We start from the raw sequence: 56,649 nt of genomic DNA, 5'->3' as shown, positions 1-56,649 counted from the left end.
GGCGATTCCGATTTCCTCAGCCGGTCGGCGCAGAGAGGCTTCGTGCTGGGGTGGTGCGCCGAAGCGGAAGTGCGGGAGATCGTCCCGGCGCGGCGTGTCGAAGCCGACTGGATCCGTGCGCGCAGCCTGCGCAACGGCGTCATCTCGACGCTGGTCGAGAAGAAGAAACGTGCCGGCACGCCGATGGCCGGCGCCAAGGTGTTCGCGAAGAGCCTGGCGCTGCTTGCCGCCTCACCGTTTCGCGGCCTGATCCGGCTGGCGCGGACAGGATCGCCGGCGATCGCCATCTATCCCATTCATGTGGCGCTCGGCCGCGTGCTGGCCGAATTTGGATATGCCAATGAGCAGTATCGCCAGCCCGAGAAAAACTGAGCGCGCGCCGCTCAGCGCCGCGTTCACGCGTGACGGCGTGGCGACCGCGATCGCCGCATTGCTGTTCACCGTCATCATGGTGTCGTTCCGTCCGTTCCAGCCGGCCGGCGCCGAGCTCACCGGTGACGGCGGCGACATCGTCAACCAGCTCGGCTTCGGAGCGCTCGGCGGAATTTCGATCTTCTCGCTGATGGCTTTCGCCGATCCGCGCATCGTGCGCTCGCTGATCAGCCCGTCCTGGATGCTGATGCTGGGCTTCTTTTTCCTCTCGGTGGTGCTGGCGACGGACCCGCCTTCGGCCATGCGCGCCGCGTCCTTCACCATGATCGGCATCCTGACCATGGCAACGATCCTGGTGCTGCCGCGCGATGCCGAGGCCATTTCCAAGGTCATCATCTTCACCGCCGTCGTCGTCATGGGCCTTTCCTATCTCGGCCTGATCGTCTTTCCGCACGAGGCGATGCACACCGCCGATTCGCAGGAGCCCGAGCATGCGGGCCTGTGGCGCGGCGTGTTCACCCACAAGAACATCGCCGGCCCGATCATGGCCTGCTTCAGCTTCGCGGGACTTTATCTCTACCGGCGCGGGCAACGCTGGTGGGGTGCGGCAATCTTTTGCGCGGCGATGATCTTCATGCTGCACACCGGGTCCAAGACCACCGCCGGCCTGGTGCCGTTCTCGATTCTAATCGTGATGTTCCCGAGCCTGATAGGCATGCGGCTCGGGACACCGATCCTGTTTGCGCTGGCGATCGTCGCCACGGCGGTCGGAACGCTGGGCATCGTCTTCCTGCCGCCGGTCAAACATTTGGCGGCGATCTATTTTCCCGATCTCACCTACACAGGGCGCACAACGCTGTGGGAATTCGCCGGCTCGATGCTGGCGAAGAAGCCATGGACCGGCTACGGTTATGAAAGCTTCTGGGGCACACCGCTGCTGCTCAACCAGGACCAGCCCTTCGACCGTCCCTGGGACATCCGAACCATCGTACACGGCCATGACGGCTATCTCGACATCGCCGTGCTGATGGGCGTTCCCGCCCTTTGCGTGGCGGTCTACACCTTCCTCATCGCGCCATTGCGCGATTACATGCGCATTCCGCTGCGCAAGGAAAACATCTATCTCGGCGACTTCTTCATGATGGTGGTGCTGTTCACGGGGCTCAACGCTTTCCTCGAAAGCTTCTTCTTCCATCGCGGCGACCCGGTCTGGCTGTTCTTCGTGTTCGGCGTGCTTGGCCTGAGGCAGGTGTCGTTGCGGCCGATCGCGGTGCGCAACGCCTCCCGCCCGGCCTGACAGGGGCTTCCCCAGAGAACCGCGAGCGTCTATGTCAGGGCCTTGCTTCGGAGGGCTTTCGATGACTATCAGGCTTGTTCTCGCCGGCTGCGGCAATATGGGTTACGCCATGCTCTCGGGCTGGCTGAAATCCGGCAAGCTTGCACCTTCGGCGGTTTTCGTGGTCGAGCCCAATGCCGACCTGCGCAACCGCGCCGCCGCACTGGGCTGCGGCACCGCGGCGGATGCCGGAGCTGTTCCCGCCTATGCCGTGCCTGATCTCGTCGTCATCGCGGTGAAGCCCCAGGTGATCCGCGACGTCACCGCCGCCTACAAACGTTTCGGCGATGGCCGCACCACCTTCGTCAGCATCGCCGCCGGGACGCCCTCCGCCACTTTCGAGGAAATCCTGGGCAACCGCGCACCGATCGTGCGCTGCATGCCCAACACGCCCGCGGCGATCGGCAAGGGCATGATGGTGGTGTTTTCCAATCCGCTCGTCTCTGACGATACAATGCGCTTCGTCGCCGATCTGCTTTCAGCAAGCGGCGAAGTGGCCACCATCGACGACGAGGGACTGATGGATGCGGTGACCGCTGTTTCGGGATCGGGGCCGGCCTACATCTTCCACTTCATCGAAGCGCTGACCGTCGCCGCCGAGAAGGCCGGCTTGCCGGTGGCGACCGCCAAGCTGCTCGCCATGCAGACCGTCTATGGCGCCGCCTCGCTCGCCGCAGAGAGCCAGGAGGATCCAGGCGTGCTGCGCCAGCAGGTTACCAGCCCCAACGGCACCACGGCGGCAGCACTTGGCGTGCTGATGGGCGAGCACCGGCTGACCAATCTGCTGACGCAAGCGGTGGAAGCGGCGCGGCTGCGGTCGATCGAGTTGGGGAAGTAAGCCGCCCGTCGAACGTCGCCGATGCTCGACATCAGGGATTGCCCCACATATCGTCGATCTCATCCTTGTTCACAGCCCGGCCACCCTCGCTACCTTTGGTCCTGAGATTGCCAGCGATTGCAGCCAATCGTTCTGAGAGGTTGCGGCCTGTTTCTTGATTCAGTTCAGCGCCACCGTACAGCATCTCGTCCTGCAGCCGGCGCAACGCATACAGTCTCGTCGTCTGGTCCGGCGCGGCGTTGTCGGCGGTCAGCAACTCGCCTTTCCTGACCGGCTTCAGCACCTTGCCGCCCTCGAGCAGGCCGACCGGCACGGCGCGCTGGATACGGGCGTCGCCGACGGTCATGGTCCAGGAGCGGTAGCAGGTCTCGCCGATCGCATCGAGGGTTTCGCCGGCGGCGAGATCGCGCTTGGCGACGGCGCAGACTTCGGCAACGGGCCGTGGCAGCGGCACCATGTCGGGCTTGCCGAAGAGCACGATGCGGGCGGCGGTCAGCGGCACCTCCAGCGAGGTCAGATGATATGGCCGGAACAGGCTGTAATAGGGGCCGTGGCCGATATGCAGATCGTCCATGCGCTCGATGATGCGCGGATGCGTCGCTTCGACGATGACGAAGACACCGGGCGCGACGCCCTTGCCGATTGTGTAGTCGACGACGCCTTTCTTCAACAGCAGCCCGCCATCCTCGCGTGGTATGAGCACCTTGACGAGGTCGTCGCGGTCGGCTTTCGGGCCGTGCATGCCGGGCACGTCCGGGACCAGACCGGTGGCGTTGGCGATGGCGCACATCTCGACCATGGTCTTGGAGCCATCGACGAACTCGACCAGCATGCGCGGGTTCATGTTGCGGCGGATCGCTTCATCGCGATAGTCGTCAGGCACCGCATCGTGGTTGAGCGGGTTGTTCTTGCCCTTGCCGGCCGAGATGATGGTCAGGCCCAGCGCGGAGGCGAACTCGATCAGCTCCATGCAGCTCGACGGCTCGTCGCCGGCGCCGACCGAATAGACGACACCAAGCCGGTCGGCCTCCTGTTTGAGGTAGCAGCCGATGGTGACGTCGGCCTCGACATTCATCATCACCAGATGCTTGCCGTGCTCCATCGCTGACAGGCAGAAATCGGCAGCGACACCGGGCTTGCCGGTGGCGTCGATGACGATTTCGATCAGCGGATTGGTCACCAGCATCTCGTTGGAGGTGATGGCGATTTTTCCCGCTTCGATCGCGGCGGTCACCTTGGACGCGGTGTTTGCTTCAACCGCCATGGCTTCATCGCCATAGGCTATGCGGATGGCCTCGCGCGCCGTGTGCGGGCGCCGGGTCGAGACCGCGCAGACCGAAATGCCAGGCATCAGCATTCCTTGGGTGACTAGGTCGGTGCCCATTTCGCCCGAGCCGATGACACCGATGCGCACCGGCCGACCCTCGGCGGCACGCCTGGCGAGATCGCGGGCAAGCCCGGTCAGGGCGACATTGGTCATGCTGGCGCGTCCATGGTTCATGATCTAGAGGCGGCAATAGCAGGGAACCGCCCTCCCTTGCCAACGAAACCGCTGATGCGGCTTCACACCACCCTAACATAGCTCGTCATGCCCGATTTCTGATGCTCGATGACATGGCAATGCAGCAGCCAGTCGCCGGGATTGTCGGCGACGAAGCCAAGCTGAACCTTCTCGTTCGGCTGGATGAGATAGGTGTCCGAAATCAGCGGCTGAACCTGGCGCGTCGAGGACGACAGCACCTTGAAGCTCATGCCGTGCAGATGCATGGGATGCGATTGCGGCGTCAGGTTCTCCATGTCGATGACATAGCTCTTGCCCAGCTTCAATTCAGCGAGCGGTGCCGTCGGATCCGGCGTATCACCCGGCCACGGCACCTTGTTGATGGCCCAGAAACTGTAGCCGAGCGAACCGCAGATGCTGTCGCTCGGGACGTTTTCGGCCGTGGCGCTGAGGGCCAGGGAAATATGCTGGGCAGCGGTGAGATCCACTTCCTTCACCGGATTGACCTCGAGCGGAGCAATGTCACGAACGTCCCGTTTGAGCGAGCCGCCGGTCGCGCGCAGGTTGGCGAGGATCTTGGGCTTGGTGCCCCTGACATCCCGCAGGCTGACGATTGCGCCCTCCTCGTCGGGCATGCGGATGGCGAGTTCCATGCGCTGTCCCGGTCCAAGCAGCAAGGCATCGGGCGAAAAACGCTCAGGCACCGGATTGCCGTCGAGCGCCATGACGGTCGCCTCGGCCCCGTCGACGCGGAAGGCATAGATGCGGGTGACGTCGGTGATGGCGACGCGCAGCCGCACCAGCCCACCCGCCGGTGCATCATATTGCGGCTGGTCGAGCCAGTTCGCGGTCCGCACCGTGCCGTAGGTGCCGGTTCTCGCGGCATCACGCGGCCGAAACTGGTCGATGAACTGGGCGTCGTCGCCAAGGCGCCAGTCGCGCAGATTGAGGACGAACTCTGCGTCGAATTTCGGATCGCCGGGGTTTTCGACCACGATCACACCGGTCAGGCCGTGGCCCATTTGCTCCAGCGTGTTGCAATGCGGGTGATACCAGAAAGTGCCGGCGTCGGGCGGCGTGAAGGCGTAGTCGAAATGGTCGCCGGTGTAGACGTAGGGTTGGACCAGGAAGGGCACGCCATCCATCTTGTTCGGCACGCGAATGCCGTGCCAGTGGATGGTCGTCGGGTCGTCGATGGCGTTGACAAGGCGTGCGGCGAAAGGCTCGCCCTTTTTCATCCTGAGCACCGGCGGCATCCCGGCATTGCCATAGGTCAGTACCTCCCTGGTCAGGCCGCCGTCCATCAGCTTCGTCTGGATTTTGGCCGTCTGCAGCACCACCGGTTCGGGCGCGGCGGCCCAACCGCCGAGCCTGCCCATGGCCGGGATCCCAACTCCGCCAATGCCGGCGATCGCGGCCGTTTTCAAAAGCCCGCGGCGTGTGAATAGGGTCATTCAGCGCTCCAACTGCCAGGATGACTATCTGGCATTTATCGCGGCGTTGGATCACAGACGAGCCATCGGCGCAAATGCCGAGAACGGCACACTGCGTCTACAGGGCGCCTGGATGGGCATTATCAGGCATGCGCCATGCGCTTGCCCAGCGCCAAGCATGTGCAGCGCTCTCACATTATCACGCCTTGGTCGGCGAGGCTTGCAGGCTCGCGGTTGCCTACTTTTCGTCGACGCTTGCCAGGAAGCGGGCGAAGATCGGGTCAAAACGATCCGGCGAATCCCAGAACGGCGCATGGCCTGACCTGTCGAGCAGATGAGCCTTGCCTTCCCACAGGTTGGAAAACTTCACCGCGGCGACAAAATCGGTGTTGACGAAAGGCTCGTCGATGCCATTGAGGACGGCGATCGGCGGCGTCTTGCCGGCGACGATCTCGCGCTGGTTGCGGCCGGTGCCAGCCGCGAATTTCTCGAACATCAGCCGCCGCGCCCGCCCGTCGGTGCGCGCGACCGTGTCGATGAGGAACGGCTCAAACGGCTCGCCGCAGGTGCTGCGCGCATAGGCCTCGACATCGGCGGCAGTGAAGGCTTCCTGCCCGGCAAGGTGCATATGCGGGCTCGACTTGAAGCCGTTGCCGACCTCCTCGGGCGAAACCGGCGGGGTGCCTGATATCATCAGGCCGAGCAGGCCTGGAAAGCGGTCGATCATCTCCAATCCAATATGGCCGCCGAGAGACCAGCCGAAGACGATCGCCTTGTCCACGCCGAGCAGCCCGAGCACTTCGGTCATGGCATCGGCATAGCCCTCCATGCTGTAGGAGCGCTCCGGATCGATCGCGTCGCCTGATGCCCCGTGCCCCGGCAGATCGGGTGCGATTAAATGGTAGCGCTCGCCCAGCGGGCTCTCGAGCTGGTTGCGGAAGACCGCGCTGGAGGACGAGTTGCCGTGGATCAGCATCACGGCGGTGCCTTTGCCGCCGGTCTCGCGAAGGGCGATCTTGCCGTGGCTCGTTTCAAGGGTCTTCTGCGAGATCGTCATGGTCTGCTCCGTCGGGAATGCCTTGTTTTAATGCAGATGCGCAGCAAAGCGCCACCTTGGGCGGGAACCGACTTCCCAGTCAGGTTGCGTTGAAAATTCCTTTTCAAATAAGAACAATTATGCGTAGATTGTCAATTATCCAACTCCCGATGAACGGGAGGAAAACAGGGAACGGCACGATGAAATCCAAATCCGCAGCCAACAGAATCCGCCATATGCTGATCAGCACCGCGCTGATCGGCGCCTTTGCCACGGCGAGCGCGCCCGCCTTCGCCGATGTCGTCAAGATCGGCCTGCTCGCGCCGATCACCGGACCCGCCGCGGCGGACGGCCAGGAATTCCAGCGCGGCGTGCAGATGGCGATCGACGAGGCGAACGCGGCCGGCGGCGTTGCCGGCAACACGTTCGAACTGGTGGTCGGCGACGTCAAGGATCAGTCCGCCGGCAACGTCACCAGCGCGGTCGAGCGCCTGCTCGGCGATCCCGGCGTGCAATTCATGCTGACCGGCTATGCCAGCCTGACCAATTTCGAGATCGACAACATGGCCGAGGCCGAGATGCCCTACATGCTGGCCGCCACCTCGCAGCAGACCAGGGACATCATCGCGCCGAACCCCGACAAATACATGTGCTGCTGGTCGCTGACGCCGTCCTTCGACGCCTACAACACCGACGTCACCCTGTTCGTCGAAAAGCTCGCGGCCGACGGCAAAATCACCTTGCCGACCAAGAAGGTCGCCATCATCTCCTCCGACAACGCCTATTCGAAGACCATTTCGGAGGGCATGAAGAAGACCTTCAAGGAGAAGGGCTGGACCATCACCGTCGACGAGATCGTGCCGTTCGGCGAAGTGACCGACTGGCGTTCGATCCTGGCCAAGGTGCGCCAGAATGTTCCCGACGTGGTCATCAACACCGACTACCTGCCGGGCAATTCGGCATCCTTCCTGAACCAGTTCCTCGAACAGCCGACCAAGAGCCTGGTCTTCCTGCAATACGCGCCGAGCGTTCCCGAATTCGTCGAGCTGACCGGCAAGAAGTCGGACGGCGTCATCTACAATCTTCTGGGCGGGGCGCTGACGACGCCGAAGAACCCGCGCGCCGACGAGGTGGCGGCCAAATTCAAGGCGAAATACGGCGTCGAAAGCGGTACCTACGGCGTCGGCCTCTACGAGATGACCAATGTCTATTTCGACGCGGTCAAGAAGGTCGGCGGCGCATCCGACCACGCGGCGATCATGAAGGCGCTGTCGGAGACCGACAAGCAGGTCGCTGAAGGCCGACTGAAATTCGATCCCGCCACCCACCTCGCCACGCAGGGCGACGACTATATCCCGATCACCTTCTTCCAGATCTGGGATGGCAAGCGCGCGCTGATCTCCCCGGAGAAATACGCAACCGGCGCCTTCAAGCCGCAGCCCTGGATGCAGTAAGGGATGGCCCTGCTTGAACTGGACGACGTGTCGAAGGCCTTCGGTTCGCTGAAGGCCGTCGATGGCGTGTCATTCAAGGTCGAGGCCGGCGAGATCTTTGGCATCGCCGGCCCGAACGGCAGCGGCAAGAGCACGCTGTTCAACATCATCACCGGTATTCCGTTCGGCCCCGACCGGGGTCACATTCGTTTCGATGGGACGCCAATCAACGGCAGACCGGGACATGCCATCGCGCGCCTCGGCCTTGCCCGCACTTTCCAGCGCGAGACCAGTTTCGACGGGCTGACCGTGTTCGAGAACGCGCTGATCGGCGCCAGCTATGGCAAGCAGGAAAAAACGGCCGCGGCAGCCCGCGATGCGGCCGCCGAGGCACTGGAATTCGTCGGCCTGGGCGCCGCGTCCTTCGGGCGGCTGGCCGGAGAGTTGTCCGTCTTCGAGCGCAAATGCCTGATGCTGGCCACCGCGATCGCCATGAAGCCACGCATGCTGTTGCTGGACGAACCGGCGTCGAGCCTGACCAAGCCCGAAATCGAGACGTCGATCGGGCTGATCCGCCGCACCGCCGAACGCGGTATCACCATCCTTCTGATCGAGCACGTGCTGACCTTCCTGATGAGCCTGTCGCGGCATCTCCTGGTGCTCAACAATGGCCGGGTGCTGGCCGCCGGCGAACCGGCCGATGTGATCGCCGACCAGCGCGTCATCGAGGCCTATCTCGGAACCAGGAGGGCCGTGGCGTGAACCCCATCCTGACCGTCGAAGGCGTCACCGCCGGCTATGGCCGCGTCACCGTGCTGCACGACATTTCGCTGGAGGCGGGGCGCTTCGGCAATGTCGGCCTGTTCGGACCCAACGGCCACGGCAAGACGACGCTGCTGCGGACGATCTCCGGACTGCTGCGGCCGAAGAGCGGCCGCATCCTGTTCGACGGACAAGACGTTGTCGGTCGCAGCGCGCGTGCCATCGTCGGCGCCGGCCTGATCCATGTGCCGCAAGGCAACCGGCTGTTTCCCGACCTCTCCATCGCCGACTGCATGGCACTGGGCGCCTATTCGCCGCGTGCCCGCCCACATGAGGCGGAGAACCGCGAGAAGGTGACCAAGCTGTTCCCGAAACTGGCGGAACGCTGGCGCCAGCGCGTGCGCACGCTTTCGGGCGGCGAACGACAGATGGTGTCGATCGGCACGGCGCTGATGAGCCATCCGCGCCTGCTGATCCTCGACGAGCCGACGCTGGGGCTGGCGCCCAAGATCAAGGACGAACTCTGCGCCTCCGTCATGGACATTTCGCGCGGCGGCGTGCCGCTCATCGTCGTCGAGCAGGACATCGAGTTCCTGCTGGAGCTGACGCAGCAACTCTACCTCGTCAATCACGGCGCGGTGGCGACCGAGATCAAGCCGGGTGAAAGCCTCGACCACGGCGAGATCATGTCGATGTATTTTGGCCATTAGGACAGCAGCATGAGCGCACTGGCGGAAATCCTGTTCGGCGGCCTGTTCCAGGGCTCGCTCTACGCCATGATGGCGGTCGGTCTGGCTCTCGTCTGGACGACGATCGGCGTGTTCAACTTCAGCCATGGCGTGTTCATGATGCTGGGCGCCTACATTGCCTGGCAGCTGGTCGAGCTTGGCCTGCCGGCAGCCGTGGCCTTTCCAATTGCCGTCGTCGTCATGGCCGGCGTCGGCTGGATCCTGCAGGCCAGCGTCGTGCGGCCGCTGATCGGCCGGCCCAACATCGTGCTGGTCGTCGTCATCACCACGCTGGCCGCCGGATCCTTGATCGAGAACGGCGCCTTGACCATCTGGGGGCCGCGCTCGAAGCAGATCCCGGCGCTGATCGACGGCAATGCCACCATCGGCGGCGTCGGCGTCTCCCTGCACCAGATCGCCATCATCGTCATCACGCCGCTGATCCTGGCGGCGCTGTGGATGTTCCTCAACCGCACGCGGCCGGGGCTGGCCCTGCGCGCCGTGGCGCAGAACGAGGATGCCAGCCATCTGGTCGGGCTGAACGTCACCGCGCTCTACGGGCTCGCCTTCGCCATCGCCGCTTCGCTGGCGGGGCTGGCCGGCATCTTCATGGGCGGCTATCGCTTCATGTCGCCTGTCATGGGCAGCGATCCGCTGCTCAAGGCGCTGATCGTCGTCGTCTTCGGCGGCATATCGAGCATATCGGGACCGATCTTCGCCGCCTATCTGATCGGCTTCTTCGAGGCTGCCTGCAGCTATTATTTCGGCCTCTACTGGACGCCGGCACTGCTGTTCGGCGTGCTGATCCTGACCCTGATGGTGCGCCCCGAGGGCATCTTCGCCAGCCGCTCGCGAGGCCTCGCATGACCGACACGACATCGCCGATCGCCTCGATCCGTACGGAAGCGGCAAGCCCGGTCGCTCCCGGCCGCACGCCGTGGAAGCACGAGGCCGTCGGCTTCGTGCTTGGCTTCGTGCTGCTGGCACTGCTGCCGCTGGTCTTCGGCGACACCTATGCCCGCCACATCCTGATCATGGCCTTCATCTATGCGATCGTCGCGTCGAACTGGGATCTCAGCCTAGGCTATGGCGGCGTTTTCAATTTCGGCCATCTCGCGCTGTTCGGCATCGGCGTCTATGCCTACAGCCTGCTGACCAAGCTCAGTGCATTCGACCCGTGGATCGCGTTGTTTGCCAGCGGCATCATCGCCACGCTGGCGGCGATCTTGGTGACCATCCCGATCCTGCGGCTGAAAGGCATCTACATCATCCTGGTGACCTTCGGCTTCGCGCAGCTGGTGATGCAGGTGATCCTCAGCCAGTCCGACATCACCGGTGGCACGCAAGGGATCGTGCGCATTCCGGGGCTCTATGTGTTCGACCACAACATGATCCGCGACGGCAAGTTCGCCTATTTCTACATCGCGCTGGCGCTGCTGGTCGCAAGCACGCTGTTCCTGCGCGTGTTCGTGCGCTCGCGCGCCGGGGCCAGCATCGTGGCATTACGCGACAATGAGGAATACGCCATCAGCCGCGGCGTCTCGATCGTGCGCCAGCGCATGCTGACCTTGGCAGCCAGCGCCTTCTTCACCGGCATCGCCGGCGCCTTCTACGCCGCCTACCAGCGCAACGCCTCGATCGACGTCTTCGGCATGAGCCTGGCTACCATCATCCTGTCGATGGTGCTGCTCGGCGGTACCAGCACAATCTACGGGGCGATCGTCGCTTCCTTCGTGCTGACGATCTTCGCCGAGTGGATGGCCGACTTCGGGGCATGGCGCCCGATGATCACGGCGGTGCTGATCATCGGCGTGATGCTCGCCTATCCCAGCGGGCTGGCCGGCATGATCAAATCGGCATGGGGTGCCGTCGCCGGGCGGATCAACCGCCCGGCCTGACCACGTTGAAACAGCGGCGCCGCCTCAACGGACGCCGCACCAGTCGATAACGGATGCGGCGATAACCTTGGCGGTCTCGACCACCGATTCCACCTCGACATATTCGTTGGCGCCGTGGAAACCGTCGCCCGACGGGCCGAAGATGACGCCGTCGACCCCGGCACCGGCGTAATGCGCGGCATCGCACACGGCGACGAAGCCGCGCACCTGCGGCGCCTTGCCGACCACCGCCTTGCGCTTCATCAGCGATGTCACCAGCGGATGATCGACCGGCGTGTTCATCGGCGGAAAATGCAGGCCGCCGAGCTCCCACTGGATCGCAGGCGGGTTGTCGCGCAGCCAGGCGTCGGTCTGGGCGAAATGATGGACGAACGTCTCGAAATCGCGGCGGTAGTCGGCCGAATTCTCGTCGGGCAGGAATTTCATGTCGAGATCGAGCACCGCGACATCGGGAATGATGGCCGGGTTGGTCATGACCGTCGGCAAGCCGTGCTCGCCAAGGCCGGTGCCGGCATGCATGACACCGATGTTGATCGTGTTCATGCCGAGCGGCAGCAATGGATGCGATTTCGCCCGCGTCCGGTCCAGCTCATACTGGCGGACGGCGGCAATGAAGCGGGCGGCGATCTCGATTGCGTTGACGCCCGGCTCGAGCCGGTCCTTGTCGTGGCGCTGCGGGTAGATTTCATTGTAGCGCAGCGCCGAATGCGCGTTGCGGCCACGGATCGTCACCCGCGCCCATTCGAGCCCGCCCTCGACCGGCAGGACATCGCCCCAGGTCGGTTCGGCCACCAGCACCGCCTTGGCGAGCTTGCCCTTCTTGACCGCATCCATGGCGCCGAAGCCGCCGGCCTCCTCGTCGACGACGGAGTGGATGGCCAGTCGGCCTTGCAGCGTGATGCCCGCCTTGCGGATCGCGTGCGCGGCGGCGATGCAAGCGGCGACGCCGCCCTTCATGTCGACGGCACCGCGGCCATAGAGCCGGCCATTGGTGATCTCGCCACCGAACGGATCGACGGACCAGTCCTTGATGGCGCCGACCGGCACGACGTCGATGTGTCCGCACAGGATCAGGCTGCGGTCCTCGTCTCCGGCCCATTCACCGACCAGGTTGGGACGGCCGGGCAAGGCGTCCCATTGTTCGGTGCGGAAGCCGTCCCGTTTGAGGATCGGCTCGAGCAGCGCCTGGACATCCGCCTCGCGGTTGATCGTCGCATTGGCTTCGAACTTGGGATTGACCGAGGGAATGCGAACCATGTCGCGGGTCAGTCCGATCAGCCAGTCACGGTCGGTCTCGATCTCAGCCTGCACAGCATCGATGATTGTTTGGTTGTCAGGCATCTTCTCGGTCCCTTGGTTATGCTACGATAGCGGGAAGCGCCAAGCGCATCGGCGTCACTTTTTCTCGGCCTTGGATTTGTGGGCTGGCTTCGACGGCCCCGCGTCATCGGACGAGGCCGGTTCGGCGGCATCGAGCGTGACCGCGTTGGCACTGCGGATCTTCTCGATGTCCTCGATCCGCTTGCGGACCCCCGCGCCATGACCTTCCAGCGCATGGGCGAAGACGGTTTCCATCTGCGCGACGGCGGTCGCCAGCGTGTCGAACGGCGAATTGGCGTCGATCGCCGCGACCATGGTCAGGTCGGCGATATCGGCGATCGGCGACAGCCAGACATCGGTGAACAGCAGGACGGAGACGCCGCGCTCGTGGGCCTGTTGCGCAAAGCTCACCACGTCCGACTGGTAGCGGCGGTAGTCGAAGACGACGAGAAGGTCGCGCTTGCCAAGGTCGATCAAGAGGTCGAAATCGGCCGGACTGAGCGAACCGATGTCGCGCACCCCGGAGCGGAATTGGAGGAGGTAGCCGGCAAGCATGGAGGCGATATGCCGACTGAAACGGCCGCCCAGCAGCACCACCTGCCCCTTGGTTTCGAGCAGCAGGTTGACGGCGCGCGTATAGGCTTGCAGGGGCACCGCCGTGCGCGTGCGCTCCAGACTGTCGGAAACCGAATGGAAATAGGCGAGTGCCGTGCCTTCGCTGGAGCCGCCCGGGCGCTTGGCCTCCATCATCAGAAGCGGCGAATGCAGCCTAGATTCGACCTCGGTGAGCAGGCGCGCCTGGAAATCGGCAAAACCGACATAGCCAAGCTTGGTCATCAGGCGCGTCACGCTCGGGTCGCTGACCCCGGCGCGCCGTGCCAGCCGGGTCGCCGTGCCTAGCCCGGACATGGGATAGTCGGCAAGCAGGACCTGAACGATCTTTTCTTCCGCCGACGTGAACGCCAAGGTGGTATTGGCCAGTTCTTCGCGGATCGACATGGTCATCGCCTCTCGCTGACGGAAAGACGATTAACTTACAATTTCATGCAAGATTGTCAAATTTGGAAAATATCTTACAGAGCCGAACGGGCGTCTCTATGGAGGCGGCTGATATCCCGCGACGGGTCTGGGCCGTCGCGGCCGTCGCCTACCTATTTGAAGCTGGCGATGGGCAGGAACTTCACCGCGGAGCCGGTGAAGCGGCGGTGATCGGACATCTGTCTTCGCGGCTGGAACCCGTCGAGATAGATCTGCTCCGGTGCCGTGCGGATGAAATTAGCGGCGATGACCGGCGCCGCCGTCGGTTCGGCTCCCCTGGCGATGACGCGACCTGCCGCAAGCGGCCGGCCGGGCGATGCGGCCGGCACGATAACAGCGGTGGCTTCGGGATCGAGACGTGGCTGGACACGGTCGGCCTTCAGGCTGGTCCTGACGCGCTCTTCGGGTTTCGACGGAGCGACCGCGATCCGCTGCCCGGCCAGCTTGTCGAGGCCGTCATCAGGATGATGCATGGCCAGCAGGGCACCGACAGCATCGCCGGATTTGGCCGCTTCCGGCTGATGCGCCGGGCTCGTCTGGCTTTCCGGTCGCCATGTCGGCAACGGGATGTTGAGCGCCACCATGTCCGGCGCGACGCTTGCCGGAGCGGGATCCGTCTTGCCCAGGGCATTGGCTGATGCCGGCTTGTCGTCCGGCGGTTCGGCGCGCGGCGCGAAGGCCGGCAGCGGCACTGAGCCCGGCGCCATGGCCATGACAGTCGCTTCAGGCCCGGCGAGCGGTTCTTCCGCGGGATCGGCGGTGGCCGTCCGGATGTCCGCGCGCTTGGCATCCTGCGGCGGCACGATAGCTATGCCCTGCCCGGCCGACCCGGGTTCAACGGACTTTGCCGGTTTGCGTGGCGCCGGCGCCGCTTCCGCGACATCATCGGACTCATCCGCGCCGCGCCCCAAAAGCGTCGCCAGCAGGCCGCGCGACTTGCGTTGGCCGCCATCGACGCTTGCCAGTTCGATGTTGGGTGTGCCGGCGGCCTTGCGCGATTTGTAGGCGGCAAACGCCTGCTCGTAGCCTGGCAACGGTTTGCCGTCGCTCGGCACATGCAATGTATTGCCGTTGGGGAAAACCCTGGCGAGTTCCTGGCGGCTGATGCCCGGCCAGTGCCGCACATTGCCGACATCCATGTGAATGAAGGGCGACCCGGAGGTCGGGTAATAGCCGACACCGCCGCCCTGCATCTTGAGACCGATGTCGCGCAGCTTCTTCAGCGGCACGTCCGGCAGGAAGAAGTCCATCGCGCGGCCAACCATGTGCTGGCTCTCGCGAGCCACGCCCTTCGAGCGGCCGCGCAGCATGGCATTGGTCGCAGGCGAACGATAGGCGCTGACGATGTGGATGTAGGCTGTCGAGCCGCTGGCCCGGTAGGCCTGCCAGACAAGGTCGAGCAGGCGCGGATCCATCCTGGTCGGCTCGTTGCGGCGCCAGTCGCGCAGCATCACATTGATCTTCTTCAATCCCGCCTGATCGTAGCGCCCGTTGCGCTTGAAGACGATCTCGGCCTTTTCGCCGGTATGCAGATGCTGGATCTTCAGGCTGCGCGTCTCGGCGAACGCGCTGGTGACGCACATGCAGAGGAACGCTGCCACGACGGCCGGCAACCGTGTCCAGCAACGGGAAGCGCCGGGCGTGTCTTGTTCGCTTTCAATCACGGTCATGCCTTGCACATCGTTTTTGTTTCGGGCGATTTGACGTCCCCGCCGGGATGAGGAACTTTCTCTTCGAGCCCTCGACCTGGCGAGCAGGCTTGATCACGCAGACGGGCACCCGTCATGTCGATGAACAGCATCTTGGTTAACGAATCGTGTCGGCGCTGGGAACGGGACGCTCCACCTCGACGGCCGCCCCGGACTGAATTTCAGCCAACCACTTCAGCGGAACAGATATTTCGACACTTCCGGGTTGCCGCGCCGCCACATCACATTGTCCAGGAAGTAATGGTGCACGTTGATGAATATCCACGCGATAAAGAGGAAAAGCGACGAGCCGAACACCGCCTTGTCGTAGGGAACCAGGTCCGCCAGTGCCATCGGCACCAGCCAGAAACCGAGCGCCCCGAGAATTGCGCCGACGACGATGAACGCCAGCACGCGCAGCCTGTACACCGGTCCAAGAATGGACAGGATTTGCCATCGCGGCCTCTCGACGGCATCCGCGCGGTCGCGCTCGACATTGGTCTGGTAGCGCCAGACCACCGCCAGATATTGCAAGGAATGGAGCGCCGGCACCACCAGCAGCCAGAGCGGGTTCAACGTCACGAAGAGGATCCAGGCATAAAGGGACACGAGGTAAGCGACGACGCCATTATACGGCAGCGCCCCACCATGCCTGCGCCAACGATTGATGAACATCACCGCGGTAGCCGCCGAGGAGGCGGCGGCGATCGACATGGCGATGGTGATGAGCCATGGCGGGACGGCGAAGGTGTAGTATTCCAGACCCCAGAACTGCCTCTCGGTGATCACCACGTTCGTCTGAAGCCAGGCGAACAGCCACACGGCGTAGCCGTTGAACAGCAACACCTTCTTGTCCTGATCGCTGAAGAATTTGCGCTTCAGCACGGCGTCCACCATCAGCATGCCGTAGCCTTGCTTGACGTAGTGCCAGCCGACGAAAAAGCCCATCGCGTTGGTCGCATTGCCGAGCAGCCGGGCGTTCCCCGTCAGCGAGCCATAGGCAAAGAAGGCGGCCATGGCCAACGGGACGACGATGCCCGCGAGGATATAGCGGATCTGGAGACTGCGGCCGTAGCCCTCGCCGCGCACCTTGCGCGCAAAATTGCGATAGAAGATCTGGTATGAATGACCGAAGTGCGGCTGGTTTATAAGATGGGAGAGCAAGAACATCGTCAGCGTCAGGGCCGCTTCGTATCTGAGCGGCACGAAATACAGCACCGGCAGGATGACAAGCGCGCTCCCGCCAAGCATGAAAAAGTCGATGAACGGGCCAAAGAGATATTTTTGCGGGGCAGCCGCGACCGAGGCCGGGGCATCCGCCGAAAGGTGAAGTGCCATGGTGCCTTCTCCCTGTGATCGTTTATTTAGCCATCGACCCGGGCGCCCGGCAAGCCGCTGGTGCGCGAAAACGACCTGATCGGGCGCACGCCGAGGTTCCAAAGCAGACCAAATTGAGGAAAGCGGAGAGAATCTGGTGCTGCGAGAGAGGATTGAACTCTCGACCTCTCCCTTACCAAGGGAGTGCTCTACCACTGAGCTACCGCAGCCGCTGATGGCGGGGCTTCTGCCATATCGAACCGGCAAGCGCAAGGCCAAGTGCAATGCTTCTGTGAAAGCCTTTGCCGGATAGCTTTTAATGACATGGCGGCGCCACAATGTTGGCTATCCCTGAATGGGTGTCGGCCGACGGGCAGGCGGGACGGGACGATGAACGACAAGACAAATGAAGCAAAAAAGGGCGGCACGGACCGCAAGGACCGGCTCGCCGAGCAATTGCGGGCCAATCTGCAGAAGCGCAAGGCGCAGTCGCGCTCGCGCCGCACCGGCGGCGCCGACCAGCGGCCGGAGGGGCTCGGCGGAGCCGAGGAAATACAAAAAGATTAACTCAAATCGGCCACTCTTGGACCGGGGTGGGCGAAATCCTATTTCTTGAACCACGCCGGCCAATGGTCTAGACGGACCGATACTCAAACGATTGAACCGGCCTTTTCTGGCCGAGAGGGACGTTTTCCATGGATCGCATCAGAATTGTCGGCGGCAACAAGCTTGCCGGAAGTATTCCGATCTCGGGCGCGAAAAACGCGGCCCTGCCGCTGATGATCGCCTCGCTGTTGACCGACGACACGCTGACGCTGGAAAACGTGCCGCATCTGGCCGATGTCGAGCAGCTGATCCGGATCCTCGGCAATCACGGCGTCGACTATTCGGTCAATGGCCGCCGCGAGAAGCAGAATGAAGGCTATTCGCGCACCATCAACTTCTCCGCCCGCAACATCGTCGATACGACCGCGCCTTACGAGCTGGTGTCGAAGATGCGGGCGTCGTTCTGGGTGATCGGCCCGCTGCTGGCCCGCATGGGCGAGGCGAAAGTGTCGCTGCCGGGCGGTTGCGCCATCGGCACGCGCCCGGTCGACCTGTTCCTCGAAGGCCTGCAGGCGCTGGGCGCCGACATCGATGTCGACACCGGCTATGTGCTTGCCAAGACCAGGAACGGCCGCCTTGTCGGCAACCGCTACGTGTTCCCGAAAGTCTCCGTCGGCGCCACCCATGTGCTGATGATGGCGGCCTCGCTCGCCAAGGGCGAGACGGTGCTTGAAAACGCCGCCTGCGAGCCCGAGATCGTCAACCTTGCCGAATGCCTCAATGCCATGGGCGCCAGGATCTCCGGCGCAGGCACGCCCGTCATCACCATAGACGGCGTCGAAGCGCTTTCGGGCGCCCGCGTGCGCGTCATCCCCGACCGCATCGAGACCGGTACCTATGCCATGGCCGTCGCCATGACCGGTGGCGACGTGGTGCTCGAAGGCGCGCGTCCCGAATTGCTGCAGACCGCGCTGGACGTGATCGCCCAGACCGGCGCCGAGATCACGCAGACCAATTCCGGCATCCGCGTGAAGCGCAACGGCACCGGCATTTCGCCCGTCGATGTGACGACGGCGCCCTTCCCGGCGTTCCCGACCGATCTGCAGGCGCAGTTCATGGGCCTGATGACGATGGCCAAGGGCAAGTCGCGCATCACCGAGACGATCTTCGAGAACCGCTTTATGCACGTCCAGGAACTGGCCCGGCTCGGCGCCCACATCACGCTTTCAGGCCAGACGGCGATCGTCGACGGCGTGGCGAAGCTGAAGGGCGCACCGGTGATGGCCACCGATCTTCGCGCTTCCGTCTCGCTGGTCATCGCCGGCCTGGCCGCCGAAGGCGAGACCACGGTCAACCGCGTCTACCATCTCGACCGCGGCTTCGAGCGGCTGGAAGAGAAGCTCTCCAACTGCGGCGCGGTGATCGAGCGGATTTCGGCGTAACGACTGCTACCTCTGCCTCTGCGCAGGCGATTGGCGAAAGCCGAGGCAGCATCCAATCTCCCCTCTTCCGGGGGGAGATCGGCAGCTTTGCCGAGGCGCTAGCCCGTGCTGCGGTTGCACCGACCGGAAAGACCGCCTAACAGAGGGCTTAAACCAACTTTCAGGTGCACTTTCAGCATGGCAGCCCTCAAACTCATCGCGCTCGACGATCAGGATCTGAGCATTGTCTCGGCCCATGTCCAGGACGCCGTGATGAAGGTTTCGGACCTCGAATTCCTGCCTTCGGCCAAGCGCTTCGTGCTGACCATGAACCGCTTCGTCTGGGAGGCAAAGTCGGGCCTGTTTCGCCAGCATAATGAGCGGCGGCAGGCCGTGCTGCATTTCGACCGGGTGCTCGGCGCCAAGACCAACGGCATCGCCCGCGACAAGCCGGCCGAGATCCTGTCCCTGCTGGCGATCAGTTTTATCGAGATCAGCAAGCCGTCCGGTATCGTCGAGCTGATCTTTTCCGGTGGCGGCACCATCATGCTCGATGTCGAGTGCATCGAGGCCCGCCTTGCCGATGTCGGCGGCGCGTGGGAAGCCACGTCGCGGCCCGTCCACAAGGCTTGAATATCCGATGGCCATCACGCTTCGTCAGTCCGACGCCGATTTCGAGCAGCGTTTCGCCGCTTTCCTGTTGACCAAAAGGGAAGTCTCCGAGGATGTCGACGCCGCCGTGCGGCAGATCATCGCGCGCGTGCGTGCCGAGGGCGACGCGGCGCTGATCGACTACACACAAAGATTCGACCGCGCCGATTTGAACAGCCTCGGCATTGCCGTGTCGAAGGAAGACATTGCGGCCGCCTACGAAACGGCCGACCCGAAGGCGGTCGAAGCGCTTGAATTCGCGCGCGACCGTATCCGCTCCCACCATGAGCGGCAGCGGCCCAAGGACGATCGCTACACGGATGCCGCCGGCGTCGAGCTCGGCTGGCGGTGGACGGCGATCGAGGCGGTCGGGCTCTACGTGCCGGGCGGCACCGCAAGCTACCCAAGCTCGGTGCTGATGAACGCCGTGCCCGCCCGGGTGGCCGGCGTCGAGCGCATCGTCATGGTCGTGCCGGCGCCGGGCGGCATCATCAATCCGCTGGTGCTGGTGGCGGCCGACATGGCAGGCGTGTCCGAAATCTACCGCGTCGGCGGCGCCCAGGCGATCGCAGCCCTTGCCTATGGCACCGAGACCATAAAGCCGGTCGCAAAGATCGTCGGGCCCGGCAATGCCTATGTCGCGGCGGCCAAGCGCCAGGTGTTCGGCACGGTCGGTATCGACATGATCGCCGGCCCCTCGGAAGTGCTCGTGGTGGCCGACGGCAGCAACGATCCTGACTGGATCGCCGCCGACCTGCTCGCCCAGGCCGAACACGACGCGTCGGCGCAATCGATCCTGATCACCGATGAGCCGGCTTTCGGCAAGGCGGTCGAACAGGCGGTCGAGCGCCAGTTGCAGAGCCTGCCGCGAACCGAGACGGCGTCGGCGAGCTGGCGCGATTTCGGCGCGGTGATCCTGGTGCCAACGATCGACGCGGCATTGCCGCTGGTCGACCGCATCGCGGCCGAGCATGTCGAACTGGCAATAGATGACGCAGAAGGCTTCCTGTCGCGGATGCGCAACGCCGGTGCGGTTTTTCTCGGCCGTCATACGCCGGAAGCCATTGGCGACTATGTCGGCGGCTCCAACCATGTGCTGCCGACGGCCCGCTCGGCGCGCTTCTCGTCGGGTCTGTCCGTCCTTGATTTCGTCAAGCGCACCTCGATCCTCAAGCTCGGACCGGAACAGTTGCGCCTGCTGGCGCCCGCGGCGGTCGCGCTGGCAAAGGCGGAAGGGCTCGACGCGCATGGCCGCTCCGTCACTGTCCGGCTGAATATGTAGGCGGATATGACGGGCTCCGATCAAAGCCGCGCAAAACTGATCGATGTCGAACTCGATGAATCGATCGGCCGTTCGACGCCCGATGTCGAGCACGAGCGGGCGGTGGCGATCTTCGACCTGATCGAGGAGAACAGTTTTCAGCCCGTCAACGACAGCGGAGCCGGTCCCTACCGGCTGAAGCTGTCGCTGGCCGAGCAGCGCCTGGTGTTCGCCGTGGCGCGCGAGGACGGCAGCGCGGTCGTCACCCACATCCTGTCGCTGACGCCTCTGCGGCGCATCGTCAAGGATTACTACATGATCTGCGAAAGCTATTACGACGCCATCCGCTCCTCGACGCCGAGCCATATCGAGGCGATCGACATGGGCCGCCGGGGTTTGCACAATGAAGGCTCGCAGACGCTGATGGACCGGCTTTCGGGCAAGATCGACATCGATTTCGATACGGCGCGCCGGCTGTTCACGCTGGTCTGCGTGCTGCACTGGCGGGGCTAGTCCTGGCTACCCTGCCCCGCTCGATCCTGTTCCTGTGCGGCATGAATGCCGTGCGCTCGCCGATGGCAGAGCAGCTGGCACGCCGGATGCTGCCCGCCACCATCTTCGTCGCTTCGGCCGGTGTGCGCGCCGGCGAGCGGGACCCGTTCGTCGATGCCGTGCTGGCCGAGGACGGTCTCACGCTGGGCGAACGTCATCCAAGGACGCTGGACGAGCTCGAGGATGACTACTTCGACCTCATTGTGACGCTGGCGCCGGAGGCGCACCATGCCGCGCTGGAGCTCACCCGCTCGCTTGCCGTCGAGGTCGAATATTGGCCGACACCGGACCCGACCGGTGCCGGCGGCACGCGCGAGCAGATCATGGCCAGCTATCGCGACGTGCGCGAGCGGCTGAAAGCCCGGATCGGCCGCAGGTTCGTCGCTCCAGACCATCCGGATTAAGCGTGTTCACAAGCGAACGATTATCATATAGGTTCCGCCGAAATTCCAGCCGGGGCGCTGGAATTGCCATCCAAGCAAAGGTATCGAATGCCGAAGGAAGAAGTCCTCGAGTTTCCGGGTGTCGTGACGGAATTGTTGCCCAACGCGATGTTCCGGGTGAAACTCGAAAACGAACACGAGATCATCGCCCATACGGCCGGCCGCATGCGCAAGAACCGCATCCGCGTGCTGACCGGCGACAAGGTTCTGGTCGAGATGACGCCATACGACCTGACCAAGGGCCGCATCACCTACCGCTTCAAGTAAGATCAGGGCTCGGCCGGAACGCGATGAGCATTTTGCAGAAGCTGGTGCTTGCCTCGGGTTCGCCGCGCCGTATCGAACTCCTGCAGCAGGCCGGCATCGAGCCGGACCGTATCCTGCCAGCCGATATCGACGAGACGCCGCTGCGTGCCGAGCATCCGCGCTCGCTGGCCAAGCGGCTGTCGAAGGAAAAGGCCGAGAAAGCGTTCGCGTCGCTGAAGACCGAGACGGACCATGCGCCAAGCTTCGTGCTGGCCGCCGACACGGTGGTCGCGGTCGGGCGGCGCATCCTGCCCAAGGCCGAGACGCTCGATGATGCCGCCAACTGCCTCGGCCTGCTGTCGGGCCGCTCGCACCGGGTTTATTCGGGCATCTGCCTGATCACGCCGGGCGGCAAGTTGCGCCAGCGGCTGGTCGAGACGCGGGTGCGCTTCAAGCGGCTGCCACGCGAGGAAATCGACGCCTATGTCGCGTCCGGCGAGTGGCGGGGCAAGGCCGGCGGCTACGCCGTCCAGGGTCTCGCCGGAGCTTTCGTCGTGAAGTTGGTCGGCTCGTACACCAACATCGTCGGCCTGCCGCTCTACGAGACGGTGGCGCTGCTGTCGGGCGAAGGCTTCAAAATCCATCAAAACTGGCTGTCCCCACGGCTATGAGCCCCGACGACAAAGTGACGCCGCTGCGCCCCAAGCGCCCCTGCCCCGAATGCGGCAAGCCCTCGGCGCGCGAGACCTATCCATTCTGCTCGACGCGCTGCAAGGACATCGACCTCAACCGCTGGCTGAAGGGTGCCTATGTCATCAAGGCCCGCGACGACGAGGAAGAGACCGACCCCGACGAGCCGAAATGAAAGCGGCCTTTGTCTTCATGCATGTCGTTTTTCCAAAGCCGGGATCACTTTTGGGTGACATGCTCTGATCAGGCGGCTTCGTTCTTGCGCTTCACGCGCGCCCAGGCCGGCAGCCAGTCACCGTGAGCGGCCAGGAGATCATCGACCAGCGACCAGATCTGGTCGAGATCGAGTTCGGCCGATGTGTGCGGGTCCATCATCGCCGCATGGTAGATGTGCTCGCGGTTCTCGCTCATCAGCGCCCGCACCGTCAGTTCCTGGACGTTGATGTTGGTGCGGATCAGTGCCGTCAGTTGCGGCGGCAGGTCGCCGATGTAGGTCGGCTGGATGCCGGAGGCATCGACAAGGCACGGTACTTCGGCGGCGCAATCGCGGGGCAGCGAGGTGATGCAGCCATTGTTGCGGACATTGCCGTAGATTACCGAGGGTTCGCCGGTCCAGACCGAATTCATGATCGAGGAGGCATATTCCCGGGACGGCTCGACCTCGATACGGTCGGCCGAGCGATAGGCCTGCGCCTGGTCCTTCCAGTGCTCGATCTGTTCGATGCAGCGCTTGGGGTATTCATCGAGCGGAATGCCGTATTTCTCGATCAAATCGGGGCGACCCTCCTTGATGAAATAGGGCGTGTATTCGGCGAAATGCTCCGAGCTCTCGGTGACGAAGAAGCCCAGCCTGGTCAGCATCTCGTAGCGCACCTTATTGGGGCAGCGCGGGTTCCAGCCGGGCTTTGGCGCGCGGCCTTCGCGATAGGCGCGCACGAGATCGGGATAGAGGTCGCGGTAGGAGCCGTCCGCCTGGCGATGCTCGAATTTCAGGTAGAAGGCCATGTGGTTGATGCCGGCCGAGCGATAGCGGATTTCCTCGTAGGGAAGGTCGAGATCGTGTGCCAATTCCATCGCCGTGCCCTGCACCGAATGGCAGAGGCCGACCTGTTTGATATCAGGGTATTTTTCCGATATCGCCCAGGTGTTGATCGCCATCGGGTTGACGTATTGCAGCATGATCGCTTCGGGGCAGACGGCGAGCATGTCCTCGCAGATCTTCCACAGATGCGGAACGGTCCGCAGGCCGCGCATGATGCCGCCGACGCCGAGCGTGTCGGCAATCGTCTGGCGCAGGCCGTATTTCTTCGGCACTTCGAAGTCGGTGACCGTGCAGGGTTCGTAGCCGCCGATCTGAAAGGCGACGACGACGAAGTCGGCCCCGGAAAGTGCCTTGCGCTGGTCGGAGTAAGTCTCGGCCTTCGCCTTGACGCCGAGCGTCGCGATCAGCTTGTTGACGACGACGGCGCTCTCCTCCAGCCGCTGCGGATTGATGTCCATGAGAGCGATCGTCGCGCCCGACAGCGACGGACGCTGCAGCACATCGCCGACGATGTTCTTCATGAACACCGTCGAGCCGGCGCCGATGAAAGTGATCCTGGGATTTTTTGCCACGCTAACCTCCGGCTATGTTCAGGCCACGTCGAAAGCGGCCCTGACGAGCCGTTCGGTGTAGGCGGTCTTGGGATTGGAGAGGACCTCGTCGACAGGCCCCTGCTCGACGATCTTGCCATGCTGCATGACGATGACGCGATGGCAGAGCGCCCGCACCACCTTGAGGTCGTGCGAAATGAAGAGGTAGCTCAGGCCGCGCTCGTCCTGCAGCTTGCGCAAGAGGTCGATGATCTGGGCCTGGACGGAGAGGTCGAGCGCCGAGGTCGGCTCGTCGAGCAAGATGAATTCGGGTTCGAGCGCGATGGCACGGGCAATGGCGATACGCTGGCGCTGGCCGCCGGAAAATTCGTGGGGAAAGCGCGACAGGATATCGCCGGGCATGCCGGCGCTGACCAGTGCCTCGCGCACCCGCTCGACCCGCTCGCGCCGCGTCGCGCCGATGCTGTTGACGATCAGCCCTTCCTCGATGATCTGGCCGATCGTCATGCGCGGATTGAGCGAGGAGAAGGGATCCTGGAAGACGATCTGCATGCGCGAACGCAGCGGCCGCATCTCGTTGCGGGACAGGCCCTGGATCGGCTGGCCGTCGAAACGGATTTCGCCGCGCTTGGCGTCGATCAATCTCAGCAAGGCCTGGCCGAAGGTGGTCTTGCCGGAACCGGATTCGCCAACCAGCCCCAGCGTCTCATGACGGCAAAGTTTAAGGCCGAGATCGTCGACGGCGACCAGTTCGCGCCAGTCCGGTTTCAGGAAGGTGCCGTGGCGCAGCATGAAGCAGACGCGCACGCCATTCGCCTCGAGGATGGTGCCACTGCCCTCCGGCAGCGGTTGTGGCCGTCCGCGCGGCTCGGAAGCCAGCAGCCGCCTGGTGTAGGGGTGCTGCGGATCGGCGAACAGCCGTTCCGTGACGTTGTGCTCGCACATTTCGCCATGCTGCATGACATAGACGTAGTCGGAAAATTTGCGCACCACGGTGAGATCATGGGTGATCAGGATCACCGCCATCCGCAGCTCTTTCTGCAGATTGCGGATCAGGTTGAGTATCTGCGCCTGGACCGTGACGTCGAGCGCGGTCGTCGGCTCGTCGGCGACCAGCACGTCGGGATTGTTGGCGAGCGCCATGGCGATCATTACGCGCTGGCGCTGGCCGCCTGAAAGCTGGTGCGGGTATTGCTTGAGCCGCGCTTCCGGCTCGGGAATCTGCACATGCCGCAGCAGTTCGAGCGCCCGCGCCCAGGCTTGCCTGCGGCCCACCTTGCGGTGCACCCTGATCGCCTCGACGATCTGGCTGCCGACCGTGTAGATCGGATTGAGCGAACTCATCGGCTCCTGGAAGATCATCGAGATGCGGTTGCCGCGCAGCTTGCGGCGGTCGCGCTCGGCGAATTTCAGGATGTTCTGGCCGTCGTAACAGACGCTCGATCTTGGCGACACGGTGGCCCGCCGCGACAGCAGCCCCATGACGGTGCGCGCCGTCACCGACTTGCCGGAGCCGGATTCGCCGACGATGGCGATCGTCTCCCCGCGATAGAGCTGGAACGAGACGTCCTTGACCGCCTCGACGACGCCGTGCTCCACCTTGAAGGCGACCTCGATGTTGCGGGCGTCGATGATGGGCTCGCCCTGGCGCCCGTCATGATCGTGGCGGACGGCAGGTGCGAAGGATTCGGCGAGCGCGACGGTCATTCCTGTCACCTCAATAGGGGTCGACGGCGTCGCGCAGGCCGTCGCCCAGCGCGTTGAAGGCAAAGACGGTGACGAGCACGAAACCGACCGGCGACAGGATCCAGGGATAGGTGCCTATGACGGAATAGGTCGCGGTGTCCTGCAGCATCAGCCCCCACGAGATCAGCGGCGGCTTGACCGCGAAGCCGAGGAACCCGAGGAAAGATTCCAAAAGCACCACCGTCGGGATCGCCAGCGTCACGGCGACGATCACGTGGCTCATCACGTTGGGGAAGATGTGCTGCATGATGATGCGCCGGTCGGTGGCGCCGATCGCCATGGCGGCGCGCACATATTCGATCCGCGCCAGCGCCAGCGTCTTGCCGCGCACCTCGCGCGACATCTGCGCCCAGCCCAATGCCGACATGACGATGATGACGAAGGCGAGGAAGACATTGGTGGGTGCGGTGACCGGGATCAGCGTCGTCAGCGCCAGATAGAGCGGCAGTTGCGGAAAGGCGAGCACCAGTTCCACGAAGCGCTGCATCCAGACATCGAACCGGCCGCCGAAATAGCCGGAGACCATGCCGACCGTGGTGCCGATGACGGTGATGATGAAGACCACCGTCAGCGCGATCATCAGCGAGACGCGCGAGCCGTGGATGGCGCGCGACAGCACATCGCGACCGAACTTGTCGGTGCCGAGAAAATGCACCGGCAGGCCGTCCATCGAGGCGAAGAAATGCCGGTTGGCCGGAATGAGCCCGAAGAGCCTGTAGGGCGCGCCCTCGACGAAGAAGCCGAGCAGCCTCGGGTGGTCGTAGTCGGGGCCGACGATGGGCTGGAAGGTGACCGGATCGAGATCCGCCGAATCGGCCAGCGCATAGACCCTCGGCCGCATGACGACATTGCCGTCCTTGTCGTGGAAGGAAGGCACTTGCGGCGGCGCGAAGCCGACATCGGTCGCCTTCGGATCCATCGGCGCCAGGAACTCGGCGAACACCGCCATCACCAGCAGCAGCACGACGAGCCAAAGCCCGGCCATGCCGGTCCAGGAGCGCTTCAGCCGGCGCCAGACAAGCGCCATGTAGCTCTCGTTGCCGCGCGCCGGTATGGCTACGATGGGCGCTTCGGCCGGCAGCGGTGGGGGTGACGGATCGCGCGCCAGCATCTAGCCCTCCCCGAACTGGCGCACGCGCGGATCGAGCAGGACGAGCAGCATGTCGGCGATGATGTTGCCGAGGATCAGCGTCGCCGACAGCACCATCATGAAGGTGGCGGTGACGTAGACGTCGCCGACCGCCATCGAGCCGACGATCGCCGGGCCGACGGTCGGCAGCGCGAAGATGATCGCCGTCTCGATCTCGCCGGTGAGCATGTAGGGCAGCACCACGCCTTGATACATGACGAGCGGATGCAGCGCATTGGGTACGGCATGGCGCATGACGACGGCGCTGCCGGTCAGGCCCTTGGCTCTCGCCGTCTCGACATATTGGGCGTTGAGCGTATCCAGCAGATTGCCGCGCATGACGCGCATGTTGTAGGCGAGGCCACCGAAGGTGGCGATCGCCACCACGGGCCAGACATGCTTGACGAGGTCGGCGAACTTGCCCCACGACCACGGCGCACCGCCATATTGCGGCGAGAAGAACGAGCCGATCTCCGACACGTTGAACTGGAAGACCAGCAGATAGACGATGATCAGCGCCATCAGGAAGCGCGGCACCGTCATGCCGAGGAAGGAGATAGCCGACAGCGTCGAGTCGATCCAGGTGTATTGCCGGGTCGCCGCCCATATGCCGAAGGTGATGCCCAGCACCGAGGCGAGGAGATGACAGACCAGCGCCAGCAGCAGTGTGCGCGGCAGGCGCTCGCCGACGACGTCAGCAACCGGCTTGTTGTAATAGAGGCTGTAGCCGAAATCACCGCGGGTGACGATGCCGCCGATCCAGTTGAGATACTGGACGGGCAACGGCTTATCGAGGCCATGTTCGATACGATAGGCGTTGGCCTGCGCGTCGGCTTGGGCGAAGGAGGCTCCGCCCTGGTTGATCAGCTGCGAGCGGATGTAATCGGCATAATCGCCCGGCGGCGCCTGGATGATGGCAAAGGTGACGAGACTCAAAATGGCAAGGACCGGTATTGCCGACGCTATGCGCATAGCCAGGAATCGCAGCATGGACGGTCCGCTTCCTCATCTTGCCGGACGCGCCGCTTGTGCGTTCGGAGGTTAGTTTTCCCGGCCGCGCCATCAGCGCGGCCGGGTCTCTCTCGGTCAGGGGAGGTAAACTTACATCGGGCCCTTGTCTCCGGGTTTGCCGGGGAGCTCCTCAGGGAACAGTTCGTATTTCGCCTGCTTGTCTGCCGCGACGAAGACACGTTCGCGGACGATCGAATCCTCGGCCCAGTTGAACATGAAGATCGGCGTACCCTGCGGAATGTTGGAGAAGCGCTTGTTGACGATCAGCGCCCCGGGATACTCCGTCAGGCCGATATTATAGATGTGTTCCGTCGATATCTTCTGGAACTCCTTCATCAGGCTGGCGCGCTCATCATTGTCCGACGAGGAGACGAACTTGTTGACGATGTCGACGAGGTCCTTTTCGAAAGGCATCAGATCGACCTGGCCGCTTTCCGGCGCGCGGTGATCCCAGCTGGTCTTCGGGCCGACCGGAGCGAGCTGCACTGTATTCTGTACGACGGAGGTCAGCTCCTGCTCGTTGCGCCGGATCAGCCAGTCGAAGCGCCCGGAATATTGCGAGGCGTCGCGCTGGGTGCCGTTGAGACCGTTGAGCACAACCCGAAGCCCGAGCTTCTCCATCTGGGCGACGACGCCTTCGGCGAGGCTCTTGTCGGTGCCGTAGTCGTTGTTGACCAGCATCACGATCTCGACGTTCTTGCCGCCGGCGGTGCCGGCCGGGAAGTTCACGAAACCGTCGCCGTCCGTGTCCTTGAGACCGGCCTTGGCAAGTTCGGCCTTGGCGCCCTCAAGGTCAAAGGGATAATAAACGGTCGATTTGCGGTCATAGAAGCTGGTGCCAGACGAGAAGCCGCCAGGATAGATGGCTGTGAACGGTCCCTTGACCAGCGAGTCGCCAAGCGCCTTGCGGTCGAGCGCCATGGTGACGCCTTTGCGGAAATCTTCGTTGCGGTTCAGCTCGCGGATGGCCTGGCCGCGCTCGTCCGGGTTGCCCCAGCCATTGGCGGAAAAGTTCAGGCGCAGATTGTAGCCGATGAGCCGCGGGCCGAAGGCCAGACGTGCCGGCGCGTTCGCCTCCGCCGCGCGCTTCAGCGAGGCGACGAAGTTTTCCGGCTGCTCGAGGTTTGAAAAGTCGCCAGAGCCAGCCACCGCCTGGACGTCGCGGTCGGCCCAGGTCGACAGCTTGTACTGCAGTTCGTCGAGGTAGGGCAGCTGGTTACCCTTTTCGTCGACCTTCCAATAGTAGGGGTTGCGGCGCATGACGATGATGTCGTCCGGCCGGTAATCGACCGGCACCCAGGCGCCCATCACCGGCATGTTCATATATTCCGGTGGGAAGGCGTTCTTGAACTGGTCGTAGGTGTTCTTCGAATATTTGGGATGCTGCGGCTTCAATATGTGCGCGGGACCGGGGCAGAAAGTGCCGTAGGCCATGGCGTAGAGGTACTGTTTCGGGAAGGCGTCCTTGAAGGTCCACTCGACGGTGTAGTCGTCGATCTTTTTCAGCGTCGTGCCGACGCCGAAGGTTTCCTGTGTCGCACCATTCAACGGAGAGACGTTCGGGTCGATGACCTCGTCGTCCCAGTAGAACATGACGTCGTCGGCGTTGAAGGCAACGCCATCGGACCATTTGGCGCCCTCGACCAGATGCATGGTCAACTTGTGGCCGTCCTTCGACCAGTCCCAGCTTTTGGCCAGGTTCGGCAGCGGCTCGGTGTCCTTGGCTTCGACCTGGAACAACGGCGCGGTGCGCGTCAGGCACTCGGAGAGGCCGATGTCGATGCCGCCCCAGCCTTGCGTCTGGCCGGCGCCATAGTTCCAGCCTTCCGGCCGCCCGCCGATAACATGGCGCATCGTATCGCCATAGACGCCGACGCCATCGGGCATGTTGGCGGTCTTGAAGACCAGCGGCTCCTTCGGCAGCCTGTCCTTCACCGGCGGCAGCTTGCCGGCCTTGACGTATTTTTCCGTCACCCAGTCCGGCTCGTGATATTCCGGCAGCGCCTTGAACTCCAGGATGGAGTCGCGCGCCACATATTTGATCTTGCCTTCGGCCGGAAACGTCGCCGGCGTCGGCGGGACCGTCGGTTCGGAAGCGAAAGCGTTGAGCGCCGGAACGGAGACGCTCAGCGCCAGTCCAGCGACAATGCCAATGCTGCGTAGGTTCCTCATTATCTCCTCCCTCGTGTTCAGACTTTTTCTGCTGCTGGTCTTCTGCATTGGCGGCTGACTGCGGCGGACCTGCCTCCCGTGGATCCGCGGCCGCTCCCGGGTTCAGCCGGTCTGCTTCAGAGCGGCCTTTTCGGCGCGCAACTCCTCGATCGAGCGGACGTTGCGCCGCGCGGCACCGGCCCATTCGCGGGTCTTGACCACGGATTTCGACAACCGCTCCTTGGCGGCCGGAACGGCATGCGCGTATTGCGGCAACCAGGCGGCCTGGGCGACGACCATTTCGTCGACCATCTGCCAGACCTCCTCCGGGGTCGACACCGCGCCAACCAGCGGATCATGCAGCACGGCGAGCTTCAGGAGATCGATATCGCCCGATATCGCGGCATGGACCGACATGCGCTGGACGTTGATCGAAGACATGCAGGTCGCAGCACAGGCCTCCGGCAGCGTGATGCCGGCGGCCATGTTGATGCCGAAACGATCGACGAAGCCGGGCGACTCGATGATGGCGTCCTGCGGCAAATTGGTGATCACACCATTGTTCTTGACGTTGAAGTGGCCGCGATAGACGCGGTTGGTCTCCAGCGCCTCCAATATGTGGCTGGCATGCTCGTTGGAGCGCTTGGCCACGTCGATCGGCTTCGACGCCGCTTCAAGGAACTGCGGATACTCCGTCTCGAACCAGTTGCGGGTCTCGGTCGAGTAGCGGAGGTAGCCGCCGGTCTCGCCATGGATCCAGTCCGACATGTCGATCCAGCGCATGATCTCGTCCGGACGCTTCCGATACCAGGGCAGGTATTCGGACAGATGGCCGTTGCTTTCGGTCGAATAGACGCCAAAGCGCTTCAGCACGTCGATGCGCAGCTTCTCCTGCTGTGAGTAGACCGGATGCGCTTCGAAGGCGGCAACCAGTTCGTCCTTGCCGATCTTGCGGCCATTCAGGCGCAGATCGGTGAACCAGGTCTGATGGTTGATGCCGGAGCAGATATAGTCGAGCTCCCCAGGCGACTTCGCACCCAGCACCTTGGCAATCTGCTCGGCACCGTGCTGGACGCCGTGGCAGAGCCCGACCGTGTCGACCTTGCCGTACTCGATCGCCGCCCAGGTGTTCATGGCCATCGGGTTGGCGTAGTTGAGGAACTTGGCGTTGGTGTCGGCGACCTCGCGGATGTCCTTGCAGAAGTCGAGGATCACCGGAATGTTGCGTTGGCCGTAGAGAATGCCGCCGGCGCAGATCGTGTCGCCGACGCACTGGTCGATGCCGTATTTCAGGGGAATGCGGATGTCGTCGGCATAGGCTTCCAGGCCGCCGACCCGAACGCAGCTGATGATATAGCGTGCACCTTCGAGCGCCTTGCGGCGGTCGGTGGTCGCCGTCACCCTGGTCGGCAATCCGTTCGCTTCGACGATCCTGTCGAGGATCGCCTTGATCATCCGCAGATTGTGCTCGCTGAGATCGGTCAGCGCGAATTCGATGTCCTTGAATTCGGGCACGCAGAGGATGTCGGTGAACAGTTTCTTGGTGAATCCGACGCTGCCGGCGCCGATAATAGCGATTTTGAAACTCATCACCTTCACCTCGATCCAATCGAATGCTAGGCAAGGAGCAACAAGGGAGGATATGGCCACGCGCGAAGGCGTGCCTGCCATTCAGGCCGGAATCCGGCTTTTCTCCTCCCGCCCGCTCCTCGACGCGGGTCTTTCGCGTTCTTCGAGGCGGGATTATGCGCTTATTCGCGAGCGCGACCAGAGAAGGATTATGCTTTCAGGGGTAATTTTGTGCTGCAGGATTTGATTGCCAACGGACAGTCGATGCGTACGATCTCGCTGCCGCGCGGCCGCCAGCGCCTGCATGCCATGCCGACAAGCACGGGCTATGAAGTGCGCGAGGACGAAATCTACGACTGGGATGGGCGCAAACGCGGCCAGACGCCATTCACCGTGCTGCAGCACACGATCAGCGGAACCGGCCGGCTGCGCTACGAGAACCGCAACTATCGCCTGCAGCGGAACGACACATTGCTGGTGCTGGTGCCGCACAACCACCGCTACTGGCTGGCCAGGGACGAGCGCTGGGAATATTTCTGGATCTCGATGAACGGCGAGGAGGCGCTGCGCATCCACAAGTCGATCCTCAACGTCTCCGGTCCGGTGTTCCGGCTGCAGCCGGCGACGATAGATCATCTTGCCGATTGCAGCTTGCGGCTCGTCAAGGGCGCCGCTTCGCCGGGCGCTGCTTCGGCGATCGCCTACGAGGCTGCGATGGCGCTCTATGACGATGTCTTCGGCTCACACGCCTTTGCCGAGAAACAGAGCGCCATGCAGCCGGTCATCGATCACATCAACGCTAACCTCGACAAATCGCTGCCAGTGGCGGAGCTGGTCCAGATCAGCGGCCTCAGCCGGGCCCATTTCTCGCGCTGCTTTGCCGAGAGCGAAGGCCTGCCGCCAGCCGAATTCGTGCTGCAACAACGCCTGCAGCGCGCGGCGAAGCTTTTGACCAAGGCCGACTTCCTGCCGGTGAAGGAAGTCGCCATCCTGTGCGGCTTCGAGGATGCGAACTATTTTTCGAAGGTGTTTCGCCGCCTTTATGGCACCACGCCCAGCCAATTCCGCACCACCGGCATGTATGCCAGCTTGCGGACACCGCCCCGGGTTGGCGTCAGGGTGTCTGACGACGAGACCTGACGCCGCTTTTTGTCCTTGTTTCATGCGTGTCAGGCGGCGTGCAGCCTGCCACTATCCAGCCATTCGAGATCGGCCGGCGAAAGCTTGATGTCGAGGGCGCGCAGGCTGTCGTCCAGCTCGCCCAGCGTGCGCGGCCCGATCAACGGAATGGACGGGAAGGGCTGATTGAGCACATAGGCCAGCGCGATGTGGATCGGGCTCTTGCCCAGTCGTGCGGCAAGTTCGATCGCCCGGTCGCGGCGGCCAAAATTCCGCTCCGAATACCAGACCCGCACCAGTTCCTCATTGTCGCGCAGGTCGCGGCCGGCGCGGTCGGTGAAGAAGCCGCGGCCTTGGCTCGACCAGGCGAAGTTCGGCATCTGCCTGGATGTCAGCCAGGCCTTCCAGTCATCGGTGGAGGAGGTGATGCATCCTGCCCAGATCGGCTCCAGCATCTCGGCCAACGAGAAATTGTTGGAGAGTGCGCCCGGCTTCTGCTTGCCGGTCCGCTGCGCATAGGCAATCGCCTCGTCCATGCGCTGCATCGTCCAGTTCGAGCCGCCGAACGGACCGCGGATGCGGCCGGCCTTGACCTCGCGGTCCATCGCATCGACGAACTCGCCGACCGGCACGTCAGGGTTGTCGCGGTGCATGAAATAGATGTCGACATGATCGGTCTGCAGCCGATCGAGCGACTGGGCGAGCTGCTTGCCGATCACGTCGGGATAGCAGAGCGGCGAATGCGCGCCCTTGGCGATGATCACCGACTGCTCGCGCACGCCACGGTTCTTCAACCATTGGCCGAGCAGCGTCTCGGTGTAGCCGCCGCCATAGACGTAGCCGGTGTCGAACAGATTGCCGCCGGCTTCGAAGAAAGCGTCGAGCAGGATCGAACCCGAGGAGAAGGTGCGGAAATCCTCGAAGCCGAGCGCCACTATGGATGCCTGTTTCGCCAAGCCTGGGATGGCGCGCTTGGCGATCGCGGTGCCGCCGGGGCGCAAGGGCCGGCCGGCAATGGTGCTGGTGCGCAGCGGGGCTTTTTCGATCTCATACTCTAGCCCGACGGCGGCGCGCCATCTGTCGAGCACACGCAAGGTGCCTAGGCTGTCGGCCCAGCCCATCCCCGGCCAGGCGAATTCCTGCTGCCCGGCGCGGATCGCCTCGCCGGCGCCGTCGACCTCGAAGGAATAGACATGGCGTTTTTCGTTGACGCTGATCGTCTCTCGCGACCCGTCGGCGCCGATCACGTCGATGTGGCCGAGGCCGACATCGCGGTTGCCGCCGGCGAACCAGAAGTCCGGCACTTCGATGCGCCCCTTGGTGCCGAGGATGCGAAGGACATTGTCCTGGTTGAGTGAGATGCTGCAGGAGACCTCCGCGACGATGCCATCAGGGAAATGCAGCAGCGCCGAAGCCCACTCATCGACGCCGGACTGGCCGAGATGGGCGGTGCCCACCACCCTGTCGGGTTCGGCAAAGGGTTTTCCCGATGCCGCGCCGGCAATCAGCCGGACCATCGAGACGGGATAGCCGCCGACGTCCAGGATGCCGCCGCCGGCGAGCTCATTGGCATAAAGCCGGTGCTGCGGCATGAAGCCCGGCATGGCGAAGCCGAAGCTCGACTTGATCATCCTGATCTCGCCGATGACGCCGGACTTGATGAGTTCCACCAGCTTCAGCGTCTGCGGATGCAGCCGGTACATGAAGGCTTCGCCGAGAAAGGTGCCGGCCTTGCGCGCGGCGTGGATCATGGCGTCGGCCTCGAAGGCGGTCAGCGCCAACGGCTTTTCGCACAGCACGTGCTTGCCCGCTTCCGCCGCCCGGATCGCCCATTGCGCATGGCCGGGATGCGGAACCGCGATGTAGACGGCATCGATGTCCGGGTCGGCAAGCAATGCTTCATAGCCGTCGAGGATGCGGGCACCGGGGAAATTCTCCGCAAGGCCCGGCTTGGCGGGATTGCGCGCGCCGATGGCGACCAGTTTTCCGGTGTGCGAAGCGGCCACGCCGCCGGCAAAAGCCTGGGCGATGCCGCCCGGACCGAGAATGCCCCAGCGAATAGGCGTGGTTGCAGTCATTGTCATTCTCCTTGAAGGCTGAAGGGGCGGCCAGTCAGCGCAGCCGCAGCCCCTTTTCGTCGAACAGGTAGGATTTGCGGATGGAAACGGTGACTTCGGACGTGTCGGGAACCTTGGCCGCGTCGCGCTGGATCACCACATCTTCGCCGTGCGCCGTGCGGGCATAAAGAAAGCTCGTGCCGCCAAGGTGTTCGATCACGTCGATGGCGACAACGAGATCGGTGCCGCCTTCTCCGGCGACGCCGAAATGTTCGGGCCGCACGCCGACAATGACCTTCGTCCCGGCCTCCGGCGCGGTGCCGGTCAGCGGCTGGGTGATGCGGGTTTTATCCTGGCCCGCCAGCTCGATCACGACACCGCGCGCATCGCGCCCGACGATTTGGCCCTTGATGAAGTTCATCTTCGGCGAGCCGACAAACCCCGCCACGAACAAATTGTCGGGATCGTCGTAGAGTTCGAGCGGCCGGCCGATCTGCTCGATATGGCCTGCGCGCAGCACGACGATCCTGTCGGCGAGCGTCATCGCCTCGGTCTGGTCGTGGGTGACATAGACCATGGTGGCGCCGAGTTCCTTGTGCAGGCGCGATATCTCGACCCGCATCTGCACGCGCAGTTCGGCGTCGAGATTGGAGAGCGGCTCGTCGAACAGGAACACTTGCGGCTCGCGCACGATGGCGCGGCCGATGGCGACGCGCTGGCGCTGGCCGCCGGAGAGCTTTTTCGGGCGCCGGTCCATCAGTTCGCTGATGCGCAGGATCTCGGCCGCGCGCTTCACCCGCCGCTCCGTGTCGGCCTTCGGATTGCCGGTCATGCGCAATCCGAAGGAGAGGTTCTGCTCGACGCTCATATGCGGATAGAGCGCATAGGACTGGAAGACCATGGCGATGCCGCGGTCGGCCGGTTCGACGTCGTTGACAACCTTGCCGCCGATGGCGATCTCGCCATCACTGATGTCCTCGAGCCCGGCGATCATCCTGAGCAGCGTGGACTTGCCGCAGCCGGAAGGGCCGACGAAGACGACGAACTCGCCGTGCTTGATGTCGATGTTGGCGCCGTGGACGACCTCGAAGGTGCCGAAGCGCTTGACGACATTGTTGAGCGTGACCGTTGCCATGCTGCCCCTTACTTGATCGCGCCGGCGGCGATGCCGGCGATGAAATGGCGCTGCAGCAGCACGAAGACGATAAGCATCGGCACGGTCAGCATCACGGCGCCGGCCATGATGCCGCCCCACGATACCTTGGTGAGGCCGATCAGCGTGCCTAGCGCCACGGGTGCGGTCATCGAGCCCGGCTGGCTGTTGATCAAAAGCGGCCAGAGATAATTGTTCCAGGACGCGAGGAACAGGATGATGGCGAGTGCGGCCAGCATCGGCCGCGCCAGCGGCAGTGCGACGAACAGGAAGATGCGCCACTCCTTCACGCCTTCGACCCGCGCGGCGTCGAACAGGTCGTCCGGCATCATCGAGAAGCTCTGGCGCATGAACAAGACGCCCAGCGAATTGAACAGTGGCGGCACGATCAGCGCCACCCAGGTGTTGGCGAGTTGGAAGTCGCGCGCCACCATGATGAATTGCGGGATCAGAACCACCGCGTATGGCAGCGTGATGGTGCCGAGGATGATGGCGACGACCACGCCCTTGCCGAAGAACTGGTAGCGCGCCAGCGCCCAGCCGGCCATCGAGGTCAAGAGCACCGACAGGAAGGTGTAGGTCACCGCCACCGAGACTGAGATGCCGATCGCGCCGACGAAGTTGGTGTCGCGTTGCAGATTGTTGAAATTGTCGACGAAATTGCCGTGCGGCAGCAACTCGATGCCCGGGCTGAAGATGCCGTTGTCGGGCATGGTCGAGAACACCACCATCATCCACAACGGAAACAGCCAGATCAGCGCCAGCGGCGTCAGGAAGAGATGCAGCAAGAGGCTGCGTCTCAGGCGGGCCGAGGAGAGCGAGCTCATTGCTTTTCCCTCGTCAGCCACAGTTGCACCAGCGTGATGGCGATCGCCAGCCCCGCCATCGTGTAGGCGACGGCCGAGGCGTAGCCGAAATTGAGCGAGCGGAAGCCTTGGCGGTAGAGCAGCAGGCCGAGCGTCTCGGTGCCGCCGCCCGGTCCGCCGCGCTCGGTGATCAGGAATGGCTCGGTGAACAACTGCATGGTGCCGATGATCGACAACACCGTGCAAAACACGATGACCGGCTTCAAGAGCGGCAAGGTTATGTAGAGGAATTGCTTGAGCTTGCTGACGCGGTCGAGCGTCGCCGCCTCGTAGACATCCTCGGGAATGGACTGCATGCCGGCCAGAAGGATGATGGCGTTGTAGCCGGCCCAGCGCCAGGTGACCGCGATCATGATCAAAGCCATCGCCGGCGTGACGTTGGAGAACCAGTCGATCTTGGGCAGCCCGACGCTGTTCAGGAGCTTGTTGACGATGCCGAAATCGAGGCTGAACATCAGCCGGAAAACAGCCGAATAGGCGACCTCGCCGACCACGACCGGAGCGAAGAAAGCGAAGCGATAAAGCCCCCTCGCCTTCAACAGCGGCGAATTCAAGAGCACCGCCATCACCATGGCCAGCGTGATCATCACCGGCACCTGGATGACGAGGATGAGCAGCGTGTTCTTCAGCGCGTTGAAGAAGGCCGGATCGCCGATCAGCCGGCCCCAGTTGAAGCCGGGGGCAAAGCGCCAGGGCACCGTGCGCGTCGCCTGGAACGAGATCATGAACGAGGAGATGATCGGCCACAGCCAGAAGACGGAGAAGATCAGGAGATAGGGCGCGAGGAAACGATAGGCCGTGGCGTTACGGTTGCGCATCTTCGTCCTCCTTCTCCCGATTGTTGTTTTAAGCCATCGTTTGGGTCTTCCCTTCTCCCCTTGTGGGAGAAGGTGTCGTCGAAGGCGACGGATGAGGGGTGTTCCAGGAAACGCCAACGTCTCACTCCGCTGGGGCACCCCTCATCCGTCTCGGCGTATCGCGCCGATCCACCTTCTCCCACAAGGGGAGAAGGAAAAGCGGCGCTCACTGCTTGACCGGCAGTCCGGTCGCCGCGGCGATCTGGCTGGCGGCATCGTCGAGCGCTGCCTTGGCGCCGGCATAGCCGCCGGCGAGATACTTGGTCTGCACCGCGCGCATGATGATTTCGGCGTCGCTCTGGAACTGCGTGCCACGGCTGGGGACGACCTTGGGCAACGTGCCGAGGATATCCTTCCACACAGCCTGGCCACCCCAATAGGGCAGGCCTTCCGAGACGTAGGGATCATTCAGCGCCGACACCAGCGAGGGGACGAGACCGAATTCCTTCAGCATCGTGATCTGGCCCTCATTGGTTCCGAGCGTGTATTTCAGGTACTCGTAAGCCGCCTCCTTGTTCTTCGACACCGAGGTGATGGCCAGCGATGAGCCACCGAGATTGGCGGCGCGCGGGCCGTCGGAGGTCAGGCTCGGCATCAGATAGACGCCCCATTTGCCGTTTTCACCGGCCGATTCGGTACGGATTGTGCCTTCATACCAGCCGCCATAGACCTGGGTGGCGACCGTACCGGCGGTGTTGTTGGTGATCTTGGTGCCCCAGTCGGCCGAAGACATGATGCCGGCATCCTTCATGTCCTTGATCTTGGCCAGCGTATCGACACATTTAGGCTGGTTGACCGTGATCGACTGGCCGTCCTCGGCGAAATAGGAGCAGCCCTGCTCATTGGAGATCATGCGGAAGAATTCGGTATCGCCGTTGAAATCGGCATTGGTCATCGAGACGCCTGGATTGGCGGCCTGGATCTTCTTGCCGGCGGCGATGAAATCGTCCCAGGTCTTGATCGACGCCGGATCGACACCGGCCTTTTCGTAGAAGTCGCGGCGATAGAAGGCGGCGACCGGGCCGGAATCCCACGGCATCGCATAGGCCTTGTCGCCGACTTCGAGCTCGGTGCGCTTGAAATCGGGGAATTTCTTCTGGTCCTCGGCGCTGTAGCCCAGCGTGTGCAGGTCGACGAAGCAGTCGGGGAACTGGCTCCAGTAATTCTCGGCCTCGCCGTTCTCGATGGTGACGATGTCGGGCAGGCCGACACCGCCTGCGGCACAGCCGGCGATCGACTTGTCGTAGGTCGGCTGGTTGCCGAGATCCTGGACCGTGACCTTGATGTCGGGGTGCAGCTTGTTGAAGCCGGCGACCGTCGCCTTCAGTGATGAAGCGGCGACGTTCCAACTCCAGATGGTGATTTCGCCAGATTGCGCGAATGCCGGGGCTGAGCCCAGGGCAAGCGCAAGCGCGGCGCAGGACAGTGTGATGCGCATTGAAATCCTCCCATTTCATTTGCTCTCTCTGCGAGCCGGGCTAGACTATGCAGCACGGAAGGCTTGTCCCCGACAAAGGGAATAAGGAATTGGCGGAAAGTAAGATGCCGGAACGGCCGTTTTACCAGCCTGGCGCCAGCAGCGTCGAAGGCCTGCCGCTGCTGTTGCAGATGTTTCACACCGCGCCCCTGGTGATGCTCAAGCCGCACTGGCATGCGCAGGTCGAGGTGAATTTCATCGTGCGCGGCAGCGTGCACTACCGCATGAACGAGCACGAAATCTCGCTTTCGGCCGGTGAGATGTGCCTGTTCTGGGGCGGCCTGCCGCACCAGATGGACGATTTGAGCGACGATGCCGTCTATGCCGGCGCACATCTGCCGCTGGTGCATTTCTTCCGGCTGCACCTGCCGGCGGACGTGCGCCACCGGCTGATGACGGGCGCCACGCTAGTGACCGGCGCCACCGATCAATCCGATAACGACAATTTCGCCCGCTGGAACCGCTATGCCCGCTCGGGCGACCCGGCCAAGGCCGAGCATGCCGTCAACGAACTTCTGCTGCGGCTGGAGCGGGTGCGGTTCGAGCCTTACCGGCTGGTGCCCGAAACGGCCGCCGGGCACGAGATGGGCAGTCCCTTCGACCAGCAGTCGTCGCGCAATGTCGGTCGCATGTGCGATTTCATCGCCGAAAACTTCCTCTACGACATCGATTGCGTGAACATTGCCGGGGCGGCCGACATCCATCCCAAATACGCCATGAGCCTGTTCAAGAAATCGACCGGCATGACGCTGAACGAATATGTCAACCTTCTGCGGCTGAGCTACGCACAGGCGCTGTTGATGCATCAGGACGCCAATGTGCTGCGCGTCGCCATGGATTCGGGCTTCGGTTCGCTCAGCGCCTTCAACAAATCGTTCCGCAAGCTGGCCGGCATGACGCCCTCCGATTTTCGCAAGGGCCTGGCCAGCGCCAGATAGCCCCCGCCGGCCGGTCGAGGTCTGGCCAGGGATGCGAGCACATTTCGGGATCTCGCCCATCGCCGCATCTCGCCGGATCTCAATTGTCGGCCAAAAAGGCGGCCGGGCTGCCGGCAAAGGGCTATCGCGGGCTCGTGCAACGATGCCTATGCCTGAAACAGTACAGGCCGCGCGCCATTCCGGGGATGAAAGCAGCATGAAAAGGCACCCATCACACGGCCTGTCTTTTCCTGTCTGAAATCGCAACCTAGGCGCTGGACAGGCCGAATTCCCGTGCTATAACCCACGCGCTTTCAAGGGGCGCCCCACGGCGCCTTCGTGAAATCCGGTCAACGCAATTTCAGTTACCGAAACAGGCCCAGATAGCTCAGTTGGTAGAGCAGCGGACTGAAAATCCGCGTGTCGGTGGTTCGAATCCGCCTCTGGGCACCATTGCCTGTTTTGGCAGTATTATCCATATTTTTCATATACTTGTAATATCAATTCGATTCCCATTTGGGCCTTCCCAGCACTTGAAAAAGTGCCGTCACTCTTCTCACCGAAGCGTCATCAGATATCCGCAACACTTTCCTGGACGGGCCCCGGAGTCACAAACTCAGACACGAGTTTCATAAATGCCTTGATCGGGCGAAGCTCTTGTCGCCCCTTCAGACAGGCCGCGAATGACTCCGTGAACGGCTTGTGATCGGCAATCCGCAGCGGCCTCAGGCGCTCATCCGGTTGAAATTCCGTCTTTGAGACGATACCCGCGCCCAGCCCGGCGGCAACGGCCTCACGCACGGCGGCAGCTGCAAACGCATGGGCTGACGTCGCCGCGAACGCAACGCCAGCCCGTGCGTAATGGCGGAGATCGAAGCGTCGGATCGGGCCGGTCGCGCAACCAGCTGCCGGGAAAACCTTCGAAAAGTCGTGGCGACTATTGTGACCTCCGGCAAAGCGGTGATGCACCAAGGCGTTGCCGAAGATTAAGGCGCCGGCCGCACCGGCCGCCTGCAAAATCCGCGGCACGAGCCGCACCCGTCCCTGAATCCGTTTCAGCGCGACACGGTGTCGCCCAACCAGAAGGAAGCAGCAGATGCCTTGGGAATTGAAGTAGCCGATGAAAGCCGGGCCCGCGACGCGGCAACAAAATTCAATGCCCTGGGGGTTGAAATTGCATGCGTTAAGCTCTCCGACGGTGGCTGCATCCTCGGTGAGAGGAACGAGACGACAGCAATAAGGGCGCCGTCTGTCGATGTCATGGACAAGACAGGGGCCGGCGATGCCTTTATTGCCGCGTTTGCTGCCGCGACCTTGGAGCACAAATCGGCATACGAAGCCGCCTGCTGGGGCGTTGCGGCTTCAAGCTTCTCGGTTGGTCGGAAAGGCACGCAGGCGTCTTATCCGACACGGTCGGAGTTCGATCAAATGCTCGTTTCCGTGCTGAAGAAGAATGGCCGGTGACAGGGCGACCATTCGGCCTGGCGCTCTGCTAGCCGATGTTGACCGACTCTGAGCTCTGTCGATGCTCCGGCCAAAGTCGCCAGCCGATTTTTTGCCACCGCCGCAACTCTGATCCAGCCTTCGCCATTTCCCTGCCGCTGGAGTGGAACGACGCTCCGGCGGGCGCCAAAAGCTTCGCCTTGATCGTTGAGGATCCTGACGCCCCTTCGGGCACATTCCGCCATTGGGCGATCTACGACATCGACCCGCAGCGCAACATCCTACCGGAGGGCACGACTGCAGGCGCCAAGACGGAAAGCCTAGGCCACGGCGTCAACGATTTCGGCAATCCCCGCTACGATGGTCCGCAGCCGCCACGTGGACATGGCCTTCACCATTATCATTTCCGGCTTCTAGCGCTCGACGTGGAGACACTGCATTTGGACGAGAAGGCGCCGGTCGGCGAGGTGATGGAGAAAGCCAAGCCGCACATATTGGGACAGGCTGAGATCGTCGGCACGTTCGAGCGGACCTGACTGCGGCGCCGGCTGCAGGCAGAACAAGCAGTCGTCGGACAGACCGCCTTTTCGACCCGCGGCGTGAGAAACAGCAGCAAGTAGGGTCCTGAGTTCCTTCCTGCGTCCAGGCCCAGTCTCGGCCGCGAGCTTACTTGCCGTGCACAGCAGCGAGATTATTCAACCCGGTCCTCAGAAAATCTCTGATCGCTTCGGTCGCTTTCGGCTCATCAGCCTCTGGTTGGAACTCTGCTGACCAGACGACGGTGCTGGTGCCGTCGTGGTTGTCCTGGACTTTGAACTCGGCAACGTAGTCGCGCACAGGCATTGTGGTTGACTCTATGCCGTAGCGATAGAAATGCTCCTCGGCATCCGTTTCGAAAAGCCGTTCGGTTTGTCGACTTCCGTCCTTCGCCTCGGCCGTTCGCCGGCAGCCTTCACGCTCGCCTTCGCTCTCGACCTTGTCTAACAAGGGATGCCACTCCCCTACGGCCCCGAACCGGCCGATCTCATGCCATAGCGCATCCGGCCTCTCGGCAATTCGCGTCGTTTCGACGATCGTGGTCATCTTGGCTCCTTCTCTTGCAGGTTGCGGAGGAACATAGCGATGGGGAATGTCTATGGAACAGGATCTTGGACGACGCGCCCACGGTCCAGCCGGTCAAGCGATCCATCGTAAAGCGAGATTGGGGGATGGCCGCCAGGGTCGGTCAGCACGTCAAGAAGCGCAATGGTGTTGGACCCAGCCGCCCTATCAAATGCGGCGTCGAGGTCACGCGCATGTTCAATAGTTTCGCCATAACCCCCGCAGGCGCGCGCGATGCCCGCATGGTCGACCTGGCCGAGGTGACCGGCCGCCGTGTAGCGACCGAACTTGGCTTTCTCGGCGTCCTTCTGATAACCGAGCACGCCATTGTTGAGGACGACCACGGTAACCGCAATGCCGATCCGAACGGCGGTTTCGAGTTCCGCCCAACTATGGGCGAAACCGCCGTCGCCGACGACGACGATGACCTCCCGCTCGGACCTGGCGAGCTTTGCGCCGAGCGCGAGCGGGAAGCCCCAGCCAAGTCCTGCAAGGCCTCGCGGCGAGATCACGCGCGTCCTCGAATGGCTTGTGCGAAGCTGGCCCGCAACCCAGTTCGAGGCGTAGCTCGCATCGGCCACGACCACGGTGTCTGATCCTAGACGCTTCTGGATCGCGGCAAGTGCGCGCTCGGCGCGAATTGGTTCGGCATCCGTCAAGAATGGCCGGCGTTCGCGTTCGAATGCTGCCCAGGCATCGGCGATGCGTTGCTCAATCGTATCGCGGTTGCGGGAATGGCTGCCAAGTGCGTCGGTCATTGCTTCAAGCGTGGTGCGCGCGTCGCCGACGAGGCGCACCGCTTCGTAATTGCGACCAATCTCTTGCGGATCGATATCGATGTGAAGCACACGCGCGCCGTCGGGAATCAGCGACCAATGGTCGGTGCCGTCCTCGTTGGTGCGATTGCCGATCAGCAGCAGAACATCGGCTTGCTGCACCAACGGCTTCGTATGCCTCCCGAGCCCGCCGGGTCCGGTGAGATTGCCGATCGCGCCCATCGCGAGCGGGTGCGTCTCGGGGATCGACGCTTTTCCCATGTTTGTGGTGGCAACGGGTGCGGCGGCTTTCTCAGCAAAGCGGAGTAGCGCGCTGCCTGCACCGGAACTTAGCACTCCGCCGCCGGCGATGACGACAGGAAGACGGGCGGCGTCGATAAGCCTGGCCGCTTCTCCGATCGTCTTGTCGTCGGGCCGCGGCCGGTCGAGTGGCCAGTTGCATAGCCGCATCGAACGATGCGCAGACGTGCCGGCATGCGCCATTTGCAGATCAACGGGCAGCATGAGCACCGCTGGCCCCGGTTTGCCGCTTGCGGCGGCGATGAACGCCCGGTCGAGATGATCCTCGACGCCGTCTGCGCTCTCGAGAAGGTGAAACCATTTGGTCACCGGGGCAAACAGCGCCTTATGGTCATATTCCTGAAAGGCGTTCTTGCCGATGTGAGAGCGGTCTACTTCCTGCATGATCGCAACGATCGGTATTCCCGCCTTCTTCGCCTCGGCGAAGGGGGCCACCGCGAGCGCAGCAGCGGGACCGTTTTGGCAGACCATCACCGGCACCCGGCCGGAGGCCCGCGCGAAGCCATCGGCGATTGCACCGCCGGCATTCTCCTGGCGGTATGTAATATTTCGGATGCCGCGATCCTCGCAGGCGAGCACGAGCGCGGTCGGCACGCTTTGTCCCAGAACGAATTCGACGCCGTGTCGGACCAAGCCATCGGCGACAACGTCGACAACCGTTCGTGCCACGTCAGTGTTCATAACAAATGCTCCAATATTTGTGGGCGAGTTCGCCCGTGAGGATTGGCAGTATCGAAGCGCGTGCGATCGCCTCCCCATCGTAGGGCTAACGCTTCGGATTAGGCTTGCTTGTCTCGAGCTCTTCTCGCGTGCTCGGATCGGGTATTTCGCTATGGCTGTCCGGATTCGGCGCCGCGTTTTCGCGAGTGTCCCTTGGCGGCTTGTTCTTTGGATTGGGGTCAGACGGTTTTGGCTGTCGGATTTCCCGTTTCTCTGACTTGGGCATCACACAGGTTCCTTTCCGTGCACAACTTTGGAGGAAGGGTACGGTTCCGTGTTCAAATCAGCAGTTGATCGGTCATTCTCCGCTTACAGGCGCACGAGAGACGATCCCGAACTCGAAGCATCGTCATCGGAACGCTGAAGAGCCGTCGGCCACAGCAAAGCCGCCATCGGTGTTTCCCGACTGTTTTGGCATGCCTCCGCTGTAGGCTGTTGAAGCGGAGTGGCGTTTGACACGTCACGATGGCCATGTCGGCTCGCCTGATAGTGGCCGTTACGCCTATCGGCCGATCAGCGTCAGGCCGAACAAGATCACGAGCCATAGCCCGGTTGCTGCGACGGCAAGACGAGGCAGAGCACCGGTCAGGTGCATGAACATAATGGCTATTAGAACAGACTTGGCGGCGGCGATCGCCAGGTTCAAAGCGACGTTGAAGCCGCCGAGGTCGAGCAAGGACGAGCCGACCGTCAGCGCCAGCAGCGCGAGCAGTCCGACATAGCCAAGGCTGAGTTTGCGAAGGTCGCTCATCGGTTGACCAGATAGAGAACGGGGAACATGAACACCCAGATGATGTCGACGAAATGCCAGTAGAGGCCAACGGCCGCGACCCGGCGCAAGCGGCTGGCGGGAGTGGCAGCCCGCCAGAGGGCGATTGTGCCGGCGATGACCAGGATGCCGGCGATCAGATGCAGCGCATGCAGCGACGTCATCGTGAAATAGAGGCCGAAGAAGAATTCGGCATGCGCCGGATCCGGCCCGGCATAACGGAACGGTAGGCCGAGAACCGGCGCCAGGCCTTCGTGAATCTCCTTGCCGTATTCGATCGCCTTCACCGCCAGAAAGCACACGCCCAGCGCCGAGGTCACGACCAGCGCCCAAACCGTCGCGCGCCAACGTCTGCGAAGCGCAAGCATATGCGCCAGCGCCATGGTGAAGCTGCTGGTTATCAGCACGGCCGTGTTGAAGATGCCGAGCGGCAGCGAAAGGTGTTTCGACGCCGCCGCGAAGGCGGGGCCGTAGTCGATATGCGCGACGAGGAAGACCAGGAAGATCGCGCCGAACAGCATAGCCTCGGAGCCGATGAACACCCACATGGCAAAGGTGTCGGCGCGCTGTTCGCGGTGCGGACTGTCGAAGGCGACGCTTTCGGTGCTGCTCATCCGCCAGCCTCCAGATGCGGGCTGAAGCGCTCGTGCTCGAGCCCCTTCATGTCGTAGGCGTAGGCAGGGCCGCTCACGACCGGCACCGTCTCGAAATTATGCGGGGGCGGCGGCGAGCCCGTCTGCCATTCAAGCCCGGTGGCGTTCCACGGATTGTCGGGCGCGCGGTCGCCGCGAAACAGCGACCGGCCGAGATAGAACAGTGGCATCAGATAGCCGATTGCAAGAACCACTGCACCAGCTGACGACAGCACATGCCAGAACTGGAACTCCGGCGGATAGGTGTGATAGCGCCGCGGCATGCCGTCGAAGCCCAGCACATATTGCGGGAAGAACGTCAGGTTGAAGCCGACGAAAGTGACGGTCGCCGCGATGCGTCCTGCGGTTTCGGAATACATGCGGCCGGTCACCTTCGGCCACCAGAAATGCAGCCCGGCCATATAGGCCGTCACCATGCCGCCGACCATGATGTAATGGAAATGCGCGATGACGAAATAGGTATCGTGGACATGCACGTCGACCGCGAGCGCCGCAAGGAAGAGCCCGGCCAATCCACCGAAGGTGAACAGTCCCAGGAAAAACAACGCATAAAGCATCGGTGTCTCGAAGCTGATCTCGCCTTTGCGCAGCGTCAGGCTCCAGTTGAAGACCTTGATCGCCGACGGGATCGCCACGCAGAAGGACAGGAACGAGAACAGCACGCCGGCGTAGGCCGATTGGCCGCTGACGAACATGTGGTGGCCCCAGACCAGGAAGCCGAAGACGGCGATCGCCATCGACGACATCGCCACCGCCTTGTAGCCGAACAGCGGCCGGCGGCTGAAGCACGGCAGAACCTCCGATACCACGCCCATGCCCGGCAGGATCATGATGTAGACGGCGGGGTGCGAGTAGAACCAGAACAGATGCTGGAAGAGCAGCGGATCGCCGCCGAGGTCGGGATTGAAGATGCCGATGCCGAAAACGCGCTCCATCACGATCAAAATCAACGAGGCCGCGAGTACTGGCGTCGCGAGCACCATCACAAGGCTGGTGGCGTAGAGCGTCCATACGAAAATCGGCAGGCGGAACCAAGTGAGTCCCGGCGCACGCAGTGTGTGCACCGTGACGATGAAGTTGATGCCGGTCATGATGGTCGAGAAGCCGACGACGAAGACCCCGAACGCTGCAGTCGAGACGAAGCCGTTGGCATAGAGCGTCGACAGCGGCGTGTAGAAGGTCCAGCCGGTATCGACGCCGCCGGCGACCACCGAAAACAGTGCGAACAGGCTGCCGAAGATGAAGACGTACCAGCTGGCGAGATTGAGCCGCGGAAATGCGAGGTCGCGCGCGCCGATCATCAGCGGCAGCAAAAAATTGCCCAACGTTGCCGGAATCGACGGTACCAGGAAGAACCAGACCATGATGATGCCGTGCAGCGAAAACAGCCGGTTATAGACATCGTCGGAGACGAGATCGCCTGCCGGTGTCGCCAACTCGATTCGCATCAGCACCGCCATCGCGCCGCCGAGAAAGAAGAATGCCGTCAACGAGACCAAGTAGAGCCAGGCGACACGCTTATGGTCGGTGGTGAGCAGCCACGCGCGGGGCCCGGCTCCCTCGCCCAGATATGTCCCCGTCATTGCCGAACGGGTCATGGCTTTGCTCCCGCGCTTGGTTGCGGCGAAAGCGATTTCAGATAGGCAAGCAGCATCTGCAGCTCGCCCTCGTCGATCAGACCGTCGAAGCTCGGCATGACCGGCTCGTAGCCTGCGGCGATTTCTTTCTTCGGAATGAGGATGGAGTCGCGCAGGTAACGCTCGTCGGCGATTACGGTCTGCTGGCTATCGAGCGCCACCGGCCGGCCGAAGATGCCTTCGAGGGCCGGCGCCCGCACCTTGCTGTTCGGACCGTGGCAGCCGGAGCAGCCGAGCGCGCGAAACAGCTTTTCGCCGCTTGCGGCAAGCGTCTCGCCCTCGCCCTGGCTGTTCAGCCACGCGGCATACTGCTCAGGGGCCATCACCGTCACCCAGCCGCCCATTTCGGAATGCTGCGTGCCGCAATATTGGGCGCAGAACAGGTGATAGCGTCCGGGCTCGGTAGCAATAAACCAAATGTGCGTGGTGCGTCCAGGAACCGCGTCCTGCTTTATGCGGAAAGCCGGCACAAAGAAGGAGTGGATGACGTCCTGCGCGGCAAGCGACACCACGACCGGTTTGCCGACCGGAACATGCAATTCGTTGATCTCGCGCTGGCCGCCGGGTTGTCTGAACTCCCACATCCACTGTTTGCCCAGCCCCGTGATCTCCAGCGCGTCCGCCGGCGGATGGTCGCGGCGAACGAAAAGTATCGCGCCCCAGCCGAAGAAGATGAAGGCGATGATCAGGCTGGCGATGGTCCAGCTCATCTCGAGCCACATGTTGCGGGAACGCTGGCCGGTGCGATCCGCCGGCGAGCCGACGCGGTATTTCACCGCGTACCCGACAACGAGACCTGTGAGCGCCAGTCCGAGAACGGCCGAGAAAGCAAGCAGCGTGTAAAACAGCGCATCGACCCGGCCAGCTTCCGATGAGGCTTCCTGCGGAAAGAAGGGAATGCCGAAGCTCATCTTCCCCTCCCGCGCGTTTGCCAAAGCACCGTCGCGCCCAGGCCGAGTACCGTTGCCAGGCTCGCCACTTTCAACGCCGCCCAGATGGCTGGGGTGTACTGACCTTTGGAACTGTCGAAGCCTGCGCAGAACAGGAAGACGTGATCGGCGATCGACCCGAGCTTATTGGCCGATGCTTCGACCAGCGCAAGCTGAAGGTCGCGCGGCGTGAAGGTCAGCGCCGGCAGCACTTGCGAAATCCGACCAGCCGGCGTGAGTGCAATGACCGCGATCGGATGGACGAACTGATCTATGCCCTTGCGCCGGTCGAAGGTGATGCCGGCCTCGTTGGCCAGCACCGCGCCGGAGCCGTCGCTGCTAGTCAGGAAGCGCCAGGCGGACAATCCCGTCGGGCCGGCGGCGGAGGCGATTTCGGCTTGCGCCTCGGCGGCATCGGCGGACGTCTCATCGGCGTCGATCGAGATGAATAGTGCGCGGTAGTCTGCAGGAAGAAGCGACGTCTTCTTAAGATCAGAGGCGACCGCCTGCTGTGTGACGCCGCAAAGGTTCGGGCATCTGTCGTAACCGAAGATGACCAGCGCAGGACGCCCGCCGAGCGTTTCGCCCAGCGTCAGCTTTCGTCCGCTTGCATCGACCAATTCGCGATCGAGAGTTAGCTTCGCGCCGGGCTTCGGGTCGAAGGTCGGTCGTTCGGCGGCAAGCGCCGTACCGGCAAGGAAAAGACAAAGCGCAGTCAACAAGCTCCTCATCGCCCTGCCCTGCTCTGCTGCTGGCAATTCTGCGCCTGAGGTGCCCGGGGAACCGCAGCCGTGACCAAGGCGCAATTTTCAGTGCTCGCGGCTCCGGCTCCCTGCTGCGACCAGTCCGGTAAGCCGTTGCTGACCACCGCCCACATGGCGTCGTCAATAGGAATGCGGGCGATGCCGGCGTTGCGATCGACCCAGCCAAGCATTTTCAACTGACGATCTTCCTCGGCGCGGAAGCTGATCAGATCCTGCTTTGGCGCGGTCTGCAACTCGGGGTTTTCCGGACTGGTGTTCGCGGACAGTGGCAGCCAGGTCGGCGTGGTGTTGAACGCGAGCTTCATGCCAATCGCGGCAGACGCAATGAACAGCACCAGGCCGGCGCCGAAAGCGACCAACATGCGGGGCCGCACATCGCGCGTCTCGGGATGGCGATGCGCCTTAGCCATGGGCCGCCTCGCCCTTCCACCAGGCGATCCGATCCGGCCGGCGAAGAAGGAAAAGGAACAGCGCAAGCCACAGCCCGCCCAGGCCGATCCACGCGGCAACATCGTGCCAAAGCGAAAGAATGCCGCCAGAAAAGAGCGGCGGGCGAACGCGCCAGAACATGTCGGCGAAATGCCCGGCCAGGGCAATTCCGGCGAGCCGGATCAGGCCGGCATGGCTGCGTTTCAGGTCCCGGCTGAGCAGGCCCGCAGAGGCCGCCACCTGCAACGCGATCAGAAGGTAGAGCAGATATTGCCATCCATTGCCGCTGCGGATGACGTACCAATGAATCTCGTCGGGCAGATCGCCTCCCCAGACCACCAGCCATTGCATGAAAACGAGATAAATCCAGATCAGCAGGAAACCGAGCAACATATTGGCGAGGTCCTCGCTGAGAGCGACGTCTTCTTCGCCGCCGGGCAGGATTTCGACCGCACGTCTTGCCGCCAGCACAATGACCGCCGTGGCGCATGCCCCGACCACTTCGGCCGACGCTTCGCAAAGCGCATAGATGGTCGAAGTGAATTCCGGCTCAAGCGACAGCATCCAGTCGATTGAAAAGACGCTGATCGCAAAAGCATGGAGGATGAGACCAAGGGCATATTTCCTGCCATCGCCACTCTTTGCGAGGTGCTCTTCAGTCGAGCTGAGCATCATCCAGGCTAGAGCGAGCCAGATTGCGGCGCAGACGACGAAGCGCAGCAGGAAGAAGGGCACGTTGAGATAGACAAGCTTCTCACGAACCTTCTCGGCCAGCATCGCAGAATCCGCGCCGGCCCACGGGAAGATGAGATCGAGCCTTATCAGCACCGGCAGGAGCAAGATCAGCGCAAGCGGCAGTGTCGCCGCCAGGATCCGCAAAGGCTGACGGATCGCCTCGCCCCAGCGCCCGCCGGTCAGTCCATGCACCATCAAAATCGTCAGCGCGCCGAGCGGCAGGCTGAGTGCGAAGATGACGGCTGCAAGCCAGGCGCCGAGCACGGGCCTCGCGTCGAGCGATATTCCCACCGCGCAGCAGACAAGCCCGGCGATGCCGGCAATCAGGAAACCTTGCTCGACGCGGCTCATGGCGCGGCCTTGGCTTCGAGCCGCGCACGCAAGGTTTGCGGAAGCTCGGCGATCGGCGCATCGCGCGAATATTGCAGCGCGCGGATATAGGCCACGATCGCCCAGCGGTCCTGCGGCGGCACCCGCGCCGCGTAGGAATACATGGCGCCATAGCCATTGGTGATGACGTCATAGAAATGCCGGTCGGGGGCCTTGCGCAACGCGTCCTGATGGTAGCTCGGCGGCGCCGAAAAACCGCGCTGGACGATTATGCCGTGGCCATCGCCGGTGCGGCCGTGGCAGGGCGAGCAGAAGATGTCGAAGCGCTGCTGCCCTCGCTGCAGCAGCTCTATCGTGACCGGATCGGGAATCCTGTCCGGCGTCGGCGACAGATCGGTGTCGCGCGCAACTGTGCCGGTCACGGGCGTTCGCGCCGACATGCCGTCGGCGAACTGATTGCTGGCCTCCAGCGGATCGTAGCGCGGTTGGTCCTCCATGTCCTGCCGACAGCCGGCCACCAGCAAGGCCCCAAAAACCAGTGTGAGGGGCAGGCGGCTCACGCCTCGACCTCCTCGACGATCTCGGCGCCAAGCCGCGTCAGTTGGCCCTTGGTGATGCCCTTGCGATACTTGGGGTCGGTCGCCTCGATGAGAAGGTAGAACCTGCCGCCGCCCGCATAGGTGAAGCTCTCGGCATTGAAAACCGGATGGTAGTAGCGGGGCAGCCCGTTAGCTGCGAGCACGCCTAGGAAGCCGGCAAAGGCTGCACCGAGAATGCCGCCCTCGAAAGCGATGACGACGAAAGGCGACCAGGAATGTAATGGCCTGCCGCCGACATTGATGGCGTAGTCGATCTCGACCGAATACCAGATCAGCGCGTAGACGAGTGCGGCGCCGGCGATGCCGCCGGCAAGCACGGCCCACGGCAGTCGCGTCTTCGGGATCGCCAGTACCTCGTTCAGCTCCTTCATCGGAAATGGGGAGAAGGCGTCCATGCGCCGGTAACCGCGCTCACGCATGCCGCGCGCCGCTTCGACAAGCACTTCGGGATCGGCAAACACCGCCAGGAGGCCGTAGAGGCTCATCTGAGCTTGCCCTCCTCCTCGGCCAGTTCCTCGACCTCGAAAATGGTGATCGCGGGCAGGATGCGGATGAACAGGAAGACGAGCGCGAAGAACGTGCCGATCGAGCCGAACAGGACACCGAAATCGAGCCAGGTCAGCGATTGCTCGCCCCAGGAAGTCGGCAGATAGTCGCGGCTCGGCCCGGTGACGACGATGATGTAGCGCTCGATCCACATGCCAAGATTGATGGCAACGGCGATTGCAAACAAAAGGGGCATGTTGCGCCTGATGCGTCGGAACCACAGCAATTGCAGCAGGCCGCAATTGAGTGTGAGCATCGTCCAGAACAGCGGCGAATAAGGACCAAGCGCCCGCTCGGCCATCATGGTGCGTTCATAGGGCTCCCCGGAATACCAGGCGAAGAACGCTTCCGAGACATAGCCATACGCAACGACCATGCCGGCGGCGATCATCAGCCTGGCGGCGTTCTCCATGTGCCTGAGGGTTATCAAGTCCTGGACCGAAAAGGCCCAGCGCAGGGGAATGGCGATGGTAAGCACCATGGCGAAGCCGGAGAGCAGCGCGCCGGCAACGAAATAGGGCGGGAAGATCGTCGAGTGGTAGCCGGGAGTGATCGCGAAGGTGAAATCGAGCGAGACGATCGAATGCACCGAGACGACCAGCGGTGTGGCCAAGGCCGCAAGCAGGAAATAGATGACCTGGTAGCGCGCCCAATGGAAGGCCGAGCCACGCCAGCCGAGCGCCAGTATGCCATAGAAGAGCTGCGCCGGTCTCGACCTGGCGCGGTCGCGCAACACGGCAAGGTCGGGCAAGAGGCCCATATACCAGAACAGCAACGAGACGGTTGCGTAGGTGGCGATCGCCGCGAAATCCCAGACCAGCGGACTGCGCCATTGCGGCCAGTGCATGTGCACATTGGGCAGCGGCAAGAGCCAGTAGAAGAACCACGGCCGGCCGAGATGCAGGATCGGGAATAGTCCTGCCATGGCGACGGCAAACAGCGTCATCGCTTCGGCGAAGCGGTTGATCGAGGCGCGCCATGGCTGTCTCAGCAGCAGCAGCACCGCCGAGATCAGCGTGCCGGCATGGCCGATGCCGATCCACCAGACGAAGTTGGCGATCATCGTCCCCCAGGCAACGGGCATATCGATGCCGTAGGCGCCGACGCCGACTGAGATCAGATAGGTGATCGAATAGAGAAACAGCAGGACAAGCAGGAAGCAGAAGAAGAACGCCGTCCAGAAATGGCGTGGCAGCCGGCCGCTGAGCACGATCGAGCCGATGCGGCCGCTGATCTCGGGAAAATCGTGGCGGCCGCGCAGAACGGCCGGACTTTCGGCGCTCGCTTCAGCCATCAGTCGCCTCGCCTTGCCTGGCCAACTCGCCGTTCGGATTGGAAATCCTGCCGAGATAGGTCGTGCGCGGGCGCGTGTTCAGCTCTTCGAGCAGGGCATAGTTCTGCGGCGCGCTCTTTTCCCGGACGACGTGAGCGTTCTTTCTGTTGAGGTCGCCGAAGATAATGGCCTGCGTCGGGCAGGCCTGCTGGCAGGCGGTGACCACTTCGCCGTCGGCGATCTCGCGGTTCTCGATCTGGGCCTGGATACGCCTGGCGCTGATGCGCTGGACGCAGTAGGTGCATTTCTCCATCACGCCGCGCGAGCGCACGCTGACATTGGGATTGTGCGCGCCCTGCTCCGGACCGGCTTCGTCCTTGTCGAAGGATTGATGGTCGAGAAAATTGAAGCGCCGCACCTTGTAGGGGCAATTTTGCGAGCAGTAGCGCGTGCCGATGCAGCGATTGTAGACCTGCGCATTCAGCCCATCATGCGTGTGCACCGTGGCGTTGACCGGGCAGACCAGCTCGCAGGGCGCCTTCTCGCAATGCATGCAGGGCACCGGCTGGAAAAAGGTGTCGGGCGCATCGACCGGTCCGGCATAGTAGCGGTCGACCCGCAGCCAGTGCATCTCGTGGCCGCGCTCGCATTCGTCCGGTCCGACCGGAGCGATGTTGTTTTCCGCCTGGCAGGCCGAAACGCAGGCCATGCAGCCGATGCAGGCCGAGAGGTCGATCGCCATAGCCCAGGCTTCCTGACTGTACGGCCAATCGGGATAGAGCGACTCCGTTGGCGGCGGCGCATCCTTGCGGACAAAATGCGGATTCTGCCGAAACGTGTCGAGCGAAGCGTGGCGAACGATGGCGCGGCCTTCCATCGCCTGGTGATGTTGCGTGGTGATGATCCGCACACTGCTCTCGCGCGGCCTGACCGCGGCGCCAGTCGAAATCCATTCCAGGCCCCGCCGTAGACGGAAGGCATCATAGCCCTCGGACAGCGCGGCTACGGAACCAACCTTGCGCCCGAAGCCGAAGGAAAGCGTCACCGTCTGGTCGGGATGACCGGGCACGATCCAGGCAGGTGCATCGAGATCAGCCCCGTTGGCCTCGACGTTGACGATGTTGCCGTTCTCAATCTTCAGCCGCTCCGCCATTGCCGGTGAGATGAGCGCGGCGTTGCCCCACACGATCTTGGTCAGCGGTCGTGGCAGTTCCTGCAGCCATGAGGCGTTGGCGAAGCGCCCGTCGCGCAGCCAGGGATCGGCGACGAAGCGAATATCTATCCCGCCGCCTGCCTTCGCTGCCGGCTTCAATCCGCCCAACTCCGGAGCCATTGTCGCTGATATCGGCTTGGCGGCGCTGTGCGGCACGACACCGTCACGCAACGCCTTTTTCCAGGCCCCGTCATCGAGCGCTGCCCAATGCTGCCGAACGAGCGAGAGCGGATCGGTTGCGAATTGACCGCCAAGCACGGCGAGCAACTCATGTAAGGTCTTGCCATCGTAAAGCGGCGCAATCAGCGGCTGGACCAGTGACGCCGTGCCATCATGAGCACGGATGTCGCTCCAGCTCTCGAGCTCATGAGCCGCCGGTACATGCCAGTGCGACAAGAAAGCAGTCTCGTCGCGATAGAGACCGTGATGCACAAGCAACTTCAGGCTGGAGAATGCCTTATGCGCATCAAGGCCGGCCGGGGCGGTGTGCAGCGGATTTGCGCTAACCACCACGACCGTGTCGATCGCGCCATCCCCGACTGCATCACACAGGGTCGTGAGATCGCCATCGACCTGCAATGTGTCCGGCGGCTCGATCATTTCCACCGTATTGCCAAGCGCGCCAAGCTCCGCGTTAACGGCCAGCGCGGCGGCATGCACAAAGGCGCTCTGATGCGCCCCCGGGATCATCAGCGCGTTGCGGCCGGCCGCCGCCAGATCCTTGGATAGCGCAGTTATCCACGTCGGATCGACCGGTGAGCTGGGAACCTCGGCCTGACCGCCAAGCGTCGCGCGCAGCGCGGCAGCTACGGCTTCGATGCCACCTGGCTTCACCGCCAAACGATGATCAGCAGTTGCGCCCGTAATGGTCGGCGTAGACTCCACGGCATAGAGCCGGCTCATCCGGTCGGACGGATTGCGCACGCGCCTCCGCACCGCGAAGTCGCGCGCATAGGCAAGTCGTCCGGGTCCCTCGCCGAGAAAATCGGCGTCGAGGCTGAAGATCACCTCGGCACGGTCCAAGTGGTGGATCGGCGTCAGCGCAGATCCGAACAGGGCCCGCGACGCCTCCCCCGCGGCCGAGGTCGCCAACGGATTATGGCGATAGACTTTCAGCTTCGGATAGCGCGCCCGCAGCGCGTCGATCTGCGTCGCGAGGGTCGGCGACGTCGAGGCATCGAGGAGCAGAGCGCCGCCCTGCCCTTGCGATGCCGTCCACCGTGAGACAAGCGCCGCCATGCCTTTGAGGAAATCGCCATAGGACGCCGGTTCGCCGTCCTTGAGCGGCGTGCGCGAGCGATCGGGATCGAACAGCGTCAATACCGCCGCCTGCATTACCGCATCGGTCGCGCCGCGCGATGCCGGGTGGTCGGGATTGCCCTCGACCTTTGTCGGTCGCCCTTCATGGCTTTCGACGATGGCGCCGATGCCGAAACCATCGCTCGACAATGTCGTCGCGTAACAGACGGGCTTGCGGGGAACAAGGATTTCCGGCTGGCGCACGTAAGGCACGATGCTTTCCGCCCTGCTGCAGGCCGCGAGCCCGGCAAGCGACAGCGAAGCGCCCATCAGCTTGAGCAGCGTCCGCCGGTTCGGCTTTGCCGGCAGACGCTCGGCAATCGCGGGAAACTCTGCCTCGACGAAGCGGCGGAATTCCACCGTACCGGCAATCTCGTCGAGGCTGCGCCACATGTCGCGACCGTTTGCCAGCCGCCTGCGCAGGGCCGCGATGTCGATGCCGGAGCCTGACCCTTTCTCAGCGATGGCAGACATAGCAATCCGTCATCGTCTCGGGGTGGATGTCGAGCATGCCGATCAGTTGCCGCCTGATCTCGGCGACGTCCTCAGGCGGCTGCCAATGCATCAGGAACACGTCCTGCGGCGGACGCAGATTGGGTTCCGGATTGCGATGGCAGCCGAGGCACCATTCCATGCTGAGCGTATGCGCCCGTCGCGTCAGCGGCATCTCGTCGACCTCGCCATGACAGGTCTCGCAGGCGACGCCCTTGTTGACGTGGATCGCGTGATTGAAGAACACGAAGTCGGGCACTCTGTTGACGCGCTGCCATTCGATCGGCTTGCCGTTAGCCAAGCTTGCGCGTACCGGCGCCAGCATGTCGGCATTGGTGAAAAGCTGCGAATGACAGGTCATGCAGACTTCGGTGGCCGGCAGACCCGCCGAAGACGAGGTTTCGACGCCGTTATGGCAATAGCGGCAGTCGATGCCGAGCTGGCCGACATGATGCTTGTGGCTGAACGGCACCGGCTGCGCCACTG

The 56,649-nt window shown here is 63.1% G+C and carries 54 protein-coding genes and 2 tRNA genes (2 of these 56 running past the window's edge); 22 read left to right on the top strand and 34 right to left on the bottom strand.

Annotation, left to right across the window (positions count from 1 at the left end; translation table 11 throughout):
• The 3 genes from FJ978_RS13860 to proC all read left to right on the top strand — a co-directional run.
• Positions 1-372, top strand: the end of a protein-coding gene (locus tag FJ978_RS13860) for a glycosyltransferase (RefSeq protein ID WP_140572544.1). 627 nt of this gene lie to the left of the window's left edge; 372 of the gene's 999 nt are visible here — the last part of the coding sequence; its start codon lies beyond the left edge, outside the window; its stop codon occupies positions 370-372.
• Positions 341-1,669, top strand: a complete 1,329-nt coding sequence (locus FJ978_RS13855; RefSeq protein WP_140572543.1) for an O-antigen ligase — start codon at positions 341-343, stop codon at positions 1,667-1,669. Before FJ978_RS13860 ends, FJ978_RS13855 begins: the two co-directional genes overlap by 32 nt.
• Positions 1,670-1,730: 61 nt before the next feature.
• Complete coding sequence (proC, locus tag FJ978_RS13850) at positions 1,731-2,546, top strand: pyrroline-5-carboxylate reductase (RefSeq protein WP_140572542.1); 816 nt, start codon at positions 1,731-1,733, stop codon at positions 2,544-2,546.
• Positions 2,547-2,577: 31 nt separating this feature from the next.
• On the opposite strand, the gene FJ978_RS13845 is transcribed toward proC, so the two are convergent.
• The 3 genes from FJ978_RS13845 to FJ978_RS13835 form a co-directional block, all read right to left on the bottom strand.
• Complete coding sequence (locus FJ978_RS13845; RefSeq protein ID WP_140572541.1) at positions 2,578-4,026, bottom strand: NAD(P)H-dependent oxidoreductase; 1,449 nt, start codon at positions 4,024-4,026, stop codon at positions 2,578-2,580.
• An 83-nt stretch (positions 4,027-4,109) separates the two neighbouring features.
• Positions 4,110-5,501, bottom strand: coding sequence for a multicopper oxidase family protein (locus tag FJ978_RS13840; RefSeq protein WP_140572540.1), 1,392 nt, complete (start codon positions 5,499-5,501; stop codon positions 4,110-4,112).
• Positions 5,502-5,718: 217 nt separating this feature from the next.
• Positions 5,719-6,537, bottom strand: coding sequence for an alpha/beta hydrolase (locus FJ978_RS13835; protein ID WP_140572539.1), 819 nt, complete (start codon positions 6,535-6,537; stop codon positions 5,719-5,721).
• 179 nt (positions 6,538-6,716) lie between these two features.
• On the opposite strand from FJ978_RS13835, the gene FJ978_RS13830 reads away from it, so the two are divergent.
• The 5 genes from FJ978_RS13830 to FJ978_RS13810 are packed head-to-tail and all read left to right on the top strand — an operon-like array spanning position 6,717 to position 11,337.
• The gene (locus FJ978_RS13830; protein ID WP_140572538.1) at positions 6,717-7,970 is read left to right on the top strand and encodes an ABC transporter substrate-binding protein; all 1,254 of its coding nucleotides are present in this window, start codon (positions 6,717-6,719) and stop codon (positions 7,968-7,970) included.
• A gap of 3 nt (positions 7,971-7,973) precedes the next feature.
• Positions 7,974-8,711 carry an ABC transporter ATP-binding protein gene (locus tag FJ978_RS13825; RefSeq protein ID WP_140572537.1) on the top strand — a complete coding sequence of 246 codons (738 nt, stop codon included), beginning with the start codon at positions 7,974-7,976 and terminating at the stop codon, positions 8,709-8,711.
• Complete coding sequence (locus FJ978_RS13820) at positions 8,708-9,421, top strand: ABC transporter ATP-binding protein (RefSeq protein WP_140572536.1); 714 nt, start codon at positions 8,708-8,710, stop codon at positions 9,419-9,421. The genes FJ978_RS13825 and FJ978_RS13820 overlap by 4 nt, the downstream gene beginning before the upstream one ends.
• Before the next feature lie 9 nt (positions 9,422-9,430).
• Positions 9,431-10,306 (top strand): branched-chain amino acid ABC transporter permease, encoded by an 876-nt coding sequence (locus tag FJ978_RS13815; protein WP_140572535.1) that lies wholly within the window; start codon positions 9,431-9,433, stop codon positions 10,304-10,306.
• Positions 10,303-11,337, top strand: a complete 1,035-nt coding sequence (locus tag FJ978_RS13810; protein ID WP_140572534.1) for a branched-chain amino acid ABC transporter permease — start codon at positions 10,303-10,305, stop codon at positions 11,335-11,337. The genes FJ978_RS13815 and FJ978_RS13810 overlap by 4 nt, the downstream gene beginning before the upstream one ends.
• A gap of 24 nt (positions 11,338-11,361) precedes the next feature.
• Here the strand turns inward: FJ978_RS13810 and FJ978_RS13805 are convergent, their stop codons facing one another.
• The 5 genes from FJ978_RS13805 to FJ978_RS13785 all read right to left on the bottom strand — a co-directional run bounded on the left by FJ978_RS13805 (position 11,362) and on the right by FJ978_RS13785 (position 16,930).
• Positions 11,362-12,678 carry an ArgE/DapE family deacylase gene (locus FJ978_RS13805; protein WP_013893703.1) on the bottom strand — a complete coding sequence of 439 codons (1,317 nt, stop codon included), beginning with the start codon at positions 12,676-12,678 and terminating at the stop codon, positions 11,362-11,364.
• Positions 12,679-12,732: 54 nt separating this feature from the next.
• Entirely contained in the window at positions 12,733-13,656 is a 924-nt protein-coding gene (locus FJ978_RS13800; RefSeq protein ID WP_013893702.1) for a MurR/RpiR family transcriptional regulator, read from the bottom strand.
• 152 nt (positions 13,657-13,808) lie between these two features.
• On the bottom strand, positions 13,809-15,365 hold the full coding sequence (locus tag FJ978_RS13795; protein WP_140572533.1) for a DUF882 domain-containing protein: 1,557 nt from the start codon (positions 15,363-15,365) through the stop codon (positions 13,809-13,811).
• A 213-nt stretch (positions 15,366-15,578) separates the two neighbouring features.
• Positions 15,579-16,721, bottom strand: a complete 1,143-nt coding sequence (locus FJ978_RS13790) for a hypothetical protein (protein ID WP_140572532.1) — start codon at positions 16,719-16,721, stop codon at positions 15,579-15,581.
• A gap of 134 nt (positions 16,722-16,855) precedes the next feature.
• A tRNA-Thr gene (locus FJ978_RS13785) sits at positions 16,856-16,930 on the bottom strand.
• Between the two features lie 160 nt (positions 16,931-17,090).
• Here FJ978_RS13785 and FJ978_RS13780 point away from each other — a divergent pair.
• The 9 genes from FJ978_RS13780 (at position 17,091) to yacG (ending at position 22,685) form a co-directional block, all read left to right on the top strand.
• Entirely contained in the window at positions 17,091-17,267 is a 177-nt protein-coding gene (locus FJ978_RS13780) for a hypothetical protein (protein ID WP_083833364.1), read from the top strand.
• Between the two features lie 128 nt (positions 17,268-17,395).
• On the top strand, positions 17,396-18,688 hold the full coding sequence (gene murA, locus FJ978_RS13775) for a UDP-N-acetylglucosamine 1-carboxyvinyltransferase (RefSeq protein WP_140572531.1): 1,293 nt from the start codon (positions 17,396-17,398) through the stop codon (positions 18,686-18,688).
• A 177-nt stretch (positions 18,689-18,865) separates the two neighbouring features.
• Positions 18,866-19,300: a DUF2948 family protein gene (locus tag FJ978_RS13770; RefSeq protein WP_013893697.1), complete on the top strand. Its 435-nt coding sequence runs from the start codon at positions 18,866-18,868 to the stop codon at positions 19,298-19,300.
• Positions 19,301-19,307: 7 nt separating this feature from the next.
• On the top strand, positions 19,308-20,600 hold the full coding sequence (hisD, locus tag FJ978_RS13765) for a histidinol dehydrogenase (RefSeq protein ID WP_140572530.1): 1,293 nt from the start codon (positions 19,308-19,310) through the stop codon (positions 20,598-20,600).
• Between the two features lie 6 nt (positions 20,601-20,606).
• The gene (locus FJ978_RS13760) at positions 20,607-21,092 is read left to right on the top strand and encodes a UPF0262 family protein (protein WP_140572529.1); all 486 of its coding nucleotides are present in this window, start codon (positions 20,607-20,609) and stop codon (positions 21,090-21,092) included.
• Positions 21,080-21,535, top strand: a complete 456-nt coding sequence (locus tag FJ978_RS13755) for a low molecular weight phosphatase family protein (protein WP_140572528.1) — start codon at positions 21,080-21,082, stop codon at positions 21,533-21,535. Before FJ978_RS13760 ends, FJ978_RS13755 begins: the two co-directional genes overlap by 13 nt.
• Positions 21,536-21,622: 87 nt before the next feature.
• Positions 21,623-21,841: a translation initiation factor IF-1 gene (gene infA / locus FJ978_RS13750; RefSeq protein ID WP_006200926.1), complete on the top strand. Its 219-nt coding sequence runs from the start codon at positions 21,623-21,625 to the stop codon at positions 21,839-21,841.
• Between the two features lie 23 nt (positions 21,842-21,864).
• On the top strand, positions 21,865-22,491 hold the full coding sequence (locus FJ978_RS13745) for a Maf-like protein (protein ID WP_013893693.1): 627 nt from the start codon (positions 21,865-21,867) through the stop codon (positions 22,489-22,491).
• Positions 22,488-22,685 carry a DNA gyrase inhibitor YacG gene (gene yacG / locus FJ978_RS13740; RefSeq protein ID WP_013893692.1) on the top strand — a complete coding sequence of 66 codons (198 nt, stop codon included), beginning with the start codon at positions 22,488-22,490 and terminating at the stop codon, positions 22,683-22,685. The genes FJ978_RS13745 and yacG overlap by 4 nt, the downstream gene beginning before the upstream one ends.
• 68 nt (positions 22,686-22,753) lie before the next feature.
• Here yacG and FJ978_RS13735 read toward each other — a convergent pair whose 3' ends face one another.
• The 6 genes from FJ978_RS13735 to FJ978_RS13710 form a co-directional block, all read right to left on the bottom strand.
• Positions 22,754-24,124 (bottom strand): alpha-glucosidase/alpha-galactosidase, encoded by a 1,371-nt coding sequence (locus FJ978_RS13735; protein WP_140572527.1) that lies wholly within the window; start codon positions 24,122-24,124, stop codon positions 22,754-22,756.
• Between the two features lie 18 nt (positions 24,125-24,142).
• Positions 24,143-25,810, bottom strand: coding sequence for an ABC transporter ATP-binding protein (locus tag FJ978_RS13730; protein WP_140572526.1), 1,668 nt, complete (start codon positions 25,808-25,810; stop codon positions 24,143-24,145).
• A gap of 10 nt (positions 25,811-25,820) precedes the next feature.
• Positions 25,821-26,960: an ABC transporter permease gene (locus FJ978_RS13725; protein WP_140572525.1), complete on the bottom strand. Its 1,140-nt coding sequence runs from the start codon at positions 26,958-26,960 to the stop codon at positions 25,821-25,823.
• A complete protein-coding gene (locus tag FJ978_RS13720) occupies positions 26,961-27,968 on the bottom strand; it encodes an ABC transporter permease (RefSeq protein WP_140572524.1) in 1,008 nt (335 codons plus the stop codon).
• Positions 27,969-28,079: 111 nt separating this feature from the next.
• On the bottom strand, positions 28,080-30,161 hold the full coding sequence (locus FJ978_RS13715; RefSeq protein ID WP_140572523.1) for an ABC transporter substrate-binding protein: 2,082 nt from the start codon (positions 30,159-30,161) through the stop codon (positions 28,080-28,082).
• A gap of 102 nt (positions 30,162-30,263) precedes the next feature.
• Complete coding sequence (locus FJ978_RS13710) at positions 30,264-31,730, bottom strand: alpha-glucosidase/alpha-galactosidase (RefSeq protein WP_140572522.1); 1,467 nt, start codon at positions 31,728-31,730, stop codon at positions 30,264-30,266.
• A gap of 210 nt (positions 31,731-31,940) precedes the next feature.
• Between FJ978_RS13710 and FJ978_RS13705 the strand changes: the two genes are divergently transcribed.
• Complete coding sequence (locus FJ978_RS13705) at positions 31,941-32,849, top strand: AraC family transcriptional regulator (protein ID WP_181176691.1); 909 nt, start codon at positions 31,941-31,943, stop codon at positions 32,847-32,849.
• A 29-nt stretch (positions 32,850-32,878) separates the two neighbouring features.
• Here the strand turns inward: FJ978_RS13705 and FJ978_RS13700 are convergent, their stop codons facing one another.
• The 5 genes from FJ978_RS13700 to FJ978_RS13680 form a co-directional block, all read right to left on the bottom strand.
• Positions 32,879-34,906 carry an aldo/keto reductase gene (locus FJ978_RS13700; protein ID WP_140572520.1) on the bottom strand — a complete coding sequence of 676 codons (2,028 nt, stop codon included), beginning with the start codon at positions 34,904-34,906 and terminating at the stop codon, positions 32,879-32,881.
• A gap of 34 nt (positions 34,907-34,940) precedes the next feature.
• A complete protein-coding gene (ugpC, locus tag FJ978_RS13695) occupies positions 34,941-36,020 on the bottom strand; it encodes a sn-glycerol-3-phosphate ABC transporter ATP-binding protein UgpC (RefSeq protein ID WP_140572519.1) in 1,080 nt (359 codons plus the stop codon).
• An 8-nt stretch (positions 36,021-36,028) separates the two neighbouring features.
• The gene (locus FJ978_RS13690; protein ID WP_013893682.1) at positions 36,029-36,865 is read right to left on the bottom strand and encodes a carbohydrate ABC transporter permease; all 837 of its coding nucleotides are present in this window, start codon (positions 36,863-36,865) and stop codon (positions 36,029-36,031) included.
• Positions 36,862-37,722 (bottom strand): sugar ABC transporter permease, encoded by an 861-nt coding sequence (locus tag FJ978_RS13685; RefSeq protein WP_140572518.1) that lies wholly within the window; start codon positions 37,720-37,722, stop codon positions 36,862-36,864. The genes FJ978_RS13690 and FJ978_RS13685 overlap by 4 nt, the downstream gene beginning before the upstream one ends.
• Before the next feature lie 205 nt (positions 37,723-37,927).
• Complete coding sequence (locus FJ978_RS13680) at positions 37,928-39,199, bottom strand: extracellular solute-binding protein (RefSeq protein WP_140572517.1); 1,272 nt, start codon at positions 39,197-39,199, stop codon at positions 37,928-37,930.
• A 104-nt stretch (positions 39,200-39,303) separates the two neighbouring features.
• Between FJ978_RS13680 and FJ978_RS13675 the strand changes: the two genes are divergently transcribed.
• Both FJ978_RS13675 and FJ978_RS13670 read left to right on the top strand, forming a co-directional pair.
• Positions 39,304-40,176, top strand: coding sequence for a helix-turn-helix domain-containing protein (locus FJ978_RS13675; RefSeq protein WP_013893679.1), 873 nt, complete (start codon positions 39,304-39,306; stop codon positions 40,174-40,176).
• Positions 40,177-40,532: 356 nt separating this feature from the next.
• Positions 40,533-40,608: transfer RNA gene (locus FJ978_RS13670), tRNA-Phe, on the top strand.
• 117 nt (positions 40,609-40,725) lie between these two features.
• Here the strand turns inward: FJ978_RS13670 and FJ978_RS32800 are convergent.
• The gene (locus FJ978_RS32800; RefSeq protein ID WP_181176690.1) at positions 40,726-41,193 is read right to left on the bottom strand and encodes a hypothetical protein; all 468 of its coding nucleotides are present in this window, start codon (positions 41,191-41,193) and stop codon (positions 40,726-40,728) included.
• A gap of 30 nt (positions 41,194-41,223) precedes the next feature.
• Here FJ978_RS32800 and FJ978_RS13660 point away from each other — a divergent pair, with 30 nt between their 5' ends.
• Both FJ978_RS13660 and FJ978_RS13655 read left to right on the top strand, forming a co-directional pair.
• The gene (locus FJ978_RS13660) at positions 41,224-41,619 is read left to right on the top strand and encodes a PfkB family carbohydrate kinase (protein WP_181176689.1); all 396 of its coding nucleotides are present in this window, start codon (positions 41,224-41,226) and stop codon (positions 41,617-41,619) included.
• Between the two features lie 35 nt (positions 41,620-41,654).
• Positions 41,655-42,134, top strand: a complete 480-nt coding sequence (locus FJ978_RS13655) for a YbhB/YbcL family Raf kinase inhibitor-like protein (RefSeq protein ID WP_246678120.1) — start codon at positions 41,655-41,657, stop codon at positions 42,132-42,134.
• A gap of 130 nt (positions 42,135-42,264) precedes the next feature.
• Here FJ978_RS13655 and FJ978_RS13650 read toward each other — a convergent pair whose 3' ends face one another.
• From FJ978_RS13650 to FJ978_RS13585, 14 genes are all read right to left on the bottom strand, one after another.
• Complete coding sequence (locus tag FJ978_RS13650; RefSeq protein ID WP_140572515.1) at positions 42,265-42,681, bottom strand: SRPBCC family protein; 417 nt, start codon at positions 42,679-42,681, stop codon at positions 42,265-42,267.
• Positions 42,682-42,731: 50 nt separating this feature from the next.
• Positions 42,732-44,456: an acetolactate synthase catalytic subunit gene (locus FJ978_RS13645; RefSeq protein ID WP_140572692.1), complete on the bottom strand. Its 1,725-nt coding sequence runs from the start codon at positions 44,454-44,456 to the stop codon at positions 42,732-42,734.
• A gap of 541 nt (positions 44,457-44,997) precedes the next feature.
• Complete coding sequence (locus FJ978_RS13640; protein WP_013897134.1) at positions 44,998-45,246, bottom strand: cytochrome C oxidase subunit IV family protein; 249 nt, start codon at positions 45,244-45,246, stop codon at positions 44,998-45,000.
• The gene (locus FJ978_RS13635) at positions 45,243-45,878 is read right to left on the bottom strand and encodes a cytochrome c oxidase subunit 3 (RefSeq protein WP_140572514.1); all 636 of its coding nucleotides are present in this window, start codon (positions 45,876-45,878) and stop codon (positions 45,243-45,245) included. Before FJ978_RS13635 ends, FJ978_RS13640 begins: the two co-directional genes overlap by 4 nt.
• Complete coding sequence (ctaD, locus tag FJ978_RS13630; RefSeq protein ID WP_013897136.1) at positions 45,875-47,515, bottom strand: cytochrome c oxidase subunit I; 1,641 nt, start codon at positions 47,513-47,515, stop codon at positions 45,875-45,877. Before ctaD ends, FJ978_RS13635 begins: the two co-directional genes overlap by 4 nt.
• Positions 47,512-48,465 carry a cytochrome c oxidase subunit II gene (gene coxB, locus FJ978_RS13625; RefSeq protein ID WP_140572513.1) on the bottom strand — a complete coding sequence of 318 codons (954 nt, stop codon included), beginning with the start codon at positions 48,463-48,465 and terminating at the stop codon, positions 47,512-47,514. The genes ctaD and coxB overlap by 4 nt, the downstream gene beginning before the upstream one ends.
• Positions 48,462-49,289: an SCO family protein gene (locus FJ978_RS13620; RefSeq protein WP_140779974.1), complete on the bottom strand. Its 828-nt coding sequence runs from the start codon at positions 49,287-49,289 to the stop codon at positions 48,462-48,464. The genes coxB and FJ978_RS13620 overlap by 4 nt, the downstream gene beginning before the upstream one ends.
• A complete protein-coding gene (locus FJ978_RS13615) occupies positions 49,211-49,657 on the bottom strand; it encodes a hypothetical protein (protein WP_140572511.1) in 447 nt (148 codons plus the stop codon). The genes FJ978_RS13620 and FJ978_RS13615 overlap by 79 nt, the downstream gene beginning before the upstream one ends.
• Positions 49,650-50,762: a hypothetical protein gene (locus tag FJ978_RS13610; protein ID WP_140572510.1), complete on the bottom strand. Its 1,113-nt coding sequence runs from the start codon at positions 50,760-50,762 to the stop codon at positions 49,650-49,652. The genes FJ978_RS13615 and FJ978_RS13610 overlap by 8 nt, the downstream gene beginning before the upstream one ends.
• Positions 50,759-51,301, bottom strand: a complete 543-nt coding sequence (locus FJ978_RS13605; protein WP_140572509.1) for a cytochrome c — start codon at positions 51,299-51,301, stop codon at positions 50,759-50,761. The genes FJ978_RS13610 and FJ978_RS13605 overlap by 4 nt, the downstream gene beginning before the upstream one ends.
• Entirely contained in the window at positions 51,298-51,825 is a 528-nt protein-coding gene (locus FJ978_RS13600) for a DUF3341 domain-containing protein (protein ID WP_140572508.1), read from the bottom strand. The genes FJ978_RS13605 and FJ978_RS13600 overlap by 4 nt, the downstream gene beginning before the upstream one ends.
• Positions 51,822-53,180, bottom strand: coding sequence for an NrfD/PsrC family molybdoenzyme membrane anchor subunit (nrfD, locus tag FJ978_RS13595; RefSeq protein WP_140572507.1), 1,359 nt, complete (start codon positions 53,178-53,180; stop codon positions 51,822-51,824). The genes FJ978_RS13600 and nrfD overlap by 4 nt, the downstream gene beginning before the upstream one ends.
• Positions 53,173-56,145, bottom strand: coding sequence for a TAT-variant-translocated molybdopterin oxidoreductase (locus FJ978_RS13590; protein WP_140572506.1), 2,973 nt, complete (start codon positions 56,143-56,145; stop codon positions 53,173-53,175). Before FJ978_RS13590 ends, nrfD begins: the two co-directional genes overlap by 8 nt.
• Positions 56,129-56,649, bottom strand: partial view of a cytochrome c3 family protein gene (locus FJ978_RS13585; protein WP_041164423.1) — the 3' portion only. The gene runs 136 nt beyond the window's last position; the window shows 521 of its 657 coding nt (coding positions 137-657); its start codon lies off the right edge, out of view; the stop codon is at positions 56,129-56,131. The genes FJ978_RS13590 and FJ978_RS13585 overlap by 17 nt, the downstream gene beginning before the upstream one ends.

The sequence above is a fragment of the Mesorhizobium sp. B1-1-7 genome (assembly GCF_006442705.1).
Classification (GTDB): domain Bacteria; phylum Pseudomonadota; class Alphaproteobacteria; order Rhizobiales; family Rhizobiaceae; genus Mesorhizobium; species Mesorhizobium opportunistum.
The sequence above is the reverse complement of the archived record's forward strand: the minus strand, read 5'-3'. Positions and strand labels throughout refer to the sequence as shown.

Bases quoted from the DNA above. Each gene is read 5' to 3' on its own strand.
- FJ978_RS13855 (WP_140572543.1), top strand. From the start codon at position 341: ATGAGCAGTATCGCCAGCCCGAGAAAAACTGAGCGCGCGCCGCTCAGC.
- proC (WP_140572542.1), top strand. From the start codon at position 1,731: ATGACTATCAGGCTTGTTCTCGCCGGCTGCGGCAATATGGGTTACGCC.
- FJ978_RS13845 (WP_140572541.1), bottom strand. From the start codon at position 4,026: ATGACCAATGTCGCCCTGACCGGGCTTGCCCGCGATCTCGCCAGGCGT.
- FJ978_RS13840 (WP_140572540.1), bottom strand. From the start codon at position 5,501: ATGACCCTATTCACACGCCGCGGGCTTTTGAAAACGGCCGCGATCGCC.
- FJ978_RS13835 (WP_140572539.1), bottom strand. From the start codon at position 6,537: ATGACGATCTCGCAGAAGACCCTTGAAACGAGCCACGGCAAGATCGCC.
- FJ978_RS13830 (WP_140572538.1), top strand. From the start codon at position 6,717: ATGAAATCCAAATCCGCAGCCAACAGAATCCGCCATATGCTGATCAGC.
- FJ978_RS13825 (WP_140572537.1), top strand. From the start codon at position 7,974: ATGGCCCTGCTTGAACTGGACGACGTGTCGAAGGCCTTCGGTTCGCTG.
- FJ978_RS13815 (WP_140572535.1), top strand. From the start codon at position 9,431: ATGAGCGCACTGGCGGAAATCCTGTTCGGCGGCCTGTTCCAGGGCTCG.
- FJ978_RS13810 (WP_140572534.1), top strand. From the start codon at position 10,303: ATGACCGACACGACATCGCCGATCGCCTCGATCCGTACGGAAGCGGCA.
- FJ978_RS13805 (WP_013893703.1), bottom strand. From the start codon at position 12,678: ATGCCTGACAACCAAACAATCATCGATGCTGTGCAGGCTGAGATCGAG.
- FJ978_RS13800 (WP_013893702.1), bottom strand. From the start codon at position 13,656: ATGTCGATCCGCGAAGAACTGGCCAATACCACCTTGGCGTTCACGTCG.
- FJ978_RS13795 (WP_140572533.1), bottom strand. From the start codon at position 15,365: ATGACCGTGATTGAAAGCGAACAAGACACGCCCGGCGCTTCCCGTTGC.
- FJ978_RS13790 (WP_140572532.1), bottom strand. From the start codon at position 16,721: ATGGCACTTCACCTTTCGGCGGATGCCCCGGCCTCGGTCGCGGCTGCC.
- FJ978_RS13780 (WP_083833364.1), top strand. From the start codon at position 17,091: ATGAACGACAAGACAAATGAAGCAAAAAAGGGCGGCACGGACCGCAAG.
- murA (WP_140572531.1), top strand. From the start codon at position 17,396: ATGGATCGCATCAGAATTGTCGGCGGCAACAAGCTTGCCGGAAGTATT.
- FJ978_RS13770 (WP_013893697.1), top strand. From the start codon at position 18,866: ATGGCAGCCCTCAAACTCATCGCGCTCGACGATCAGGATCTGAGCATT.
- hisD (WP_140572530.1), top strand. From the start codon at position 19,308: ATGGCCATCACGCTTCGTCAGTCCGACGCCGATTTCGAGCAGCGTTTC.
- FJ978_RS13760 (WP_140572529.1), top strand. From the start codon at position 20,607: ATGACGGGCTCCGATCAAAGCCGCGCAAAACTGATCGATGTCGAACTC.
- infA (WP_006200926.1), top strand. From the start codon at position 21,623: ATGCCGAAGGAAGAAGTCCTCGAGTTTCCGGGTGTCGTGACGGAATTG.
- FJ978_RS13745 (WP_013893693.1), top strand. From the start codon at position 21,865: ATGAGCATTTTGCAGAAGCTGGTGCTTGCCTCGGGTTCGCCGCGCCGT.
- yacG (WP_013893692.1), top strand. From the start codon at position 22,488: ATGAGCCCCGACGACAAAGTGACGCCGCTGCGCCCCAAGCGCCCCTGC.
- FJ978_RS13730 (WP_140572526.1), bottom strand. From the start codon at position 25,810: ATGACCGTCGCGCTCGCCGAATCCTTCGCACCTGCCGTCCGCCACGAT.
- FJ978_RS13725 (WP_140572525.1), bottom strand. From the start codon at position 26,960: ATGCTGGCGCGCGATCCGTCACCCCCACCGCTGCCGGCCGAAGCGCCC.
- FJ978_RS13720 (WP_140572524.1), bottom strand. From the start codon at position 27,968: ATGCTGCGATTCCTGGCTATGCGCATAGCGTCGGCAATACCGGTCCTT.
- FJ978_RS13715 (WP_140572523.1), bottom strand. From the start codon at position 30,161: ATGAGGAACCTACGCAGCATTGGCATTGTCGCTGGACTGGCGCTGAGC.
- FJ978_RS13710 (WP_140572522.1), bottom strand. From the start codon at position 31,730: ATGAGTTTCAAAATCGCTATTATCGGCGCCGGCAGCGTCGGATTCACC.
- FJ978_RS13700 (WP_140572520.1), bottom strand. From the start codon at position 34,906: ATGACTGCAACCACGCCTATTCGCTGGGGCATTCTCGGTCCGGGCGGC.
- ugpC (WP_140572519.1), bottom strand. From the start codon at position 36,020: ATGGCAACGGTCACGCTCAACAATGTCGTCAAGCGCTTCGGCACCTTC.
- FJ978_RS13690 (WP_013893682.1), bottom strand. From the start codon at position 36,865: ATGAGCTCGCTCTCCTCGGCCCGCCTGAGACGCAGCCTCTTGCTGCAT.
- FJ978_RS13685 (WP_140572518.1), bottom strand. From the start codon at position 37,722: ATGCGCAACCGTAACGCCACGGCCTATCGTTTCCTCGCGCCCTATCTC.
- FJ978_RS13680 (WP_140572517.1), bottom strand. From the start codon at position 39,199: ATGCGCATCACACTGTCCTGCGCCGCGCTTGCGCTTGCCCTGGGCTCA.
- FJ978_RS13675 (WP_013893679.1), top strand. From the start codon at position 39,304: ATGCCGGAACGGCCGTTTTACCAGCCTGGCGCCAGCAGCGTCGAAGGC.
- FJ978_RS13655 (WP_246678120.1), top strand. From the start codon at position 41,655: ATGTTGACCGACTCTGAGCTCTGTCGATGCTCCGGCCAAAGTCGCCAG.
- FJ978_RS13650 (WP_140572515.1), bottom strand. From the start codon at position 42,681: ATGACCACGATCGTCGAAACGACGCGAATTGCCGAGAGGCCGGATGCG.
- FJ978_RS13645 (WP_140572692.1), bottom strand. From the start codon at position 44,456: ATGAACACTGACGTGGCACGAACGGTTGTCGACGTTGTCGCCGATGGC.
- FJ978_RS13640 (WP_013897134.1), bottom strand. From the start codon at position 45,246: ATGAGCGACCTTCGCAAACTCAGCCTTGGCTATGTCGGACTGCTCGCG.
- FJ978_RS13635 (WP_140572514.1), bottom strand. From the start codon at position 45,878: ATGAGCAGCACCGAAAGCGTCGCCTTCGACAGTCCGCACCGCGAACAG.
- ctaD (WP_013897136.1), bottom strand. From the start codon at position 47,515: ATGACCCGTTCGGCAATGACGGGGACATATCTGGGCGAGGGAGCCGGG.
- coxB (WP_140572513.1), bottom strand. From the start codon at position 48,465: ATGAGCTTCGGCATTCCCTTCTTTCCGCAGGAAGCCTCATCGGAAGCT.
- FJ978_RS13615 (WP_140572511.1), bottom strand. From the start codon at position 49,657: ATGGCTAAGGCGCATCGCCATCCCGAGACGCGCGATGTGCGGCCCCGC.
- FJ978_RS13610 (WP_140572510.1), bottom strand. From the start codon at position 50,762: ATGAGCCGCGTCGAGCAAGGTTTCCTGATTGCCGGCATCGCCGGGCTT.
- FJ978_RS13600 (WP_140572508.1), bottom strand. From the start codon at position 51,825: ATGAGCCTCTACGGCCTCCTGGCGGTGTTTGCCGATCCCGAAGTGCTT.
- nrfD (WP_140572507.1), bottom strand. From the start codon at position 53,180: ATGGCTGAAGCGAGCGCCGAAAGTCCGGCCGTTCTGCGCGGCCGCCAC.
- FJ978_RS13590 (WP_140572506.1), bottom strand. From the start codon at position 56,145: ATGTCTGCCATCGCTGAGAAAGGGTCAGGCTCCGGCATCGACATCGCG.